The sequence below is a fragment of the Paenibacillus sp. OK060 genome (assembly GCF_900101205.1).
GTDB classification, from domain to species: Bacteria; Bacillota; Bacilli; order Paenibacillales; family Paenibacillaceae; genus Paenibacillus; species Paenibacillus marchantiae.
In genome coordinates, this window is sequence record NZ_FNFR01000002.1 from 519,043 (window position 1) to 576,713 (window position 57,671).

The 57,671-nt window shown below is 45.4% G+C and carries 54 protein-coding genes (2 of these 54 only partly in view); 19 read left to right on the top strand and 35 right to left on the bottom strand.

From position 1 onward, the window contains the following. The 6 genes from BLS14_RS08545 to BLS14_RS08570 form a co-directional block, all read right to left on the bottom strand. Positions 1 to 1,783: the 5' portion of a helix-turn-helix domain-containing protein gene (locus BLS14_RS08545; protein WP_090951075.1), read on the bottom strand. The gene continues 440 nt to the left of window position 1, outside the view; 1,783 of the gene's 2,223 nt are visible here — the first part of the coding sequence; it begins with the start codon at positions 1,781 to 1,783; the stop codon falls past the left edge of the window. A gap of 266 nt (positions 1,784 to 2,049) precedes the next feature. Continuing rightward, entirely contained in the window at positions 2,050 to 2,976 is a 927-nt protein-coding gene (locus tag BLS14_RS08550) for a CBM35 domain-containing protein (RefSeq protein WP_090951078.1), read from the bottom strand. 3 nt (positions 2,977 to 2,979) lie between these two features. Further along, complete coding sequence (locus tag BLS14_RS08555; protein ID WP_090951080.1) at positions 2,980 to 3,960, bottom strand: hypothetical protein; 981 nt, start codon at positions 3,958 to 3,960, stop codon at positions 2,980 to 2,982. 202 nt (positions 3,961 to 4,162) lie between these two features. Beyond that, positions 4,163 to 4,999, bottom strand: a complete 837-nt coding sequence (locus BLS14_RS08560) for a carbohydrate ABC transporter permease (RefSeq protein ID WP_063562739.1) — start codon at positions 4,997 to 4,999, stop codon at positions 4,163 to 4,165. Positions 5,000 to 5,011: 12 nt separating this feature from the next. Continuing rightward, positions 5,012 to 5,881, bottom strand: coding sequence for a carbohydrate ABC transporter permease (locus tag BLS14_RS08565; RefSeq protein ID WP_090806989.1), 870 nt, complete (start codon positions 5,879 to 5,881; stop codon positions 5,012 to 5,014). Positions 5,882 to 5,956: 75 nt separating this feature from the next. Beyond that, positions 5,957 to 7,246, bottom strand: a complete 1,290-nt coding sequence (locus tag BLS14_RS08570; RefSeq protein ID WP_256336295.1) for an ABC transporter substrate-binding protein — start codon at positions 7,244 to 7,246, stop codon at positions 5,957 to 5,959. Positions 7,247 to 7,558: 312 nt separating this feature from the next. Here BLS14_RS08570 and BLS14_RS08575 point away from each other — a divergent pair, with 312 nt between their 5' ends. From BLS14_RS08575 to BLS14_RS08590, 5 genes are all read left to right on the top strand, one after another. Then, positions 7,559 to 9,097, top strand: a complete 1,539-nt coding sequence (locus BLS14_RS08575; protein ID WP_090951083.1) for a glycoside hydrolase family 31 protein — start codon at positions 7,559 to 7,561, stop codon at positions 9,095 to 9,097. Further along, entirely contained in the window at positions 9,054 to 9,350 is a 297-nt protein-coding gene (locus BLS14_RS32510; protein WP_176854441.1) for a hypothetical protein, read from the top strand. Before BLS14_RS08575 ends, BLS14_RS32510 begins: the two co-directional genes overlap by 44 nt. Before the next feature lie 83 nt (positions 9,351 to 9,433). Continuing rightward, a complete protein-coding gene (locus BLS14_RS08580) occupies positions 9,434 to 11,071 on the top strand; it encodes a response regulator (RefSeq protein ID WP_072733232.1) in 1,638 nt (545 codons plus the stop codon). An 18-nt stretch (positions 11,072 to 11,089) separates the two neighbouring features. Beyond that, positions 11,090 to 12,823: a sensor histidine kinase gene (locus tag BLS14_RS08585; RefSeq protein ID WP_063562744.1), complete on the top strand. Its 1,734-nt coding sequence runs from the start codon at positions 11,090 to 11,092 to the stop codon at positions 12,821 to 12,823. After that, complete coding sequence (locus BLS14_RS08590; protein WP_090951086.1) at positions 12,817 to 14,532, top strand: extracellular solute-binding protein; 1,716 nt, start codon at positions 12,817 to 12,819, stop codon at positions 14,530 to 14,532. Before BLS14_RS08585 ends, BLS14_RS08590 begins: the two co-directional genes overlap by 7 nt. 92 nt (positions 14,533 to 14,624) lie before the next feature. On the opposite strand, the gene BLS14_RS08595 is transcribed toward BLS14_RS08590, so the two are convergent. The 9 genes from BLS14_RS08595 to BLS14_RS08635 form a co-directional block, all read right to left on the bottom strand. Then, complete coding sequence (locus tag BLS14_RS08595; protein ID WP_090951089.1) at positions 14,625 to 15,365, bottom strand: SDR family NAD(P)-dependent oxidoreductase; 741 nt, start codon at positions 15,363 to 15,365, stop codon at positions 14,625 to 14,627. 311 nt (positions 15,366 to 15,676) lie between these two features. Further along, positions 15,677 to 16,249, bottom strand: coding sequence for a TetR/AcrR family transcriptional regulator (locus tag BLS14_RS08600; RefSeq protein WP_090951091.1), 573 nt, complete (start codon positions 16,247 to 16,249; stop codon positions 15,677 to 15,679). 101 nt (positions 16,250 to 16,350) lie between these two features. Then, entirely contained in the window at positions 16,351 to 16,716 is a 366-nt protein-coding gene (locus BLS14_RS08605; protein ID WP_090806999.1) for a hypothetical protein, read from the bottom strand. Between the two features lie 186 nt (positions 16,717 to 16,902). Beyond that, on the bottom strand, positions 16,903 to 17,832 hold the full coding sequence (gene rbsB, locus BLS14_RS08610; protein WP_063562748.1) for a ribose ABC transporter substrate-binding protein RbsB: 930 nt from the start codon (positions 17,830 to 17,832) through the stop codon (positions 16,903 to 16,905). A 14-nt stretch (positions 17,833 to 17,846) separates the two neighbouring features. Further along, positions 17,847 to 18,818 carry an ABC transporter permease subunit gene (gene rbsC, locus BLS14_RS08615; protein WP_063562749.1) on the bottom strand — a complete coding sequence of 324 codons (972 nt, stop codon included), beginning with the start codon at positions 18,816 to 18,818 and terminating at the stop codon, positions 17,847 to 17,849. A 1-nt stretch (position 18,819) separates the two neighbouring features. Then, positions 18,820 to 20,301, bottom strand: coding sequence for a sugar ABC transporter ATP-binding protein (locus BLS14_RS08620; protein ID WP_090951093.1), 1,482 nt, complete (start codon positions 20,299 to 20,301; stop codon positions 18,820 to 18,822). A gap of 15 nt (positions 20,302 to 20,316) precedes the next feature. Then, positions 20,317 to 20,718: a D-ribose pyranase gene (gene rbsD, locus BLS14_RS08625; RefSeq protein WP_072733236.1), complete on the bottom strand. Its 402-nt coding sequence runs from the start codon at positions 20,716 to 20,718 to the stop codon at positions 20,317 to 20,319. After that, complete coding sequence (gene rbsK, locus BLS14_RS08630; RefSeq protein ID WP_090951095.1) at positions 20,715 to 21,596, bottom strand: ribokinase; 882 nt, start codon at positions 21,594 to 21,596, stop codon at positions 20,715 to 20,717. The genes rbsD and rbsK overlap by 4 nt, the downstream gene beginning before the upstream one ends. Next, positions 21,589 to 22,578: a LacI family DNA-binding transcriptional regulator gene (locus BLS14_RS08635; protein ID WP_063562753.1), complete on the bottom strand. Its 990-nt coding sequence runs from the start codon at positions 22,576 to 22,578 to the stop codon at positions 21,589 to 21,591. Before BLS14_RS08635 ends, rbsK begins: the two co-directional genes overlap by 8 nt. A gap of 211 nt (positions 22,579 to 22,789) precedes the next feature. On the opposite strand from BLS14_RS08635, the gene BLS14_RS08640 reads away from it, so the two are divergent. Continuing rightward, positions 22,790 to 23,215, top strand: coding sequence for a MaoC family dehydratase (locus BLS14_RS08640; RefSeq protein WP_063562754.1), 426 nt, complete (start codon positions 22,790 to 22,792; stop codon positions 23,213 to 23,215). A 101-nt stretch (positions 23,216 to 23,316) separates the two neighbouring features. On the opposite strand, the gene ppsA is transcribed toward BLS14_RS08640, so the two are convergent. The 3 genes from ppsA to BLS14_RS08655 all read right to left on the bottom strand — a co-directional run bounded on the left by ppsA (position 23,317) and on the right by BLS14_RS08655 (position 28,779). Then, a complete protein-coding gene (ppsA, locus tag BLS14_RS08645; protein ID WP_090951098.1) occupies positions 23,317 to 25,932 on the bottom strand; it encodes a phosphoenolpyruvate synthase in 2,616 nt (871 codons plus the stop codon). Between the two features lie 358 nt (positions 25,933 to 26,290). After that, complete coding sequence (locus BLS14_RS08650; protein ID WP_090951100.1) at positions 26,291 to 28,030, bottom strand: HAMP domain-containing sensor histidine kinase; 1,740 nt, start codon at positions 28,028 to 28,030, stop codon at positions 26,291 to 26,293. After that, positions 28,027 to 28,779 (bottom strand): response regulator transcription factor, encoded by a 753-nt coding sequence (locus BLS14_RS08655; RefSeq protein WP_256336300.1) that lies wholly within the window; start codon positions 28,777 to 28,779, stop codon positions 28,027 to 28,029. Before BLS14_RS08655 ends, BLS14_RS08650 begins: the two co-directional genes overlap by 4 nt. A gap of 154 nt (positions 28,780 to 28,933) precedes the next feature. Between BLS14_RS08655 and BLS14_RS08660 the strand changes: the two genes are divergently transcribed. After that, complete coding sequence (locus BLS14_RS08660; protein ID WP_090807009.1) at positions 28,934 to 29,245, top strand: YbjQ family protein; 312 nt, start codon at positions 28,934 to 28,936, stop codon at positions 29,243 to 29,245. A 391-nt stretch (positions 29,246 to 29,636) separates the two neighbouring features. Further along, positions 29,637 to 30,602 carry a DMT family transporter gene (locus BLS14_RS08665; protein WP_218133138.1) on the top strand — a complete coding sequence of 322 codons (966 nt, stop codon included), beginning with the start codon at positions 29,637 to 29,639 and terminating at the stop codon, positions 30,600 to 30,602. 131 nt (positions 30,603 to 30,733) lie between these two features. Here the strand turns inward: BLS14_RS08665 and BLS14_RS08670 are convergent, their stop codons facing one another. Next, complete coding sequence (locus BLS14_RS08670; RefSeq protein WP_090951103.1) at positions 30,734 to 31,867, bottom strand: serine hydrolase domain-containing protein; 1,134 nt, start codon at positions 31,865 to 31,867, stop codon at positions 30,734 to 30,736. 166 nt (positions 31,868 to 32,033) lie between these two features. Beyond that, positions 32,034 to 32,549, bottom strand: coding sequence for a spermidine/spermine N(1)-acetyltransferase (locus tag BLS14_RS08675; RefSeq protein WP_090951106.1), 516 nt, complete (start codon positions 32,547 to 32,549; stop codon positions 32,034 to 32,036). Positions 32,550 to 32,948: 399 nt separating this feature from the next. Between BLS14_RS08675 and BLS14_RS08680 the strand changes: the two genes are divergently transcribed. Genes BLS14_RS08680 through BLS14_RS08695 form a run of 4 tightly spaced genes read left to right on the top strand, consistent with a single transcriptional unit; the run spans position 32,949 to position 35,243 of the window. After that, the gene (locus BLS14_RS08680; RefSeq protein WP_063562760.1) at positions 32,949 to 33,680 is read left to right on the top strand and encodes a dihydrofolate reductase family protein; all 732 of its coding nucleotides are present in this window, start codon (positions 32,949 to 32,951) and stop codon (positions 33,678 to 33,680) included. A gap of 36 nt (positions 33,681 to 33,716) precedes the next feature. Then, positions 33,717 to 34,034: a carboxymuconolactone decarboxylase family protein gene (locus BLS14_RS08685; protein WP_064637276.1), complete on the top strand. Its 318-nt coding sequence runs from the start codon at positions 33,717 to 33,719 to the stop codon at positions 34,032 to 34,034. A gap of 21 nt (positions 34,035 to 34,055) precedes the next feature. After that, positions 34,056 to 34,451, top strand: coding sequence for a cupin domain-containing protein (locus BLS14_RS08690; protein ID WP_079693878.1), 396 nt, complete (start codon positions 34,056 to 34,058; stop codon positions 34,449 to 34,451). A 45-nt stretch (positions 34,452 to 34,496) separates the two neighbouring features. Next, positions 34,497 to 35,243, top strand: coding sequence for an SDR family oxidoreductase (locus BLS14_RS08695; protein ID WP_072733246.1), 747 nt, complete (start codon positions 34,497 to 34,499; stop codon positions 35,241 to 35,243). 78 nt (positions 35,244 to 35,321) lie between these two features. Here the strand turns inward: BLS14_RS08695 and BLS14_RS08700 are convergent, their stop codons facing one another. Next, positions 35,322 to 36,095, bottom strand: a complete 774-nt coding sequence (locus BLS14_RS08700; RefSeq protein ID WP_090951111.1) for a class I SAM-dependent DNA methyltransferase — start codon at positions 36,093 to 36,095, stop codon at positions 35,322 to 35,324. Positions 36,096 to 36,262: 167 nt separating this feature from the next. Here BLS14_RS08700 and BLS14_RS08705 point away from each other — a divergent pair, with 167 nt between their 5' ends. After that, positions 36,263 to 36,685 carry a hypothetical protein gene (locus BLS14_RS08705; RefSeq protein ID WP_063562764.1) on the top strand — a complete coding sequence of 141 codons (423 nt, stop codon included), beginning with the start codon at positions 36,263 to 36,265 and terminating at the stop codon, positions 36,683 to 36,685. Between the two features lie 148 nt (positions 36,686 to 36,833). Here the strand turns inward: BLS14_RS08705 and BLS14_RS08710 are convergent, their stop codons facing one another. Next, positions 36,834 to 37,874, bottom strand: coding sequence for an NAD(P)-dependent alcohol dehydrogenase (locus tag BLS14_RS08710; protein WP_063562765.1), 1,041 nt, complete (start codon positions 37,872 to 37,874; stop codon positions 36,834 to 36,836). 182 nt (positions 37,875 to 38,056) lie between these two features. Here BLS14_RS08710 and BLS14_RS08715 point away from each other — a divergent pair, with 182 nt between their 5' ends. Beyond that, positions 38,057 to 38,470: a MerR family transcriptional regulator gene (locus BLS14_RS08715; protein ID WP_063562766.1), complete on the top strand. Its 414-nt coding sequence runs from the start codon at positions 38,057 to 38,059 to the stop codon at positions 38,468 to 38,470. A gap of 94 nt (positions 38,471 to 38,564) precedes the next feature. Here BLS14_RS08715 and BLS14_RS08720 read toward each other — a convergent pair whose 3' ends face one another. The 4 genes from BLS14_RS08720 to BLS14_RS08735 all read right to left on the bottom strand — a co-directional run bounded on the left by BLS14_RS08720 (position 38,565) and on the right by BLS14_RS08735 (position 42,400). Further along, a complete protein-coding gene (locus BLS14_RS08720; RefSeq protein ID WP_063562767.1) occupies positions 38,565 to 39,044 on the bottom strand; it encodes a DUF6530 family protein in 480 nt (159 codons plus the stop codon). Positions 39,045 to 39,148: 104 nt separating this feature from the next. Then, positions 39,149 to 39,508, bottom strand: coding sequence for a GIY-YIG nuclease family protein (locus BLS14_RS08725; protein WP_064637265.1), 360 nt, complete (start codon positions 39,506 to 39,508; stop codon positions 39,149 to 39,151). Between the two features lie 35 nt (positions 39,509 to 39,543). After that, entirely contained in the window at positions 39,544 to 40,752 is a 1,209-nt protein-coding gene (locus BLS14_RS08730; protein ID WP_090951114.1) for an MFS transporter, read from the bottom strand. Between the two features lie 427 nt (positions 40,753 to 41,179). After that, complete coding sequence (locus BLS14_RS08735) at positions 41,180 to 42,400, bottom strand: MFS transporter (RefSeq protein WP_090951117.1); 1,221 nt, start codon at positions 42,398 to 42,400, stop codon at positions 41,180 to 41,182. 233 nt (positions 42,401 to 42,633) lie between these two features. On the opposite strand from BLS14_RS08735, the gene BLS14_RS08740 reads away from it, so the two are divergent. Next, positions 42,634 to 43,497 carry a helix-turn-helix domain-containing protein gene (locus BLS14_RS08740; RefSeq protein WP_063562771.1) on the top strand — a complete coding sequence of 288 codons (864 nt, stop codon included), beginning with the start codon at positions 42,634 to 42,636 and terminating at the stop codon, positions 43,495 to 43,497. A 96-nt stretch (positions 43,498 to 43,593) separates the two neighbouring features. Here BLS14_RS08740 and BLS14_RS08745 read toward each other — a convergent pair whose 3' ends face one another. Next, the gene (locus BLS14_RS08745; protein WP_064637259.1) at positions 43,594 to 44,490 is read right to left on the bottom strand and encodes a cation diffusion facilitator family transporter; all 897 of its coding nucleotides are present in this window, start codon (positions 44,488 to 44,490) and stop codon (positions 43,594 to 43,596) included. A 319-nt stretch (positions 44,491 to 44,809) separates the two neighbouring features. Between BLS14_RS08745 and BLS14_RS08750 the strand changes: the two genes are divergently transcribed. Together BLS14_RS08750 and BLS14_RS08755 are read left to right on the top strand one after the other, a co-directional pair. Next, complete coding sequence (locus BLS14_RS08750; RefSeq protein ID WP_090951123.1) at positions 44,810 to 45,346, top strand: GNAT family N-acetyltransferase; 537 nt, start codon at positions 44,810 to 44,812, stop codon at positions 45,344 to 45,346. A 22-nt stretch (positions 45,347 to 45,368) separates the two neighbouring features. After that, positions 45,369 to 46,187: a MerR family transcriptional regulator gene (locus tag BLS14_RS08755; RefSeq protein WP_090951127.1), complete on the top strand. Its 819-nt coding sequence runs from the start codon at positions 45,369 to 45,371 to the stop codon at positions 46,185 to 46,187. Positions 46,188 to 46,337: 150 nt separating this feature from the next. On the opposite strand, the gene BLS14_RS08760 is transcribed toward BLS14_RS08755, so the two are convergent. Both BLS14_RS08760 and BLS14_RS08765 read right to left on the bottom strand, forming a co-directional pair. Next, complete coding sequence (locus tag BLS14_RS08760) at positions 46,338 to 47,210, bottom strand: YitT family protein (RefSeq protein WP_090951130.1); 873 nt, start codon at positions 47,208 to 47,210, stop codon at positions 46,338 to 46,340. A 123-nt stretch (positions 47,211 to 47,333) separates the two neighbouring features. Then, complete coding sequence (locus tag BLS14_RS08765) at positions 47,334 to 47,690, bottom strand: MerR family transcriptional regulator (RefSeq protein ID WP_063562776.1); 357 nt, start codon at positions 47,688 to 47,690, stop codon at positions 47,334 to 47,336. A gap of 111 nt (positions 47,691 to 47,801) precedes the next feature. On the opposite strand from BLS14_RS08765, the gene BLS14_RS08770 reads away from it, so the two are divergent. Beyond that, positions 47,802 to 48,575: an SDR family NAD(P)-dependent oxidoreductase gene (locus tag BLS14_RS08770; RefSeq protein WP_063562777.1), complete on the top strand. Its 774-nt coding sequence runs from the start codon at positions 47,802 to 47,804 to the stop codon at positions 48,573 to 48,575. Positions 48,576 to 48,668: 93 nt separating this feature from the next. Here the strand turns inward: BLS14_RS08770 and nspC are convergent, their stop codons facing one another. Next, positions 48,669 to 49,796 carry a carboxynorspermidine decarboxylase gene (nspC, locus tag BLS14_RS08775; protein WP_090951132.1) on the bottom strand — a complete coding sequence of 376 codons (1,128 nt, stop codon included), beginning with the start codon at positions 49,794 to 49,796 and terminating at the stop codon, positions 48,669 to 48,671. Position 49,797: 1 nt separating this feature from the next. Beyond that, entirely contained in the window at positions 49,798 to 51,036 is a 1,239-nt protein-coding gene (locus BLS14_RS08780) for a saccharopine dehydrogenase family protein (protein ID WP_063562779.1), read from the bottom strand. A gap of 897 nt (positions 51,037 to 51,933) precedes the next feature. Here BLS14_RS08780 and BLS14_RS08785 point away from each other — a divergent pair. Further along, positions 51,934 to 52,413: an immunoglobulin domain-containing protein gene (locus BLS14_RS08785; protein WP_063562780.1), complete on the top strand. Its 480-nt coding sequence runs from the start codon at positions 51,934 to 51,936 to the stop codon at positions 52,411 to 52,413. 190 nt (positions 52,414 to 52,603) lie between these two features. Here the strand turns inward: BLS14_RS08785 and cydC are convergent, their stop codons facing one another. From cydC to BLS14_RS08805, 4 genes are all read right to left on the bottom strand, one after another. Further along, positions 52,604 to 54,337, bottom strand: coding sequence for a thiol reductant ABC exporter subunit CydC (gene cydC, locus BLS14_RS08790; protein ID WP_090951134.1), 1,734 nt, complete (start codon positions 54,335 to 54,337; stop codon positions 52,604 to 52,606). Continuing rightward, positions 54,334 to 56,172, bottom strand: coding sequence for a thiol reductant ABC exporter subunit CydD (gene cydD, locus BLS14_RS08795; RefSeq protein ID WP_090951136.1), 1,839 nt, complete (start codon positions 56,170 to 56,172; stop codon positions 54,334 to 54,336). Before cydD ends, cydC begins: the two co-directional genes overlap by 4 nt. Positions 56,173 to 56,236: 64 nt before the next feature. Continuing rightward, positions 56,237 to 57,250 carry a cytochrome d ubiquinol oxidase subunit II gene (locus tag BLS14_RS08800; protein ID WP_090951138.1) on the bottom strand — a complete coding sequence of 338 codons (1,014 nt, stop codon included), beginning with the start codon at positions 57,248 to 57,250 and terminating at the stop codon, positions 56,237 to 56,239. After that, positions 57,247 to 57,671 carry the 3' end of a cytochrome ubiquinol oxidase subunit I gene (locus tag BLS14_RS08805; RefSeq protein WP_063562784.1) on the bottom strand. It continues 940 nt past the right edge of the window, so the window shows 425 of its 1,365 coding nt (coding positions 941-1,365); its start codon lies off the right edge, out of view; it ends in the stop codon at positions 57,247 to 57,249. The genes BLS14_RS08800 and BLS14_RS08805 overlap by 4 nt, the downstream gene beginning before the upstream one ends.

Sequence of the window (57,671 nt, forward strand, 5' to 3'; positions counted from 1 at the left end):
TTTTACTGAGCCTCGGTAATCCATCTCCCATCCATATTTCTTGGACCTCTTTTGTCATCCCGGAGATTTCCAATCCCAAATAGTAAATTAAATAATTCATCAGGTTTGTAATTTCATCTTTCGTTAACAATCCTAGCTTCATTTCATTCATGAGCTTGTCGTACTTCGTCTTCCATTCGTCCTCAAGAAGTCTGAACGACTGGATGATGGATCGAATTACGTTTAATTGTGAGAACACCTCAACCTGACCGTGATTTGCGATGTGTTCGCTAGTAATGAGCCTGTTTTCTCCTAACACTATTTTATATTTAAGCGCCCTAAGTGCCTCTTTATAAGAATTTGCGACGCTGGAAAGCTCTGCGACCTGCTCACCAATACCTACCGTTACCGTAAACTTCAGATTTTCCTGTACCCACACACGAACGCTCTCGAAAAGTTTGAGTGTTATGGAAGTATCTGCTTCCTCCTCGCTGTCCACAAATACCATGACGCTTAGCTGAAATGCCGAAGTCCACTCGGACCAAAGTGCGAGCCCATATTTTGGAGCAAGCTCCTGAATAACACTGCGTAGCGCGAATTTAAGAAGGTTTTGGTCTCTGCGGGAGTATTGGCAGCAAAAATCGCTGTATTTATCCATTTCGATCACAAGTACGACTTGTTTATTAAACGAGTATGGAAGCTGAAGACTGTTTGTTTCTCCTATCCATTCCTCATAGGTTAAACCCATATCCCCTTCAATGAGTTGGTGGAACAAGTACCTTTTTCGCAGATGCAGATCTTCATCGTGCTTTTGCTGATACTGATTCGATTGCTCAATAATATTGGACAAGGCCGATTCGATGAAGGAAAATTCATCTCCCAACTCCTTGGACAAAGGTAGACGGTAACCGCGGATTCGCGCCACAATCTGTTCCAGCGGTCTTGAATTGCGTCTGGTAACATAGAGCAGCCATACAAAACCACCCCCGATCGTCACGATACCGATGATAAACCAGACATTATATAATGAAGAGATCACATGGAATAACTTTCCATTTATGAGTCCGCTTTGGTAGGACCATCCGGTATAGCTCGATACATAATTGGAGAAAATCTTTGATTGCTCTTTAGAATGCAAGTCACTAAACAAATCGTTTCCCGCTGCGTCCCGAATTCCGATAAAGCTTGTTTTTGAATCGTATAGGTCAGCAATACTGTTCTGCAACGAATCAGTGGCCACATTGACGACAATCATGCCTTTCTTGCCTGTAATAAATGGCGCTCCCCGTACCAAACTAACGACAGGCTTACTCCCTTTTGTAGAAAACTGCTCGAAGGTTCTTATGCCCGACCATTGCTTGGGTGCGAGCGGATCCATAGCCTTTTTAATAAATGGCTCGTCTCTGTAGTTGCTAAGTTGATCACTTGTCGCATTACTGAGCACGAAATTGTCTTCATAACGCACAAAATAGATCGAATCAATCATGGGGTAATAGGATATCATATCCTGCATTTTTTTAACTGCGCTTATGTTGATGAAAATGTTATTCTTCTCTTCATTATTGAAGAAATCAATCAACTGCTTATTATTTATGGTTTCCGACATTATCATATTGTCTATCGCCTTCAGGGAAGTATCGATCAGACGCATCGCCTGTAATGATAGCATTTTGTTGGCGTTAAGCGCCTCCTTACGGCTTTGTTCGCTTAATATCTGAAAAAAAACAAAAAATGTAAACGTGATCACGACAATAAAAATCGGCATATAAGAAAACAGCAATCGATTAAATAACGTTTTCCTCATATCCAGCCCCCAATTTTTTAAACGGAATGATATATATTTACATATTGTACACGCTTACATCTGAAGACGTCCATACAAACGGTATGTCCACCCCACAACAGTATGTAGACGAATTGCCTCTTTTTTAGCCATACAAAAATGCACCCCCTAGAATTTCATCGGCCAAACCCAGGGGTTTTTCCAATGTCTATTCTAAGGGGTGCACTTCACTCAACAGTAAGAGTCATTCTCTTAACTGTCTAACTGGAAGGGATGGCTGACCTTCTTTACCCTCCCGAACCGGTAGGGTTCACACTCACTAAGATGCGGTCGATATCTGGGGCATAACCCGTGGGCTGTGAGAACAGCAACGTATTGGACCCCGCCTGCAGATGTACTGTCGTCTCCTGTGAAGCCACTGTTGTCCAAGCGCCGGAACTTGGGAAGCTGAGCGATGTACCAGCCGCTCCATTTACACTTAATATGGCGGAGCGGCTCGCTTCACCATTCAAGTACTGGATCGTCAATTTGTAGTTGCCTGCTGACGGCACTGTTACACTATTAAACTTCAGCGTGCCGCTACCGTTGCCTAAATAACCCACCTTTGCCCCACCTGAGCAAGTCGTGCAGTTCGTAATGACCGCTGAACCTGCTAACGTGTTTCCCGCTGCCTCTGCCTCATAGGCGCTAACACCTGAATTCGGAGGTGTGACTGGCGTCACGGGCGGGTCAGCCAGTAAAGTAGAAGTCGTAGCACTCCCAGAAACGTGGAAACCGGACAGTGTTAGCCAGCCATTTAGGTTCGCGTCCTGACGCGTGTTCGCAAAACGAATGGTCTTGCCGCCGGTGAGTGGATTGACAATCCGCATGACTAACCTGTAATCCCCTGCGGGAAGGTTGTGATTCGCACTATACGAGAAGGAATAGTCCGTGTCTCCAGGCAAGATGCTTTTCAGATTCCACGATTTCGTGCCAAGCGACTTAACCCATGTATCGGAGGAATTCAGTACGCCGAACTCGACCTCCCAATTGTAGTAAAACGGAGCAACGCCCTTGTTCTGGAGTTTGACGTTGACTTGCAGTGAGGACGCCGATGAATCACTCAGCTGCACCGATGAATTGTACAGCGTATAACCAAGCATTTTATGAGCTCGCAGCGCATTAAGCTTAGCCGTCTCGTCAGGCAAAGAATTTTTGTACACACGATCGTACATTAGTCAAGAGGCGTGTGTCGTTTCGACTGAGGTCTGGAAGTCTTCACCGTTTTGGTTGGGCCAGTGCTGCCAAAAACTCGTATCCTGCTGGAGGGGTGGGTATAATTCGCCACCAATCGGATGAGTCTTCCAGATGTTCTGCAGGCCGTTCTGCGTAATCAAACTCCAGAATCCCCAGTCATTTGCGAACAACGTTTCGTACGAAAAAGAATCATCATGGTAGCCGAAAGCGTTTTTCAAATCTGCTGTACTCGCCGAATAAGGATACCTGGCCAGTACCTGGGTCTTCTGGAATGCGCTCTTGAATGCCGAAAGCAGTCCGTCACGGTTACTCTGGTTCATCTCCCAATTCGTTGGGTCTGTATTGTAGGGCCATGTATGCCACTCTCCCCAAAATCCGTATAATCCTGTTGTCAGGAAGCCAATCCGAGGATCGCCATCATAGCGGGCCCCAAGTGCGGTGACGAACTGTCGCAAAGCCTGATTCAGATTTGCGTCGTTCCAGTCGGGGGCCAGACTGTGAGTGGATGTATCATGATTGCCGTTCTGATCATAATCTCGGGTCATAAGCCCGCCATTAATTAGAAACTGCGGAATACCGCTTGTACGCCCCGGGTAGTCAACGTAGACACGAAAAGCCGCCTGGTTGCCCCGACTAGCGATATCATTTAGATAGGCATCCAGCGGTGCCCAGTTGTATGTGTTCCAATCCGTCATCAGGTCACGAAGTGAAACGTAGAACCATTCCATGCTGTGCGGAAAACTGTTGTTCGAATCAACACTTTCCGAGGGAAGCTTGGAGAAGGGTAAAAATCCCTTCAGTGGATTTAGCTCCAGCCCTGCTTTGTTCGGGTCATAGGTTTGGGCTTGCCACTCCCCTGACGCATAGGCATGGTTGGGCTTGAAGTTCATAAACATTATCGAGCCAAGTAGACAAAAGACGACCATCATCAATCCTAGCCTTGCGATTCTTGCATTCGACATTGCATCTTTCACTCCTGTTCGCATGAGATTAACTATTAAATATGGCAACGAACTTGCTCGCCAGTCTCACTCACCCCCTCTCCAGCTCGGAACTCCAAGCATGAACGAGAACACACCTCGTCTCTACTTGATGCAAAAAGCTTAGTAAACGTGGTGGTACGCTCAATCCATTTTCCAGATTACATCGGCGTAATTCAAAAAATCATCCCTTACTGGCACTGAAGGCGACACCCTCAATAAACCGCCGTTGGAAAATAAAAAACAGTATGAGCATCGGAATAACGGCCATGAACGCCCCAGCCATCAATACAGGATAATCCGTACCGAACATGGAGACAAGTGTGGCAAGGCCTGCCGACAGCGTTAATTTTTCCGGTGAGCTGTTGATGATAAGTGGCCACTGTAGTTCATTCCATGACCAGAGTAGTTGGATGATGACGACTGCAACCAGTGCTGACTTGACAAGCGGCAGCATGATGTAGCGAAAGATTTGGAACGGATTGCATCCGTCGAGCACTGCCGCCTCCTCCAATTCTTTGGAGATTCCGAGGAAAAACTGGCGCAGCAAAAAGGTAGCAAATGGGCTGACGAGCGAAGTGATCCAAAGTGCGGTCGTCGTATTCACCAATCCTAGTTTGCTCATCATCAAATATTGCGGGGTATAGAACACCGGGTTGGGAATCATCATGACCGAAATGATCAGAAAAAAACACAGACCTCTACCCGGAAAGCGAATGCGTGCAAATGCAAAGGCCGCCATCGCGCTGAAGACGACAGGGAATAATGTCTTCATGAACGCAGCCATCAGCGTATTCGCATAATAATGCAAGAAGGCCGACTGCCTAAGGGCGTCTACATAGCCTCGCAAGCTCGGCTCGGCAGGTAATATCGTAATCGGAATCTGGGTCGCCTCCGTCGTCGTCTTGAGCGACGTAAGAATCATCCAGAGAAATGGAAGCACCATGACGGCTGCGCCAGCGATCAGAACCAAATGAATAATAAGGTTGCTTCTATGCTTCGAAGAGACAACTCTGCTCACTTTTGTACCTCCTCAATCGTAAATCACCCATTTTTTTTGCAGCATGAACTGGATACCCGTCAAAACCAGGTTGATCACCAGCAAAATGTTGACAATCGCTGCTCCATAGTTCTGATCGTAATAGATAAATGAATTTTGGTAATAAGCGTATACAAGAGAACGCACGGCCGGTAGCGCAACGTTCGTTTTACCGATAATCAGATAGATACTGTCAAAAATTTGTGTGGCACCGATCACAAGCACGATCGACGTAAAAAATAGTGTTGGTGTTAATAGCGGGAGCGTAATGGAACGAAACTTGCGAAAGCCGACAGCGCCATCAATCTCAGCCGCCTCATACAGAGTACGTGGAATGCCTTGAAGCCCAGCTAGGATCAGCAACATGTTAAAGCCAATCGCTCCCCAAACACCGACCATGACAAGAGCATACATGGCGAACCGCTTGTCAGAGATCCACGCGATGTGTGTGCCGAGTACAGAGTTTAGTAGTCCGTAATCCTGAGCGAAAATAATGACCCACACCATAGCAGCCGCGGCCGCCATCGTAACCTGCGGTAGAAAATAAATGACCCGGTAGACAGCCTGGCCCTTGATCTTAGCGTTCAGCAGTACGGCGAAGAACGTCGAAAGTATAATCGTCGTAGGTACAAACAGCACAACATAAAGTATCGTATTACGTAGATTTTGCCAGAACTCTTCATCCATAAATAATCTCTCGTAGTTGGCCCAACCGACCCAGTGGTTGACAAGGCCGAAGTTTTCGGACTTCAGGAAGCTCAGATAGATGGAATAGACTGCTGGCCAGCTCCAGAAAATGAGCGTTCCGATCAATGTCGGAGCGATCATCATATAAGCCCATATATATCTGCTTTTCGAATGCATTGCCTTCACCTCATTTGTGCCATAGGTATTCCGTTAACCGGAATACCATCGACAATTTTGCCTGACGTAGGGCGCTTACTTTGCGCCCTCAATCGCCTGATTCATCATTTCCGCCACTTTCTTGGCGCCTTCTTCGATTGAAATGGCGCCGCCCCATGCCTGTGACATGATTTCTGCTTCTTTCGAGAACCAGACTGGGTACGATTTTGAACCGCTCGGGTACGGAGTCGCGTCCGCCGCCTGATCAATAAATACCTGCAGGTTCAAATCGGGATTGTTCTTCACCCATGCGTCTTGCGTGTTATTGAACGCCGGAATCGCGGCACCCATCTCTGCCGTGATCTCAGCGGCCTCCTTGGAGCCGAGGAATTTCAGGAACTGCCATGCTTCATCCTTGTGCTTACCCTTAGTGGACATGACGTTGCCGATGCCATTAATGATATTGCCACGCTTGACCTTCCCCTTCGGCAGGGGTGCCCAATCGTACTTTCCTTTGATAATTTCACTACTCGCCAGATTGCCGTTGTCCCAGGACCCGTCGAAAATCATCGCGAGCTTGCCGGACTTGAACATTTCGACCGAATCCGTGTCGGTCATCTGCTGGTGCGTCGGCGAAGCCTTGTCAAGAATCATCTGGTAACGGGCCTTTAGTGCCTCAATCGAAGCCAATTCGTCGTAGCCGGATTTGGTCATGTCGTCATTTAAAATAAAACCACCGTTCGCTAACATGTCGTTCCAATAGCCCGCTTGGGTGTCCAGCTTTGCGCCAAAACCGTAAATGCCCTTGTCTGGCTGACTTAGCTGTTTGGCGACTTCAGCAAGCTTGGCATAATCCCATGTATCGTCTGGATAAGGAATGTTCGCCTGATCGAACAGCTCCTTGTTGTAGGCCAGACCAATGGTATCGAAGTCCTTTGGAATACCGTAGTTTTGACCGTCCATCGTATAGATGGAGACGAGGTTGGACGCGTAGTTGTTCAGATCGATTTCATTGGCCTGCACTTTGTCCGTGATCGGCTCGAGGAACTGGCCTTCTGCGTACTTCATAAACTGACCGCCATGCATCCAGAATACATCAGGCAGCATTCCCGCTGGCGCTGCGGCGGACATCTTCGTCCAATATTCGCCCCAAGGAATAGCATCAACTTTCACCTTGATATTCGGGTGCTGCTCAGTGAACGCATCGGCGATCGCCTCCATTGCCGGCTGCTGGTTTTTGTCCCAGATCGTATAAGAGATCGTAACGTTCTTCTGGGCACCACCGTCGGTAGCTCCGCCCCCGTCGTTAGAACTATTACAGCCCGCCATCAACGAGACAAGAAGTAAGCTGGCGATCCCTGCTGCCATTTTTTTTCTTATATTCATCATCAAACTCCCCTCGACTTTTCTTAAAAATGAAGTTGTACTCTTATGTCCAGCAATCATGCTCCAAAAGCTGGAGGACGGAAAAAATGCGCGTTTTTTCCGTCAGTCGATCGTCGTGAGCTCTTGACGTTCTCATCATAAATCAGGAAAAATCCGGTTTAAATGCCCAGATTTTAAGATTCAAACCACATTTTTAAGATCCCCTTCCCAACTGCGGATGATCTCTGCATAATAAAACGCGTACCTAAATTCAAACGATTGGGGCAAATCATCCACAAGATTTTGTCCGCAATTCCAAAGGAGAATTCTCCCATGAATAATATCTCAATCACCCGGTTGCCCGGTGAGTACTGGTGGGGCGGTGTGATCAACGATGGCAGCTCCATGCCGTTTGGCCAGACAACATATACGAGGGATTTGCGTGTGACGGATGACAATCAGGCCTCGCCTTTGCTGCTCTCCAATAAAGGCAGATATATTTGGAGCGAGGAACCGTTTGCTTTCCATGTGGACGGGAATGGACTCTCGGTCTTTGATAACGCAGGTGAAGTCGTCGTGGAAGAGGAACATAGCTCCCTGCAGGGAGCATACCGTCATGCTGCTGGCACACACTTCCCTCCTTCCAAGCAAATGCCCGACGCTCTCGTCTTCACAGCCCCGCAGTACTGTACCTGGGTCGAGATGTTCTATAACCCCACGCAGGACAGAATTATCCGTTATGCAGAATCAATTCTAGCGAACGGGCTACCGCCCGGCGTCCTCATTATCGACGACAATTGGATGATGGATTATGGCATGTGGGACTTTGACAAGCACAGGTTCCCGAATCCCCGGGAGATGATCGATACGCTTCATGGCATGGGTTTCAAGGTGATGCTCTGGATGTGCCCATACGTAAGTGCGGACTGCACCATGTTTAAGGAATTGCGGGCGGGTGATCTGCTTCTAATAGGCGTGGACAACGCGCCAATCATCCGACATTGGTGGAATGGGTACAGCGCAGTTGTGGATTATACGAAGGAGGAAGGTGCAGCCTGGTTCAAGCGGCAGATGGATCGTCTGATCACTGATTACGGTGTTGATGGTTTTAAGCTTGACGCCGGCGAGCCGTTCTTGCCGGGCGGAGCGGACACGACCCAGCCCGTTGCATGGACTCGTCCCCTGCGTCAGCTTGAAGACTGCGAAGCATATGCTAATCTCGGAGTTGGCTACTCGCTGGTTGAGTTGCGGATGTGTTGGAAACTCGGTGGCCAGGGACTCATCCAGCGCCAGCGGGACAAGACACATACGTGGGACGCCACTGGGCTCAGCGGACTCATACCCAACGCGATTGCTCAGGGACTGCTTGGTTACGCATTTAACTGCCCCGATATGATCGGCGGCGGTATGGACGGCGATATCAACTCTCCGGAATTTCACTTTGACAGCGAATTGTTCATACGGTATACCCAGTGTGCCGCACTGTTCCCTGTGATGCAGTTTTCCATGGCACCCTGGCGCGTGCTGAAAGGTGAGGAGCTAACCTGGTGCCTTGACGCTGTACGGCTAAGATCCGAGCTTGGTCCCGAAATTCTGGCGCTCGCTCGCCAAGCGGCTGCAGACGGTTTACCGATACTGCGCAGCTTGGAGTTCGAATATCCCGGCTGCGGCTACGAGCTCGTAAATGACCAGTTTCTCCTCGGACAGAATCTGCTCGTTGCGCCAGTCGTCGTCAAGGGACTGACATCCAGAAACGTGATTTTTCCTGAGGGTCAATGGCAGGACGAGGATGGAAATATCATCAACGGGCCTATCGAACTTCAAGTTGATGCGCCCCTCTCACGTTTGCCTTGGTATCGCAAAATCCAATAGGAGGTATGTATATCTCCATGAAAAAATAAAGCTGGCTCTGATTGGCGCAAACGCCCGAGGGCTGCCTAGCTATGCTCCCTATGTACTCGCCCATTCGGACGAGGCCGAATTCGTAGCAGTCGCCTCCGCTCAGGCCTCGTTTGACAGCCATCTGATGGCATTCGCTGCCGAGGCGTCAAGGCTGAGGCAGGGATTAGTCGTCGAGATGAGCGAATTCAAGGCAACGATTCTGGCGTCTTGGGCCTGCAATTGACAAAGGAACAGTTCTGCTCAGATAATAAAAAGGTTGAAGATACGTCAACCGTAACAAGCGAAAACTGACTGGGGGATTTAAGCATGTATGAGCTACTAATTGTTGATGATCATGCTCATCTCGTGGACAGTCTCGAACGCACCATGCCGTGGGAAGCGCTCGGCATTGGCAAGGTTCACAAGGCTTTCTCTGGCGAAGAGGCACTCGAACATTGCAAGAGCTATCCCGTCGATATTATCATCACCGATATTCGAATGCCCGGGATCTCCGGCCTGGAGCTGATCGAGCATATAAAAAAATATGACAAACACTTCAAAAGCATCCTGCTATCCGGCTACGGCGAATGGGACTACGCACAGGAGGCGATCAGACAACAGGTGGATGGTTATCTGCTCAAGCCAGTCGACCAAAGAGAGCTGGCCGACATGCTGCGCCAACTTACGGAAGCGCTTCATCTGGAATGGGACGAACGGGGAAAACAGGTGAAGGCAATGAGCATGCTCAGCGAACATATGCCATTGTTTCGAGAAAAGCTGCTTATGGATCTGCTTCAAGGTAGGAAGCTTGCTCCCAAGCTTCTCGAAGAAAAAATGGCTTATTATCGGCTGCCGTTCTGTCCGAGCGACGAAACTGCAATATGCCTCCTACGCATTGAATCGTCTGCTGAGGAGTTGAACTGGAAGGATCAGTCCCTGCTCTCCTCGGCCGTCGCAAATATCGCTGAGGAAACCTTCTCGGAATTGTTTCATGTCTGGCACGGGCGTGATGCGTACGAGCATGAAGTCTTCGTTCTCAAGGTACGGGAAGAGTCATGGCTAGCGCGGGAGAAGGAGCCGGAGCTTAATCGGCAGCGATCCCTCGAACATTTGGCGGCCAGGCTGCAGCAGCACGTCAGACACTTTCTCAAAAGCAGCATTTCAATCGTCGTGAGCCACTGGCAGGTCATGGCTCACGGCCTGCGTGAAACTTACCAGGACGCACTGGCTATACTCACCCGCCATCTTGGCGGTGAGACGGGCCTCTTAATCCGCCTGCAGGACGCCTTAGTGCCGGAAAAGCCCTACCGAGTCCATAGTCTTTACGAGTCACCCACGATGATCCAGTTGTTCGAAATTTACCAGTGGGAGGCGATCTCTGCCAAGTGGGACGCCATTTTCCTTGAGGTGACAAACAAACGAATGGATTCACGGGAAACGCTACTTGAGCTCTATTATCACGCGATGGGCGCCTTCAGCTTTTTTGCCCACAAAAACGGACTCAGCCTGCTTGAGATCATCCCTCCAGAGCTGGAAAAGGCCACTGAAACCAACCGTTTCCGCCATATGTACCAGCTTCAGGATTGGATAGTACTCACGCTCGAGCGATTGCGGGAGATGACCAAAAGCGAATGGAACAATGAGCAAGTAGCGCTCATCCGTAAGGTCCAACAGTTCATCACAGCGCATCTCGCGGACGCCACGCTGCAGACGGCAGCGGATCACGTCGGCCTGCATCCCGCGTATCTGTCCGCTCTGTTCAAAAGCAAGGCAAGCGAAAATATTAGCGAATATTTGTACAAAGTGCGCATGCAGCGCGCGCGGGAAATCCTTATCGAGCAACCAGAACTCAAGGTTAGCGACGTTGCGACGGCAATCGGCTACCATAAGCCGCAGTACTTCATCAAGTTGTTCAAAGAGCATTGTGGACTGACACCGCAAGACTTCCGTCATCAATCCTCCTGACCGAACGGGGACATTATAATGAAACTAACCATTTTCACAAAAATTGTACTTGTCATCTTTCTACTGCTCGTCTCTACCCTGCTTCTGTACTATCTGACCAATCGCTCCAGCGTGCGGCTCATCAAGCAGGAAATTCAAAGAGTGAAATTGAATGAGCTTACTTTCCTGGCCGGAGACATCGACAACAATCTGTCCAAAGTTTCGTCCTTTAGCGATTTTCTCGTACTCGACAAAGATGTGCGACTGCTTGCGACTCCTTCCTTTCTGGAAGGAGATTTTGAGCTGAACAAGTTGAAACTGCGGGTATCGGACAAGTTGAACCTGTTGCATGCCCTGAACAACTGGAACGCCGAATTTATGGTGATTTACGATGAGGATAGTTCATCTTTCTCCTCCACGTCCTCTTCGTCAAAGTTAAGCGAACTGTACCTGGAGACGCACTTCCGTCCGTTCTGGCAGTATGAGCAGACGGGCGATGGCACGTATTTGACGTATTATTTGGCGCATCCGTACACCTTCCGCTTTGATCCGGAGGAAGTGTCTTATGTCGTCAGGGCCAAGATCGACACCAAAAATGTACTCGCCTACTTGGACCGCGCCAAGGGAACGAACGACAACAGCACGATCTTGTTGTCTACGGCCGGGGATGTGCTTGCAAGCGACACAGGGAAGCTTCCTTTCATCCGTGAATTGACAAGCCGACTTGAAGTTGGTAAAGAACTGAGTGGTAACCGACTTATTAAACTGAACGGTGAGCAATACCTCGTTAATTTCACTGCTCTGAGTAACTTTAAAGATTGGTACATCGCCGACTATACCCCGATCAGTGAGGTGCTCAATCCGATCTATGCCAACCAGCGTCTCTACTACTTCTCTAGCGTTTTCCTACTTCTGTTCAGTATCCTGCTCGCCCTGCTGTTATACCGGGACGTGCAGATTCCGATACGTAAACTGCTCTGGGGCGTGAGGAAAATCACATCCGGTCAATATTCCATCAAGCTCCACCAAGAGAGCAATGACGAATTCATGTATTTGTTTGAGCGCTTCAACGAAATGTCCAAAGAGATCAAAGAATTGATTGAAAGGGTTTACATGGAACAGATACGCTCCAAAGAAGCAAAGCTTCGGCAGCTCCAATCCCAGATCCAGCCGCATTTCCTGTACAACTCGCTTGCATTTATCAAGAGTATGACCGAGCTTGATGAGAAGCAGGCCGTCATTGACATGTCTATAAGCTTAAGCCGTTATTTCCGGCAAACGATCAAGTTCGAGAACACGTATACAACGGTGCGGGATGAGCTTGAGCTCGTCCGGTTATACCTGACGATCCAGAGCCTTCAGATGGACCGCTTCGTTTTCACCATTGATGTCGAAGAGCAGCTCCTCGATATACAGGTGCCGCGACTGCTTCTACAACCGCTCGCGGAAAATGCCATTCTGCACGGCATTGAGGCGCTGCGCATGGTTGGTGACATCCGAATTCGTGGCTATTCCAACGGTGAATATTGTGAGCTGATTGTGGCGGATAACGGCTGTGGTGTCGAGCCCGGTCGACTCGACACGCTTCGTAATGCAATCTACTACGGCGCGGACGCCAATACTGCGTGGGCGCTTCACAATGTATATGAGCGGATGAGAGCGATGCTCGGCTCAGAGGCCGATATGGAGCTGGCTAATGGAGAACTGGGTGGACTTCAGGTGACGTTGCGCTGGAAAGTGGTCCGTGAACAGGAGGTAACAGAGATATGTTAATCTGGAAATGGTTGAGGCAGACAGGTCTGTTTGGCCTCGCGATCATCTTGTTTCTAGTCGTTATGATTTTCTCGTTTATCTTTTGGGAAGATCCAACGGCACCCTCCCAACTACTGAAGAAAGAAAACACTTCTGTCAGGCCTGCCCCTTCGTTCATCGGTGGAAAATATGAGTCTCCCGTCGTCTTGACGACCGTTGGGCATCTGTACCCGGACATCGAGTTCAAAAACGGTGAGGATCTGCAAAACAACGTACTGAGCCGACTGTTTGAGGACAAGCTTGGCATCAAGGTCAATTACCTCTGGACGACGACTGGTGATGAGGATGTCTACATCAATAAACTGAACACCTTGATCGCGACCGGTCAGTCCCTTCCCGACATCGTCACATTCAAGGGTGGACAAAATATGTATCCGCTGCTGCGCTCCGGTGCCTTCAGGGACGTAGGAGAGTTGTTCGAGCAGTATGCCTCACCCACGTGGAAGGCAGCCATGGCGCAGGCACCCGAGTCGTGGGAGCGGTACATGATCAACGGCAAAAAAATGGCGATACCAATCCTCGACGGCAAGATGAATTCGAACGAGGTATTGTACATTCGTCAGGATTGGCTTGATAAGCTTGGTCTGAAGGCGCCCACCACCATCGAAGAGATGGAGTCCGTCATGGATGCGTTCGTTCATCTAGACCCGGACGGCAATGGTAAAGACGACACCTATGGACTTAGCATCAGCTTGAAAAATTCGTTTTTCACCTGGATGTCGGATGCGGGATTTGTATTTGGGGCTTATGGGGAGATGCCGGATATCTGGAGCACAGACCCGGACGGGATGCTGTCTTACGGTACGGTCCAACCAAGTGTTCGGCAAGGTCTAACGACGTTAAAACGCTGGATGGAGCGAGGCTACATACCAAAGGATGCTGAGATTCTCGATGAGGTCCAAGCGACGGAGTCATGGAAGCTTGGCAAGACAGGCATGATTGTGGCGCCGCTGTGGGCGGCCGGATGGCCGCTAGGGAACGTAACTACGAAAGTACCGGACGCCCGGTTCGAGGCATACCCGATCCCCGTCGGGCCGAGCGGCTTATCTGGTACGCGTGGCACACCACCAGAGTATGGCGCAATTGCTATCAATGCAGATATGGCGAATCCTGAGATTTTTTTCAACTATATGAACTTTGTTTATGACAACTTCATTGATCCTCCTGCTGGCTCACCGTATCGCTGGGGTATCGCTGAAGGCTACGACTACGGCTATGAGGATGGCAAGGTGACATTTCTGGAAAGCCAGGTTCCGGGCGGTTTTGCAGACCCCCAGAAGTATCTCTTAAGCCTGTCTCTCCCCTCTGTCCCTAACCTGCTCAGTGAATCGATTGCTCGCATCAACAGCGGTGTATCCGATCAGACCTCATATGACATCAAAAACAAGCTGCTCCGTACACCTCAAGAGCTGAAGGGCTGGCAAATCGTTGAAAGCAATCCCTCCGTCTACAAGACAGATGCCTTCACAGGTGCACCTACGCCTACGATGGAAAAGATCGGTGACGCCCTTGACGAGTTACTGCATGACGCGATGCTCAAAATCGTATACGGGCAGGAGCCGTTGTCAAGCTTCGATCTCGTCGTCGCTAGATGGCACAAGCTAGGTGGCGATAAGATCACTGAAGAGGTGAACAACTGGTACACATCGCTGGAAAAAATCAATCAATAATCGTTGTTTTCTGTGGGTTATGTAAAAATTGAAAGGATCAGATTAAAAACATGGCGCACAATGTTTAGTTGTACGCCATGTTTAATGAAATATTAATGCAATGCTCCTAGGCTTCTCAGATTGAAATTGTAGTTCAGGTTTACAATCCCTACGACTTCGTTACTATCATATAGATCTAACATAAAGCCTGCCATTTCTTTGGCGGTGTGGTATTTAGACATGTTTGCTTTGTAATCAAAATCTTCTGTATCTAATGATTTATTCACGAATTCCGTTTCCGTTATAGCTGGAGCTAGCACTTTTGCTTTTAGTTTTGCATCTTTTATTTCAAGTTCTTTGGCAAGCCCTTCTGTGAAGGCACTAACGTAGAATTTCGTTGCCGAATACGCAACACTTCCAACAGCAATGGCATATCCAAGTGCGGATGCAACGTTAATTAACTGAGTTCCCTCTATGTCTGCATAATCTCGCACATACAGTGTGGAAAGGATCGTCAGGGACTCAATGTTCACACGCAGCATGGTTTCAACTTTCTCCAGATTCTGTTCTGCTACAAAAGAACCTTCACCAAGCCCCGCATTGTTAATCCAAGTCTCGATTTGGTATTCCTTCAGCGTGTTATAAAGTGTATATGCCTGAGCAGTATCCGATAGATCACTAGTTTGAACAATAACATGTACTGTAGCGTCAATATTCTGAATTGCTAATTTGAGTTCTTGTAATTTGTCCAATCTTCTTGCGACCAAAATTAAGTTTTTGCCTCGTGCAGCAAACGCCAATGCTGTCTCATATCCAATCCCTGAACTTGCACCTGTAATAACTGTATATTTCATCCTATTCTCTCCTTATCAACATGTATTTTAGTATAAGTAAGCTATTAAAATAATTTTAGAACGATCGTTCTTGATATTGCAAAAAAAACAGTTAGATCCAACTTGCTATTTAGAATAGCATTTCTAGAACGAACAGTAAAGAATTATTTTCTGACTGCTATATAATGATGTTGGGACAGGGAACTATGAGTTATGCCAGACATGCGATACAAGTTCTTATAACGTTAACAGGACAAGAACCTGTATCACTAAAACAAATCAGCCTTCATGGACACAACTCCCACTTTGCCATCCAACCTGTAACTCCACTTTTAATCTAAAACGGATAATGTCATATCCATAATATTTGTTAATTTTTGCTGATCCGTAGTGGTCTTAACCAACGTACGTATCCCCACCCATGCATTCATCAAATAATGTGAAATAACTTCAGGGTCAACGTCAGCCTTGATTTCACCCTTTTGCTGGCCTTCCAGAACAAGGTTTCTCAAGAATTCCTCTGTTCGCAAGTAACTCTCATTAACCAAGGATGCAACTTCAGGATCCAATACGCCCAGTTCCACGCCTGAGTTTACAAGAAAACAGCCTATAGGTTGTCCTTCATTTCTTATAGTTGACTCAAACAATACCCTAATAATCTCTTTGATTGGTTTTTGGGTATCAATTAGAAAACTCATTTTGTTGGTCTGCTTCGATTCATATCGTTGAAGAGCTTTCATAAACAGAGCATGCTTATCCCCAAAGGTATCATAGATACTTCTTCGATGAATGCCCATATATTCAACCAAATCCTGCATCGAAGTTTTCTCATATCCTTGGGCCCAGAACAATTGTATGGCTTTATCTAATACTTCATTAACTTCAAATTCTTTGGATCTTGCCATCCTCATCACCTCGAATAATCATTATACATTGAAGTGAACCATCGGCAAACTGAAAATGAACAAGTGCATAGATTACAGGGATGACATGCGCAAAAGAAGATTTATTTTTTCACAACGTCATCCATGGCTTGAACAGCTAATTCGAATGCCTTGATTCTTCTTCTTAAAAGCGTCTTTTGAGGGCTGCCCGCTTTGGACTTATTATAACTGTTCTCAAGTGATGGGAATAATCCAATCAGAACATTTCGAGCTCCTGCTAACTCTTCGTTGGTGAACTGATGAGCTTTTTGATTCCAGGCCATTTCCAGCATAGCCAAACCGACGTATAAGGCGTTAAGTCGTTTCTTTAATAAAGTAGTGTTATTCCCTTTCTGAGTCAAATTAGTCAAGGCGTTTTCGGATTTGCGTATGGTCGATTGGAAAGCTTGGATGGATTGCACTTGTTCTTCCTCTGATACATTTTCCATGTAGTGCTAACCTCTCCTTTTCTCATGCATACAACTAATTTACATTCCTGACGAGATGTAATCAATATTATACTGGGCAAAAACTACCGCAGGTTTCAATGTTAACTGTCTTTTTCACCGTAGCAGATGGATAAATTAAAAATCCCGCCCTAGACATTTTGTCCAGAACGGGACGTACTTGTTGAATTAATCGTTTGCGTTTTCCTTGGTCAACAGCTTCAATTCAGCAGGAATTGATTTTTCTACCTGCTTGCCGCCCAGTACATCCAGAGCAGCTTGCACCGCCAGCTGGCCAATCAGTACTGGCTGCTGAGCGACTGTTGCTGTCAACTTTCCGTCCTTAATGGATTTGATCGCATCATCATTGCCGTCAAATCCAATCACGGGAATGTCTTTACCAGAACTTTGGATCGCTTCGATCGCCCCCAATGCCATCTCGTCGTTATGGGCAAATACAGCCTGCACGTCAGGATTACCCTGCAGCAGATTCTCCATTACATTCAAACCTTTGGAGCGATCAAAATCGGCAGACTGCTTCGCAACCACATTAAGTTTTTGGTCAGCAATCTCGTGGAAACCTTTCCCCCGCTCTCTTGTTGCTGAAGCTCCGGGTACACCCTCAAGTTCAATCACTTTTGCTCCCTCGCCAAGCTGTTTTACGAAATATTCCGCCGCCATTTGTCCACCTTTGACGTTATCGGATGCGACCAATGCTGCCACGTCGCCTTTGTCTGCGGAACGGTCCAATGTAATTACTGGAATACCCACGCTATTGGCCGATTGAACAGCCGTTGAGATTGCCGCGGAATCCGCAGGGTTAATCAGCAGAGCATCCACGCCCTGTTGAATCAGGTCGTCCACATCATTGGTTTGTTTGGCTGAATCATTTTGAGCATCAACCACGATGACCTGAATTCCTTGTTTTTTGGCTTCCGCAACGACTCCGTCCTTGAGGGAAACAAAGAAGGGATTATTCAACGTGGAAACTGACAGGCCGATTTTTTTCTGTCCATTGCTTCCGGCAGAGTCGGGCTTAGCCCAACCCGGAGGCTCCAGAGAGCATCCTGCCAGAACGATCATCATTACGCTTACAAGCAATATGGTTAGTTTTTTCATGTTCGCTTCTCTCCTTAAGCCGTTTTCTTGCGGTCCAGCAGGACAGCGATGGCAATAACGACACCTTTTACAACCATTTGATAAAACGAGTTCACTCCGAGCAGGTTCAAACCATTGTTCAACACGCCGATAATCAGGACCCCAATCAATGTACCGACGATCCGTCCTCTACCACCTGATAGGCTTGTTCCACCCAGAACAACAGCTGCAATGGCGTCCAATTCATATGAAGTTCCTGCCGTTGGCTGCGCAGAATTCAGACGAGAAGTCAGGATCGCGCCTGCCAGCGCTGACAGCATACCTACCAGGGAGTAAATCATGATTTTCACACGATGCACTTTAATACCTGAGATAATAGACGCTTTCTCATTGCCACCAAGCGCGTACGTTTTACGGCCAAAAGAAGTTTTGTGCAAAATCGTCCACAGAATTACGAAAGTAATGAGCATTGTGATTGCTGGAACCGGTATGCCTAGCATATAACCACGACCGAACAGTTGGAACAGCAGGCTATCGCCCAATCCGGTAATCGGATTACCGTTCGTATATACCAGCGTCAATCCACGGAACACCGTCATCGTCGCCAATGTAGCAATAAATGGAGCCATCTTGCCTTTTGTTATCATGAGTCCGTTCACCATACCCATGACACCGCCGAGCGCAACCCCGATAATGATCGACAGAATCGGATCCAGGCCGGACAGCATCATATTGGCTACAAAGGCGCTAGATAACGCCAGAATGGAGCCAACCGACAAGTCGATGCCGCCAGTTAGAATGACAAATGTCATGCCAAAAGCAATCAACGCGTTAATCGAAACCTGACGCAATAGATTCAAGATGTTAAGCGGTTCCAAAAAGCTTGGATTCAATACCGATACGATGATAATCAAAATGATCAGTCCGAGCAGCGGACCTAATTTCTGTGTCAGATTCGTTAGACGGAAGCCGCTTTTGGCGGGTTGGTTTTCCTGCAAAGTTGTCATATCATTGTCCCCCTGTAGCCAATGTCATAATGTTTTCCTGTGTTGCCTCTTCTTTTGCCAGTTCACCGCTAATGCGTCCCTCATGCACTACCGCGATTCGATCGCTCATGCCAAGCACTTCAGGCAGTTCGGAAGATACCATAATGATGGCAACTCCGCGGTCAGTCAGCTCGTTCATCAACTGGTAAATTTCTCGTTTGGCTCCAACGTCCACGCCTCTTGTTGGCTCATCCAGGATAAGTACACTTGGGCCAATGCCGACCCATTTGGCGATAACCACCTTCTGTTGGTTGCCCCCTGACAGGTTCCGTGCTGCCGTCTCAGAGGATTGTGTCTTGATTTGCAAACGTTTGATGAGCGTATCGACGAATTCCTGTTCTTTCTGAGTCGAGATGAAGCCCTTACTTGAGAAGCTGAACAGATTGGGTAAGGCCATATTCTCACGAATGGAGAAATCAAGCACCAAGCCTTCATCCTTGCGATCTTCCGTAATAAATCCGATTCCATGTTTAACCGCATCCGCTGGCTTCCGAATATGAGCCTTTTTGCCTCGAATCATGATCTCGCCACCGTCCAGAGGTTCCAAACCGAAGATCGCTCGCATGATCTCTGTCCGTCCCGAACCCATCAATCCGGAGAATCCGAGGATCTCGCCTGTTCTCACCGTAAAGCTGATATTCTGGAATAATCCTTTGCTGCTTGCGTCCCGTACTTCAAGGACCACCTCACCATACGACGGATTTCGTGCCGGATATCGTTCCGTGAGTTCACGTCCAACCATCTTCCGCACCACTTCATCAAAACTGGTCTCCGGAATCGTCTTGGTGTCTACCGTTTTGCCGTCACGCATAATTGTAATCCGGTCGCAAATGGTGAAAATCTCCTCCATCCGGTGCGAGATATATACGATGGAAACACCATTTTCCTTAAGCGAAGTGATCACGCCGAACAACTTCTGAATCTCACGCTCCGTAAGCGCCGCTGTTGGCTCATCCATAATGATGACTTTAGCGTCGGTCATCAGTGCCTTGGCAATTTCAATCATTTGCTGCTGTCCGACAGAACATTCCCCGGCAGGACGATCCAGCGGGATCTGCACGGAAAGCTTGGCAAACTGCTCAGTAGCAAGCGCTTTCATTTGTCTTGAATTCAGCAATCCAAAAGACGAAGTTATTTCCTTACCTATGAAGAGATTATCAAGCACCGTCATTTCCGGCCAAACGTTTAACTCTTGGTGGATAAAAGCAAGCCCCATCTTCTCAGCTTCCTTCGGATTGGCAAAATAGGTTTCTTTGCCGTCAATGGAGATGGTTCCCTGATCCCGCCCATGAAGACCGATCAAAATGTTCATTAGCGTGGATTTTCCAGCCCCGTTCTCTCCCATCAGGGCATGAACCTCGCCTTCCTTTAGTTCGAAATCCACCCCGCTTAGCACTTGGTTGGTGCCAAAAGCTTTATATATGTCTTGCATCTGAATATGCATGATACCGTCCCCCTTTTAACCGAAAATGACGCCCGATTGTAAAATGCAATTGGCATACGGCGTAGCTTCGCCCGTACGAATGACCACTTTGGCATTCCGGGTCAACGCCTTGAATTGTTCATGATTAATGGAAACGTCAATGGCTTCATCGCCAAATTTCTCGGTAATAAACTGCATAGCTTCTGGATTCCCTGCCTTGATCTCTGTTGCCAAAATTACTTTCTCAACGACCATATCGTCCGCAATAAGCTCCACGATCTCTTGAAAACTCGGTGTTCCCAGTTTCAAGGACAAATCGATTTTGGGGACCCCTTCTGGAACCGGAAGGCCAGCATCCGCGATGACAATCATGTCCGTGTGACCCAAATCAGACAACACCTTCGAAATGTGACTGTTCAATATTCCCAGCTTCTTCATTTCAGGCTTTCCTCCACTTCACCCCGTGTCGGCATGCCTCCTTGTGCCCCAAACTTGGTCACGGATAGCGATGCAGCCCGGTTGGCGAATCTAATGCTGTCTTGTAGCGGTTTGCCTTCAGCCAAAGCCACCGCAAATGCGGCGTTAAACGTATCACCCGCTCCGGTTGTATCCACTGGTTCCACCTTATAAGTAGGTACAACGATTTCCTGTTCGCCGTCAAAATATCGAACTCCGTTGCTGCCCTCCGTAATAAACAACTTGTTTGGATATTTGCGCAGCGCTTCTGCCGGAGTCATGCCCTGAAACAATATCTCGGCCTCATGCTCGTTCGGCGTGATATAAGCAGCTTTGTCGATGACCTCATCCGGTACTTTTCTCGCTGGAGCTGGATTCAATAACAGCGGAGTTCCGCTTTGGGCGCAAATCTCGCTGACACGAACAACGGTTTCCTCCGGGATTTCCTGCTGAATCAATACAATATCGGCGCGGTGGATCACTTCTGCCGCTTCATCGACATAGGCTGGTGTAACTTCACGATTTGCCGCTTCAACCACCACGATACTATTATCACCTTCAGCCAGCACGATATGAGCCGTACCACTCTCCATATGTGTAACCGGTTTCACATTCTGCGTATTTACACCATTTGCTTTGAAATTATTTAAAATGGATGTACCAAAAGTGTCATCACCCACCCGGCCGATCATGGAAACGTCGGCCCCCAGCCTTGCGGCAGCAACTGCCTGATTTGCTCCTTTGCCGCCAGGAACTGTTTTGAAGCTGTCGCCAAGGACGGTTTCACCCGCCCCCGGCCGCCTTGCAGAAGTAACAACCAAATCCATGGAGCTGCTGCCAATTACGCATATTTTAGCCATCTGAATTCACCTTTCTTGTTGTGCCCCGTTCAATGAAACTGACCGGAAGCTGTATGTGTTTGTTTTCGATTGGAGCTTGTTCCACCAGTTTGATAAGCAAACCGGCAGCTTCCCTTCCCATCTCATATGCCGGTTGGCGAATGGTCGACAATGCTGGTGATAGCAGGCTGCTCATCGGGATATCGTCGAAGCCGATAATTTGCATATCCTCCGGAACTTTTTTACCGATTCGCAATGCCTCGTGCAGTACCGCCATAGCTGCGATGTCATTACTTGCAATGACTCCGTCTGTATCGCCGTACTTGCTAAAAAGCTCATCCGCCCATAACCCAACATCGTTAAAGGAAAAGGATGTCGTTTGGATTACGCGGTAATCCAGACCAGCTTGACGTATGCTCTCGATTGCGCCTTCAAAACGATCCTGTGCAGGTTTGATATGTGCCGGTCCCTGCATAACCGTAATTCGGCGACTTCCACGCTTGATGATCTCCCGTGCAGCCAGACGTCCACCCTCTCTGCCATCCGCAAATACGGAGGGACTGTCCAGAGGTGTTCTGTCAAGAAACACCACGGGAATTTTCAAGTTCTCATATATTGAAGAATGAGGGTAATTCGTTGAAGAGATTACGCCGACTACATTATTCTGGATAAAAGTCTGGATGTAATCCTTTTCCTTCTGTTCATCCTCATCACTATTTCCGAAAATCAATCTGAAATCCTGCTCCTGCATCCGGTCCTCTACGCCGCGTGCAAGCTGCGGAAAGTAAGGGTTTGCAATATCGGGTAACAGCAGGCCAATCAATTTGGACTTACGCTTGTATAAAGAGCGGGCCACCTCATTGGGAGAGAAGTTAAGCTGCTTGACCGCCTCCTCCACTTTCTTACGAGTGTCCGCATGAACATAACCTCTTTCATTAATGACCCTTGATACAGTGGCAACTGAAACGCCAGCCAATTTAGCTACATCTTTTATTGTTGTCATGAACGTTCACTCCTATGTGTGTAACCGGTTACAGATATGAAAATATCATATTTTATTAAGTTTGACAATCCTTTTGTTACTGGAAATTTATCCAAGTCACCAGAAAGAGACCTGATTACACTTGCTTTATTATGCCCTAGCATCTTCATAAAATGACTACTTGCCTTGAATTCAACTTATCCATTAGAGTAGATATTGGAGGTGTACATCATTGAAATTTAACGAGTATGTTATAGGCGAGACCTATAGAACAGAGTCTATTCAATTGTCAAAGAAAGATATTATTGATTTTGCAAAAATATATGACCCTCAATATATGCATATAGATGAGGCAAAAGCCAAAGAAGGACGCTTCGGCAGCCTCATTGCTTCGGGTATGCAGACGATGAGCACGTCCTTCAAACTTTGGGTGGAACTCGGGATATATGGAGAAGATGTTATCGCAGGAACCGGCATGAATAACATAAAGTTTATCAAACCTGTGTTTCCAGATGATGAAATCAATGTTCTATCCGAAGTGATTGAATTGGCTCCAAGAAGAAGCAGGGGTGGAATTGTTACCGTGCTGCTCACTACTTTTAATCAAAATAATGAGAAGGTTTTTCAGGCAGAATTAAGTGCTCTGATTAGCAACTGAATTTGTACAATTCGTTTCCGTTGTTGACTTTGAAAACAAAAACGATCGCACATCAGGTCTGATGCGCGATCACTGCTGTACAATCTCAATTCGTGTATCATTTACAATATTTCGATATATCCTTCTGTTCCATGTACCCGAATTCGCTGCCCATCTTTTATTCGATGAGTTGCCTTCTCCACTCCGACAATGGCTGGCAAGCCATATTCACGCGCAATCACAGCTCCATGGGTCATCAGTCCACCCACTTCGGTAACTAGGCCTTTTATAGAAACAAATAATGGTGTCCAGCTCGGATCAGTATAGGGAGTCACTAGTATATCTCCATCTTCCAGATCCGCATCTTCAATATTGAAGATGACACGTGCACGGCCCTCTATCACTCCGGAAGAAACAGGCAGGCCGACAATGGCTTCGGCTGGCATATTTTCACGTTTATACTGACCTGTAATGATTTCACCATCAGACGTGAGCACGCGAGGTGGAGTTAGCTTTTCATAGATTTTATAATCGTCTTTCCGTTGGGTAATGATCTTCTCATCCAGTTTATTGGTGCGTACAACTTCACGAAGTTCTTCAAAAGTGAGAAGGTATATATCCTCTTTTTCGGCAATAACACCGGCTTGTGCAAGTCGTTCGGCTTCTTTCAATAAAGCCTGTTTATATACGAAGTAACGATTGATCATGCCGTATTTGGGATATTCCCGATAACCGATGAAGTTGCGGACTAGGTCAATCATTCGTTTCGTTTCCTTGGCTTTTTGTTCACCATCAGGCAATAGCTTCAATCGATCCAATATTTCCTGTTCTTTCTTCAATGCTTCCTGTCGTCCCTGCTCAAATTTTCGTTTGCTTGCATTAGGCTTAAAGTTTCTGATGTTACCCAGAATCAACGGTACAAGTGTAATGGGTTTTTCAATCCAACGGGTTCTGGTCAGATCGATTTCTCCGGCACATCGCACTCCGTATTTGTCCAGATAATCCTGGATCGCTTCCCTTGTTTCCTGTCCACCCTCAACCTTAACCAATTCATCCATAAAGTCATCCTCTTTCACTTGCTGTAAATAAGCAATGACTTCAGGATACGGACGAATCACATCTGCAACATCCAGTAATGCCAGACCCATTTCCGAAGTGATATTGTTAGGTACAGATTGAGACAGCGTATCTGCTGCATTTTTCTCACCCAACCACTCTTTCATGTTTTCATTGATCCATGCTGAAGCATTCATGGCAGTCATAAATACATTTGAACTTCGTGGGTCAGATAGAAATCTCTTCAATTCTTGCAGATCTTCAAGGATAAAATCAAACAAATCCAATCCAGACTTATTTTGGATGTTACGTTTTAGCTCTTCTACTGAGGCTTGATTGCTTGTAATCAATTCAAAGACGATAGTCGATTCATTTTCAATATGTGCTTGAAAACCCTCAGACGCGCTCGGTTTATGGTGATTACGCGGAGTTGGTGCTGGATGATCAACAGGTAACGATTTTATGAAATTCCCGCGCTCTATTACAGTTGTAAGTGCGTCCTTAAGGAGCGGATCGGATTGTCCCATGGTATTTATGAAGTTTTCTCTCATGACAGGCGAAGCTAGCCTAGGCGTAATATCAACAAACAATCTTCCACCAGCTATACGCATGGGTGCTGGCGTCGTTAATAAAAAGAAAGATAAGCCCAACGGTTTCATGGGATCAGTCATCATTTGTTGATGACCCACAGATAGGTACACATGATTTTCTTGGTCACTCGCTTCAGGGATCGGGTATAACGTTGTGATTGGCCGACTTTGGACAATATAAAACATATCATCCGCCAAACACCATTCAATATCTTGCGGGAAGCCAAAATGAGCTTCGATCTGTCTTCCTATGCGAGCCAGTTCTAAAATTTGTTGATCGGTAAGTGTTTGCGTCTTTTGCAGCACGGGATCGATCTGATGTGTATACGTTCCACCATCTTTCCTTTCATACATAGCCAACGTTTTGACGGCTATCCTCTTATCGACAATTTCACCTTCCCGTACTTTATAACAATCAGCAGATACCAAGCCAGACACCAGCGCCTCACCAAGTCCAAAACTGGCGTCGATAGAAAGCAGTTTCCGGTTGGATGTGATCGGATCAGCCGTAAATAAAATCCCTGAAGCCGATGGGAAGATCATCTTTTGAATGATAACGGACAAATAAACCTGACCATGGTCAAATCCATTTTGCATACGGTAAATTACCGCGCGATCGGTAAACAGGGAAGCCCAACATTTGCTGATATGATGCATAATTGATTCTTTCCCAATGATATTTAAGTAGGTGTCTTGTTGACCCGCAAAAGAGGCATGTGGTAAATCTTCAGCGGTCGCACTGGAACGCACTGCATACGCATGGCCCTCTCCAAATGTGGAGAGATAATGAGCAACTTCTTTTTCAACATCTACTGGAATGTCTACGCCCAGAATAAGTTCCCTGATCTTCCTGCTGATTTCACCAATTTGCTCTCGTTCTTCTACTTTCAACAAGGTTAATTGATCCAGTAAAGCATGATACATTTCATTTTGTTCAATGGCTTTCTGATATCCAACGGTTGTAACACAAAATCCTTCAGGGACGTAAATTCCTTCAATCTTTGATAACTTCGCTAGATTTAATCCTTTTCCACCAACGAGTGCAAGCTGCAATTTTTCCATTTCCTGAAACCCGACAACCAAAGAACTCATTCCGAATCTCCCCTAACTAATAAATTGAGAAAAAAACATTTGACAAAGAGTTTACCGCCATGATAAGATTTAAATATAAGATAAGATATTTGTGTCTGCGATGTTAAAAGAAATGTAATCTGATTATATCATTGTGTCTGTTTATATACAATATCGAAGAACCTGGGATGATTGCCCAGGTTCTTTTTTCATTTCAAATACTATTAATCCTATAGAAGCATGGCTCTCCTCAACCAGATTTCTGTCGTGCAGCATGTTATGTACCACAGATGTTGAAGCCAACAGAAAAAGCAACCTGCCCTCAAATGAGGTTGGGCTGCTTTTTTTCAGTAATCGCCTTTTTAAGACAGTAAACATTTCAACAGGGTAACAAGATCTCAATTTTCGTACCTTGCCGCACTTTGGATTGTACATGAATTTCTCCGCCGTGTGCTTCCACGATCGTTTTGGCGATACTCATCCCTAGTCCAGAACCTGCCGTCGATTCCTCTGTATTTGTTCCCCGATAATAACGATTGAACAAATGCTGCAGCGTTTCCTCATCCATCCCTTTCCCATTATCAAATACGCGTATACATGCCTTATTGTTCATTCTGCCGATGGAGACGGTGACGTTAACGCCTGGCGGGTTATGCTTCACGGCGTTGGACAGCAAGTTATCCATTAACCGCAGCAGCCAGGTTTCATCAGCCTGTACCCACAAGGGACGCTCCTCCCCAACATAGTGAAACTGGTATTCAGACAGCGTAGCGTCATTGACATACTTCAGCACGGAGCAGCGCACCAGTTCAACCAAATCGATTTTCCGAATCTCCATAATCGAATCGCCCTGCTTAAGCTGATGAATCATGGAAAAGTCAGAGATCAGCTCAAGCATATAATCCCCTTTTTCCCGGATCGTCGCCCCCATGGTACGCATCTCTTCTCGGCTCCATTGTTCCGGTAAACTCTCCAGCATATATCCATACCCTTGAATGGTGGACAGAGGTGTGCGCAGATCATGTGAAATTCCTGACATCCATTCTCTTTGATCTTTCTCCAGCCGCTCGCGCTCCTTCTCGGTTTGGGCCAATTGATCAGCCATTTGGTAGAAGGATTCAATGAATTCCTTATAGAGCCTGTATCGGTTTCGCATCGTGCCATTGGAGCGGAATATCTTGCGTTTGTCCTTGGCGGTAAGTACCTGATCGTACTGCCCCCGCCCCATACGTTCGAACCAGCCTGCGAACAAAATCAGCGGCTGACCGTAACGGTAGCCATGCCAAATCGATAAGGGTACTGCCAAGAGAAGAGCTAGACCTGCAAACCACATAAGTCTGCGCGTTGCCGTATCCATCGCTGGATGTTTCAAAGGGCCACCCGCTGGATTGGGCGTATAAAGAATCCAGGTCATTCCACTACGCTGGTCCCGATGGGCGACTATATTGGTATCATAGTTGCTGGGCGATTGCTGGATTGCCAGAATGTCCAGTGGACGGTACCCCTTCTGCAAATACGTTCCATCACCGATGGCTTGTTCGGTATGACCCGTGGAATTAATTACCTGTAGATAACTGCCGGTTTCACGCAGTCGCTGATCCAGAAAGGAAAGCTTTTCGCTAGATACCATGCCTTGCTGCCCGTATTCGTCGAACCAGGCCTTGAGCTGATTAAGGTCAGAACTTTGGTAGCCAAGGATATACAGAACCGGCACATTAAAGGCAAAGTTCAGATGAGTTTGAACAGCATACGTCCCAAGTGTCCGTGTCTCCTGAATATCGAGCAGTTGGGCGATAGAGTATGATGGCGACAGCCCATCATGCGTATCTGTATTTACTTCGTAAATGACCCCTCCTTCGGCATTTACAACCTGCATCCACATTCCTTTTTCCTCAATGAGCTTATCCCACTTGGGGGAGATTTGAATGGTCCCGTCTTTTGAAGAAGCTTCTTGAGCAATCAGTTGTAAGGCACCCACCGGAAAGTTCCGGCGCAACTCACTATTGGTCGTGTTTTGAAAGAATATAATGCAAGCAATGAGAGTAATCGCCAGAATGATCAGGGCATAAAAGATCAATTGATACGTGAAGTGAAATGTCATGCGCTGTTGTATCTTCATTGCTCCTGAAACTCCTTTGACAGCTTGTAGCCGAGCCCGCGTACGGTCAGCAGCAGCTTTGGATTTCCTGGATCGATCTCGATCTTCTCTCGTATGCGCCGAATATGTACCATTACAGTCGAGTCATCTCCCTGTCCGTTGATCCCCCACACCTGATCGTAGAGCTGTGTTTTGGAAAATACGACCCCTGGAAACTTGCAGAAATGCAGCAGCAGATGGAAAACCTGTGCAGGACAAGGGACAGGTTTTCCATCCACGATTAACTCGCCCTCCGCCTCATTCACGGTGAAGCGTCCGAATCGGTAAACCCCTGGTTCAGGGCGTTTCACCTGACTCACAGTTGGAGCTTCAGGCTCTAAACGGCGTATGCGCGCCTGAATTCTTGCAGCTACCTCCAAAGGATTGAAGGGCTTGGTAATATAATCGTCCCCGCCCATGGCGAATCCTCTCAGCACATCGAGATCGGATGCCTTAGCCGTTAGAAACAAAATATGCGGATTTCCGTATTCACGGAGCTTGGAACAAAGCTCCAGACCACTCCCGTCCGGGAGCGTGATGTCGAGCAGGACAATATCCGGGGCAACGCGCTGTACCAGATCGAGAGCTTCCGCACAGGTGGAAGCATCGTACAGCTGATGAAACCCTGCCCTGCGAAGCACCATTTGCAGCATGGTGACAATCGAGGGTTCGTCGTCGACAATTGCAATTTTAATATCCGTTTGATTGGTCATCGTTTTCACCCATTTCATAGTAGCATACTCACATTAACAGAACCTAAACGACTTGGGCAAACTTAAACGATTGTTCAGCAACTCGTTTAGGCTCTGTTTCAGTAACGCTGTTAGCATAGGAAATGAGAAATCTGATTCGCGACAAATCTATTTTATTTTAGGAGGAAAACATTTGATTATTACAACAACAGCAGTAATTGAAGGTTCCCCGGTTAGACAGTATATCGGCGTTGCAACCGGTGAAGTCATCATCGCAGCTAATGTCGGGAGAGACTTTCTCGCTTCATTTAGAGATCTTGTAGGCGGCCGTTCTCGTACCTATGAGAACAAGCTAAGAGAAGCAAGAGACGCTGCCTTTGAAGAAATGACCGAGCAAGCCGCACAGATGGGAGCCAATGCCGTAATCGGTGTGGATCTGAACTACGAAGTTGTTCGTCAAGGTATGCTCATGGTCGCAGTCAGCGGAACGGCAGTTATTATCTAAACTTCAACGGCATTATCGCGCTGTCCTAAAATAATCCTCACGCTTTATCAATTCACAATAAGGAGCTTACATACAAATGAAAAAAATTACGGCTTCAATTCTGTCCTTATGTTTACTTACCTCAGGGCTTTCCTCCGTTCATGCAGAAGAGAAAGTGATATCCTTATCATTAAATGGCGAGTCAATCCAGTTCAGTCAATCCTCAGCGATCGTAGACAAAGGGGTAACTCTCGTCCCCTCAATCATTTTTCACAACGTTAATTATATCTCTTAGTCTTGTTATGAAACGGGATTTCATTTTTTTGTTACAGCTACTCGCAGTTTGTGATATGGTCAGTGAGGTGCGATCAGCCCGTACACATTTACATATCATGCGAGGAGAAGATTGAAAGTGAATGAAATAAAAGCATTGGAGAACCCGAGCAAGTTTAGTGATCCTTTATTTGTAACCTTAGTTGCAAGTTTATGTTGCTTGTTATGGGGGAGTGCCTACCCGTTTATTAAGCTTGGATATAGTGCTTTTGACATCCTGGCAGAAGATATTCCATCCAAATTTGTATTTGCAGGTTATCGATTTATTTTAGCAGGATTACTGCTTCTATTCCTGTTTCGTGTCATTAGTAAACGGAAATTTGAACTGTCTGGACGACAATTTTCAAGCTTAATATTGCTTGGCATGTTCCAAACGGGTCTGCAGTATATGTTTTTTTATGTGGGTGTAGCCAATACGACAGGTGTCAAAGGTTCGATTATGAATGCGACAACGACCTTTTTCAGTGTTGTTCTAGCTCATTTTTTATATAAAAATGATAAACTGAGCAAAAATAAAATAGTCGGCTGTTTGCTAGGATTTATTGGCGTAATTATTGTGAATTTCCACTCCAATCTGCTGGAATTCTCCTTCTCTCTCACAGGTGAAGGTTTCGTTATTATGGCGGCTCTTATTTTTTCCATTACGGCCATCTACGCAAAGCACTTGACAGGCTCCATCGATGTCCTCGTTATTACTGGAGTTAGCTTGTTTGTCGGCGGACTGGCACTCACCATACTGGGACTCCTGCTTGGCGGCCGGGTTACACATTTTACACTCGAATCAACGGGTATCTTGATTTATTTAGTTTTACTTTCATCAGCTGCATTCTGCTTATGGAATCTTCTTCTGAAATACAACAAAGTGGGGAAAGTATCTGTGTATAACTTCCTTATCCCTGTCTTTGGTGCATTGCTATCGGCGTTGTTTTTGGGAGAAACGATTTTGGAATTCAAAAACCTAATTGCATTGCTCTTTGTATCCATCGGTATTTATATGGTTAATCGCGTAACCTCTCGAAAGTTCTCAAATACCCTGGAACCTTAGTTCAAAAAGAAAAGGAAAAAATAATAACAGGGGCGCGACATTGCTCGCGTCCCTGTTTGTTTCCAATTGTACGAATACTCAACATCAAGTCGTTGAATTAAGCAAATGCCTCGTCAGATTCCACTCCCGCATTACAAACAGGAGTAAACGACATTACGCAAGCGGCGATGAACATAAGGCTCCTGATTGTTCAGCAGATGCTGCGCATACATGACCGTGAGTTCAGAATCTGGATCAATGATGGCCATGCAGCCGGCAGCACCACTCCATCCAAATTCACCAAGTGGGCTTAACGAACCGCTGCCCGCTTTGGAGATATGCGTGCGCACACCCAGTCCATAACTATACCCTCCCATATGATCCCAGGAGTAATCATCACGGGTCAGATCGTTCAGATGGTCTGTGCGCATCAGCTCAATTGATGCCTGTGACAGAATGCGCACGCCTTGCGGACTGGTCCCGCGTCCAGTCAGAGCGTTCAGGAACAGTGCATAATCGCTAACGGTGGACAACAACCCGGCACCGCCGCTCTCCAAATCCGTTCCTACCCGGAATCCGTTTCCGTCCATTCGTACGGCTTTTTCAAGCTCATCATTGTAAGCATACTGCGGAATCAGGCGGGTCTGCTGTTCCTCGTTCAGGTCGAATGCCGTATCGTTCATACCTAGCGGTCCGATAATTTCTTCTTGCAGATATTTACCAAAACGTCTACCACTCACAACCTCCACCAAAGCTCCGAGCACATCGTGACACATGCTATAGTTCCAATGCGTACCTGGCTCAAACAGAAGTGGTTCCTTGGCGAGCGCTTTCGCAAATTCTCTTGTCGGTAATGTTCCGTTGGTGCTCTTCACAGCTTCCTGAATGCTTGGCGAGCCAACATCATAGGAGAATCCGGCAGTCATCGTAAACAAGTCACGTACTGTAATCGCCATTGTCGCTTTTTCCAATCTGACCTCGCCGCTCGATAATGTTTTCTTCACCGCCATCTCGGCATATTCCGGCAGATAGTCAGATAACGGATCGCTCAGCAGCATTTGCCCTCTCTCTACAAGTTGAAGCGCTGCCACACAGGTCATAATTTTCGTCATGGAGTAGAGATTGAAGATCGCCCCATCGCCGATGGGCGTTTGCTCCTCCAGATTGGCGTAACCATTCCGGTAACGGAAAACGGTATCATTTTGATGCATCACAAGGACCTCTGCCCACGGAATTCTCCATGATGTGATGCGATCAATAAATGAAGCAAGCGGTTTAAAGTCCATATTTCCCCGTCCTTCTATGTAGAATCGTTATCAATACACATAGTGGATCTGTGTTCATGCACATGGCCCACATAGTATTAATATACGACCATTCACATGCATTGACCATATCTAATAGTAAGCAACGTTTAAACAATCTGTACATTTTTTAGGATCGGTACGATTACTAGAGTGTCTTGACCATGATAAAATCGATTTGTTCCTCGTCCCCCATGTAAAAAGAGTGAGAGCCAGTCTGAACAAACCCCATCTTCTTGTAAAAAGCAATGGCATTGTCATTCTTTTCCCATACGCCAAGCCAGACTTCCTTCTTTTGGTGCTCCAATGCGGTCTCCATCGCTTTATTTAGCAGATATTTACCCAGTCCATGCATTTGGAATTTTTTCCTGATATAAATTCTCTCAATTTCTAGTGAAGCATCACTCATTTGTTCGGATTGGGCGCCCTCTCTGTTCACCTTTAGATATCCGGCAAGTTCCTTATTGTAGTAGACGAAAAAGATGTCTGAACAGCTATTGGACAGTTCATCTTCCAACTGTTTAGCGTTAAATGCTCTTTCCAGATAGGCTCTCATATTGTCAGGGGAATTCTGATCTTTGAATGTATCGTGGAATGTTTCTATACTTATTTCTTGTAGTTTTTGTAAATCCTCGCGACTGCATGCTCTTATTTCCACGGTCATTGTGATGTATCTCTCCTTATATGAATCAGTTACTTATTTGAAAACACTTCAGTTTTTTTGTTGCAAATACAACATTTATTATGTTCTTAATCTACTCTAATTTTGTAGAGTTTGCAACATAAATCAAGTGAGACGAAACAGGTTGAAATACAAGGCAACTCAAAAACGTTTTGTACATACTATCTTGACGTTTATTTACAATCCACACCTCTATGTTTATTAATGAACAAATTTAATGAATCTAACAATTGATTCTACGATTCTCTCTTATATAATAATAGATAGATGTTCATTATTGTATTAATGTAAATTTGAATTACACATCAAAGTAATACTACAGTAATGAATAATATTCACTTTTCCCCCTGCAATCCATTCATGTCGAAAGGAGATGCTACGATGGACAGACCCTATACGATTTGTCATATGCTTAGTTCAATAGATGGCAAAATTATCGGCGATTTTCTGGAAGATGATCGGTCAACCTACTTCATTAAAGAGTATGAACGTATCCATGACCGCTACGAGTGTAATGCTTGGATGTGCGGACGAGTCACGATGCAAGAACATTTTGCACATGAATATATTCCTCCACCCAATCAAGAGAAGCAGTCCCCGATTCCTCGAACGGATTATGTTGCGCAGCAAGACATTGGAACTTATGCCATCGCCGTAGATCCACACGGCAAATTGGCTTGGACCCATAACTATATATCCGAAGAGAATGGCAACAGAACAAAGGATCACATTATTGAGGTGCTGACTGAACAAGTGCCCGATGCTTATCTCGCATATCTACAGGAATTGGGCATCTCTTATATCTTTGGTGGAACGAAAGAGCTTAATGTTGTGACGGTTGTAAAAAAACTGAAAGCATTGTTCTCCATCGATCGATTATTGCTTGAAGGCGGCGGTGTCTTAAATGGTTCTTTCCTGAATGAAGGTTTGATCGATGAGTTAAGTCTCGTATTCGTTCCTTTTGCAGAGGCAAGCTCTCCGGCTTTGACCATCTTTGAGAAGGGTTCAAGTTCCAAAGAAACCTTCCCCGTTCATTTTGAATTGATAAGAGTCGAACAAATGGAACATAACGGATTGTGGATGACTTATCGAGTAGAAGGAAATTCTAAATAACTCTCAACCGAATTACGAATGGAGGATCACATAGCTATGGAAAAAAAACAAACTGCTGGAAGAGATATATTAGGTGAGTTTGCCCCGAAATTTGCAGAGTTGAATGATGATATTCTGTTTGGCGAGGTATGGTCAAGAGTAGAAGAATTATCTAGTCGTGATCGCAGTATGATTACCGTCTCTGCACTTATTGCCGGTGGAAATTTCGAACAATTAACCCCACACCTTCACAAAGCAAAGGAAAATGGAGTAACTCGTAATGAAGTGTCTGAAATGATTACTCATCTTTCCTTCTATGTGGGCTGGCCGAAGGCATGGTCTGCGTTCAATATTGCAAAAGATATTTATAAATAAAAAAGAAAGTAGGGAACCATTATGACAAACGAACATTTGAGTAACAGCACCATCTTCCCACTCGGAAAGAAAGTAGAAGCCAATTTTATTGGAGATGCGTATCTGGAGATGGTCTTTACAGATGAAACTCCACTTAACACTAGCATTGGAAATGTCACTTTCGCGCCAGGAGCACGCAATAATTGGCATTCGCATGCTGTAGGTCAAGTGTTACTTGTTACAGGTGGTGAAGGCTGGTACCAGGAAGAAGGTAAACCCGCACGATTGCTTAAAACCGGAGATGTTGTAAATATTCCTCCTAACGTGAAGCACTGGCATGGGGCAACAGCCGATAGTTGGTTTGTGCATTTGGCTATGACACCTGGACAAACCGAATGGTTAGAACCTGTGAATGATGAGTGGTACAACGCGCTCTAAGGAAAGAATCTGATCCAAATGAAAGGAATGAACTGAATATGTCTAATGTCTAATATTGAGGGTAAAGTTATAATTCTTACGGGAGCATCCAGTGGAATTGGAGAAGCTACCGCGAAAGTTCTTGCTTCAAAAGGGGCCAAACTGGTATTAGCAGCTCGTCGGGAAGAGCGTTTAGTACAATTACAAAAAGAAATTCAGAACAATGGCGGTCACGCTATTATCAAACCAACAGATGTGACTTCGCAAACTCAAATGGAAGACTTGGCTAAGTATGCACTAAGCGAATTTGGTAAAATCGATGTTCTAATCAACAATGCAGGAATCATGCCTCAAGCCTTTCTTTTCAAGAAAAAAATTGATGAATGGGACAACATGATCGATGTAAACATTAAAGGTGTCCTCTATGCTATTGCAGCGGTTCTTCCGTCCATGAGAGAACAGAAATCAGGTCATATTTTGAACCTTTCCTCTGTTGCTGGACATAACATATATCCGGGTGGAACTGTATACTGTGGAACAAAGCATGCCGTTACAGCAATCTCCGAAGGCTTGCGTCAGGAAGAAGCCATGAGCGGCACCAATATCAGAGTCACCAATATTTCTCCAGGCGCTGTCACAAGCGAGTTACTGGAAACGACAAGTGATCCTGAGTCCAAAGCAGGTTTAGATGAGTTCTACAAATCTGCTATTGATGCAGATAACATCGCACGTGCAATCGCATTTGCAATTGAGCAACCATCGGATGTAGCAATTAACGAAATGATCATTCGCCCAACGGTTCAAGTCGGTTAATGGTATTGATTTACTCAAAAAAGGAACGAATGCAAGCTTCTTATCGAGGCTGCTTCGTTCCTTTTTTATAGTATACACTTACAATTTTCGAGCTGTCACCATAGGCTGGTAATAACCTGTGTCCGCAGGGAAATGCCACTCTACATCCATAAAACCAGTCGCCCTTAATACGTTGTTCATCTCTTCTCGCAACAATGCTCTGTACGGTGTGCTATTATGTTTTGTTTTCCATTCACCATTCATTTCTTGCACAATAAATTGGTTTGTCGTATACGTTTTCCCATCTTCGGCCCAGTCCCATACCTGAAAAACGATCCTCTTCCCCTCATCTAGAATACGCGGCTGCGTGGTTGATGGTCTCTCTTTTACCAATGCATCATAGTCTCTTATGGTAGCAATGAACAAGCCATTCCGATTAAGCTTTGTATATATATTTTGAAAGGCCTTATGTAAATCTCCGTCTGTAAGTAGATGTGGAATAGCATTGTCTGCGGATAGAACGATATCAAAAGCTCCCGTTAGATCTGTATCCAACGAGCGAAAGTCGGCTACCCCAAAGTTTATGTTAACTCCGCGAGATGCGGCTTCTTTCTCAGCTCTTTTTACGGAATCAGGACTTACGTCAGTCGCACTTACGTTATACCCGTATTTCGCCAGTCCGATTGCTTGTGTACCTATACCACATGAACAATCCAAAAGTGAAAGGGTCTGGGTAGTAGAATGAGTCAACTTGGATTGGATGACTTGATCGAGAATCTGCGCTTGCTGTAAAATGGATTGATTCCAATCAGCAAAAATAAGATGATAGTCCTCTGCAATCTCGTCATAGAACTTTAGAACGGAATCTTTCATTTTCAATCCCCCTCAAATGGTCATATTTCATGCTCATTACATTACCATACTTGGAACGATTCTGCCCGTTAGTTAAGATGCCTTTTTTTTGATTATATTCAGAAGTCCAAGCATACTAGTAACCTTTGAATATATTATCCTATCCCACTCATTAGGAGGTAGATTCAATGACAACTTTTCTTGATGCAAGAACATCGCAAAACGCAAGTTTGGCTAACTCGATTGCTATTCCGATTCTGGTAATCAACGCGCCGCAATTGTTTGGACAAATTGGTCTTCAAACAGCAGGTGCAGGTACTAACCCTAGAGTTCAATTTAAAGGAACGGTTTCTGTACAATTACCATTAGCTCTTGTCGGAATAACGATCACCATTGTAAGAGGTACCTTGTCGACTGACCCTGTAATTTACTCAGCAACTTCAACATTTGATTTGAGTCTTTTGGCTCCTCAAATCATTACGTTCTCTGCGGATGATTTCAATCCGCCAATTACCCCTCAATTGACATACACTGCATTCGTAAGCTCCAACTTGCTGGGTACGATCCGTGTAGGTCCTGAGAACTTTGATGGATTCGTCGTTTCAGACTAATACGACAGCTCCTCTTTCTAATCCTTTCACTCAGTCTCCTTCATCATAAAAGAAGAAAATCCAATCGCAATGTTATGAGCGATTGGATTTTCTAATTTCTAGGTATAGATCAAATGGTAAATGTCTTTACCGACAACTTTAAAACAATTTAAATTGTGCTAGTGTCAATTACGAATCTGTACTTCACATCAGAAGCTAATACACGTTTGTATGCTTCGTCAATTTGGTCAGCTGAAATGACTTCGATCATAGGAACAATACTATGTTCTGCACAGAAATCAAGCATTTCCTGAGTCTCACGGATGCCACCGATCATTGAACCAGCAAATGAACGACGGTGACCGATGAGGGACATCACATTTACTGCCAACGGCTCCCCAGGAGCACCCACATTAACCAACGTGCCATCCAGAGTGAGCAGTGAGAAGTATGCATTGATGTCGATATTTGCACTTACCGTGTTAATAATCAGATCAAAAGACCCGGCGAGTTTTTTGAATGTATCTGGTTCACTTGTGGCATAGTAATGATCTGCCCCGAATTGCAAACCATCCTCTTTTTTCTTCAATGATTGTGACAGAACAGTTACTTCTGCCCCCATCGCATGTGCAATTTTGACAGCCATATGACCCAGACCGCCCAGACCTACAACCGCTACTTTTTTACCTGGTCCCGCTCCCCAATGATTCAACGGCGAGTATGTTGTAATACCTGCACATAGAAGAGGTGCAGCGACATCCAGCTCGATGTTATCCGGAATACGAACGATGAACTCCTCAGTTACAACGATGTGAGTGGAGTATCCACCTTGTGTAGGTTCGCCGTACTTATCAACACCCGCGTAGGTGGGAACATTTCCTTTGAGACAATACTGCTCTTCGCCTTGGCGGCAGTTCTCACATTCGCCACAGGAGTCCACCATGCATCCAACTCCTACTCGGTCACCAACTTTGTACTTTGAAACTTCGGCTCCCACATCTGTAACAATTCCTGCGATCTCATGTCCAGGTACGAGCGGATAGTTAACGGGGCCCCATTCGCCGTGAGCAGTATGGATGTCAGAATGGCAAATGCCGGCATATTTAATCTCGATCAGGACATCGTGCAAATCCAAATCGCGTCGTTTAATCTCAGCCGCCCGGAATGATTGGTGCGGACCGTCAACAGCTCGTGCTTTAGCAGTTATCATCATAAAACCTCCTAAGATTGTCATTCTTCCTTTTCTCTTGCAAAACTATCTTAATCCCTCTAGTTAACTCTAGGTCAAATGTCTTTTGAAATTTTGACATTCTGCAGCCTGCATGGTAGAATCCCAAAAGATAATCCTAGAGTTAGCTCGAAGTCTATATTAGTACGAAAAGGGGAAAATAAATGACGTATTCAATTAGCGAGGTTGCTAAAGAATTGAATCTAACCGTATATACATTGCGCTACTATGACAAGGAAGGACTCATGCCCTTTGTAGAGCGTACCCCTGGCGGAGCACGAAACTTCAAAGAATCAGACATCGATTTTTTAAAAATCATTCAATGTCTAAAAGCTACCGGGATGCCGATCAAGGATATCAAAGATTTTATTGCATGGTGTTCCGAGGGGGACTCCACCTTGCAGGAGCGATATGACATGTTCACCGAACGCAAGGCCAGTGTAGAAGCACAAATGGAAGAACTTAGAAAGACCATGGAAGTTATTGAACATAAACGTGCATATTACAGGACTGCTCTCGATGCTGGAACGGAAGAGATTCATCAAAGCAAGAGAATGGGAAATTTCATTGCTAACTAATTACGTTATATTTAACTCACAAAAAAAGAGCCTAAACGTCTATAGACGTTTAGGCTCTTTTTGCTCAATCCACTTCAGCAATGACGTTTTCCTGTTAATAACCCATATCCTTTAATATTTTGGATAATGTGCGCAAACGCTCGCCAATCATTTCATCGTCATCACTCAGAGCTTGGCTGAAAAGCTTAATATCTTCATTTATTCTCTCATTGTCCGTACAGATCTCCACGGACATTGCATCCCCTTGCAGGCCAACACGATCGATGACAGGCTGCTCTGGGTCATATAAATTCTCATATCTATAGGCCTCGCGAAAATGTTCCAAAGACCGACAGATCAGAATGGACAAATCCAGCACGCGATGGAGAGGCAGTTCCTCAGATTGTCTGGACCACTTTTCTCCAGTGTATCTCCATACTTTCGCTGAAATATCAACCTTTCCTCTATCGTTCCACTGGGCCAATCCCAGGGAAAGACCTTTTGCGTCCGTGTTTCCGGCCATTCGGCCATCAACCTTTTCATAATTATCCGAGACGATAACAGGTTTATGTTTTAACGTTGTAGGTATTTTCAATTACATTCCCTCATTCCGTTTACCTTTTTACTAATTTACTAAACGACGGTTTCATCTTATCTTGATTTTCACTGTTAGTCAAATTCGTTTCCTGTTACATTATTTTAATTCTGCGGAGGTCTATTATAGCCCTTGTCTCCGTAAGGTTGTAACTTCTGAAGCCACGGCTTCAGGATTTGTTTTTGTTCCCAACGTATATCCGTCACCTTATCGATGTCCTTCTGTTCCAGTACCTCATAAGTGAATGCGTCTTCTCCGAATTCTCTCCACTCTTTTTGTAACTCGGCATTTGCAAATCTTCCTTGATCCAGTTGCATCTGCAGCGTAAACCATTTGTTTTTCAAGTTGGGATAGCTGTCGATATAGATTTTACCGTTTACTTTGTTTTTAATTTGGGCTACACCCATATACGTCTTAATCTGCTTATATTCCTCCAGCAGCTCCCTGCGCTTGTTCATATCCATGTGTCTCTCTCCTTATCGTTTCGATTCCCTTTCCGTCATGATGATGGAGTTTCCTCGGCTTTACTTCTCCTTTCAATGACTATAGGGAGCAATAATAACGCACCGATTATCACAAAAACACCACTTGCTATAAATACACTAAACAGGGAAAACGTATCTTTGAGATATCCGGAGGTAAGCATACCAATCACCATCATTCCCATAAAAATCGGCATGATCGCTCCAGATACCCGGCCAATAAATGCCCCTTCCGTATTCCGCACAAGAAGCGTCTGAATTCCCCCCTGAATACACGGGAAGAACAAACCGCTGATGACGAGCAGAATAATGGTTAACCAAATTTGTGTTGATGCGCCCATTCCAACCGTACAGATCGCACTGACAAGTAAGCCGACTAAAAGCAATAGCTGTGGCTTTACTTTTTTAGCGATCGCCATGATCACAGCACCTCCGACCAACATGGCCGCCCCATTCGCCATCACCAGCCATTGTAAGAACTCTTTGTCCTGACCCAAATTTTCAATGACAAGAAAGAGCTGAAGCGGTTGAGTTAGTCCTGATGCCAAACCAACTGCCGAGAAGGTTAATCCAAGTGTTCTTAAGGATTTATTCGCCCCGATATAACGCAGGCCATCCGTGAGCTCTTTAAGGAAGCCGCCACTATTCCCTGATTTCTCCTCCTCTACATCTCGGGGAAGCGATAATAATACGAGCGAAGAGCCCAGAAACATAACTGCTGTCAGGATGAGGGATACGCTAATGCCAAACTTAATAAAAATAAACGTGCCGATGACCGGCCCCAAAACCATAAAAACAGCAACAAGCGTTTGGGACATGGCCATGACACCCTGCAATTGTTCGGCTGGTACATGCCGTTTGTACAGTTTCATCGCCGAAGGCTGAGAAAACTGTGACAAGCTGGCAGAAACGAATGATCCAATCAGAAGTGCAATCCAGCCACCATTCATGACCGCAAGCAATACAACACCAACGGACAAACCTGAGAATAAATCGCTCCATACCATTGTTTTTTTCGGCCGCCATCGATCGGCAAAGGTACCGCCAATCAGACCAAATATAAAGATCGGTGAAAATTCCGCTACCGAAATCAATGAAATATCAACCGGATTATTATGCGTCAATTCGGAAACATAAAGAAGAACGGCATAATTCCGGATCCAGATTCCGAGCTGCAATAGAACTCGGGAAAGGATAATTGTTCGAACATATGGATTGGCAAACATTTTAATACCCCATATCCTTTAAGATTTTTGCTAACGTTCGCAGCCGTTCCCTATTCATTCCATCATAAAGCAACGGCTTCTTTCATTTTCCCCCTCCTCTCCATCAACTTTTTATTTAGTAATTTACTAAATTACTAATTTACTAAATCACGGCTTCATTCTATACAGGATATCTCCCTTCGTCAACCGTTTTTTGAATACTTTCTTTTCCCTTCTGTTTTTGAACGATAAAATGATGGATGGGAAAAAGGTGCTGTTCATCTCATTTCTACTGTAATTTTTGGGCAAGAAATGTATCCAAAAAAACACAAAAAAGCCGCTAAAATTAGCGGCTTTCCGTGCTCGAACATATATGATTATGTCGTTTCATTTGGTTACTCAATGAAAAGTCACGCTTCTGGAGCAAATAAGCAGACTTCAGGGTCTACTAATTGGTACTTGGAATCGAGTAGTCTACTTTATGAGCGGTGGCTGCTTCCGGTTTCAATTGAATGGATCGCTGGCAGATCGCTGTGATCCCAAAAGCCATCAGAGCTAGGATCACAGCTACTGGTGGTACCCACTTCACACCACCTAAACTGACAGCAAGTCCGCCAACTCCGGAACCGATGGCTATCCCCACATTTGCCGCCACGGGCAGCAGCGTGGACGCGAACGGTCTGGAATTCGGCGCGATCGCTCCGGAGACGTCGAACAGATAGAGCTGGGACGCTGCGCTCATGGATGATGACAGGCATCCGATCAGGAACAGGAACGCCAAGCCCAGCCACAGATGAGACACAGTGAAGCTGAGTCCCAAAAAGATTGCAGCTTGAATGACGAAAAGCCACTTGAGCTTGGGCAAGAAATCTCCTTTGGCTATTTTGGCACCAATCCAATTGCTTAGTATGCTGCAGGCACCGTATATGAGGAGTACAGCGCTAATCCAACGTGTAGGTATACCCATGGACTGTCCCAGTAACGGAGTGATATACGTAAAGATCACAAAAATACAACTGTTTCCAAGAACCGGAATCAAGCAGGCCAGCAATATACGCGGCTTCATAAATAGCGCCATCTGATCACTGAATGAACCGGCAATGGTCGTAGTTTGTCGCGGAAGAATCCGGAACATGAATATGAATGGCACGACCCCGATGCATGCTGTAACAACAAACGTCATGGACCAGTTCAGATGCTGTCCAATGAAGGTTCCGAGCGGGACGCCAAGCACATTGGCGATGGAAAAGCCGCCCAGTATCCAGGCGATCGCTTCCCCTCTTCGTTCCCGGTTAACTGCGTCGCTTGCAATCGAGATCGAAAGCGATATCGTAAGTCCGCATGCAACAGCTGAAACGATCCGAATAACCATCAAGGAATAGAACGTCGTTGAGAACATGGTAAGTACGTTTAAGGCAAGCACGACTGCAAACCCAATTAAAATGGAGTTTCTTCGAGGAATTTTGGCCAAGAAAGCAACAGCAAACGGTGTTCCGATCGCATAGGCAATGGCAAAGCCCGATACGAGCGCACCTGCGGCAGCCAGCGATACTTTCAGATAGGTTTCGATTTCCTTCAATACGCCTACAATCACGTATTCGGTTGTTCCCAATACAAAGCTAACTAAGGTAAGTGTTAAAATAAGTAAATTTTCTCTTTTTCTAGTCAAAAATAAGCCCTCACAATTCTCTCTAATGTTGCAAGCGTTTCATTTTCTTAAATAGATTCCATTCTTAACAAATTTTTCTTTCACATCCCTTCAATTCGATATATAGTACATATTATTGAATAGTGAAATTGTACTGTTAGACATGCTAGGCGACAATCAAGGTTGTTGTGATCTTCATCCTAAACATTATGTATGTTGTCATTTCACCACAGAATCTTGAAGGGAAGACATTAATGAATACACGCCATGAGCCCCACCGACTACATGAAGATCAAGATTGCATTATTATTTATGTAGGGAAGTTGGCAGACAATCCGCATTGGAGTTTTCCGACCCACAAACATGACGATTTGCATGAGATTATTTACGTTAATGAGGGTCAGGGTTCGTTCACGATTGATGGGACAAAGCACTCAGCCCGAAAGGGAGATCTTCTTGTATATAACAAAGGAACACTTCACGAGGAAAAATCCGACCCGGAATTCCCTTTATCCACCTTTTATTGCGGCTTTCGTTTCAAAGAGGGTACCCGTGCCAACAACGATTGGATTATTCCTCCCGGTAGCGAGCCAGTTGTTCGTGCCAATCGTTATTCGGAAGAGATCCGTTCGTTAATGCAGACCATGTTCAATGAATTTTCAATCCGGGAAGAAGGATATGACTCTATTTCCCATCATCTGCTGAATGCCGTTCTGCTCATTATCGATCGCATGTCTCACCATCAGCGCACAGCAAGTGAGATCGTTCGGAATAATACCCTCGCTGAAAGCATCAAAGACTATTTGGATACGAACTATCGTCAAAATATTAAGCTGAAGGACTTGGCGGACCAATTCCATATCGACTTCTACTACTTGATCCATATGTATAAAAATTGCTACGGTACCTCCCCCTATCATTACCTCATTCAGCGAAGAATGGGAGAAGCGACCCGATTGTTGGTTTCGACCAAGAAAAAAGTATGGGAAATCTCCAAGTTGGTCGGGTACGAGAACCCAAACTACTTTACAATTTTATTTACCAAAACGGTAGGTGAATCTCCGAGAAGTTTCCGCAAAAGATATCAAAAGGACATGTTTGGGGACCCTTCCAACTAAAAAAACAGGTAGCCCGAGGGCTACCTGTCCTGTCATACGTCAAGAAGAGACTATGTCCATGTTTACCGGCAAGTTCTTTTATATGCCGCTTATGTTTTATACTTGACCCACTTCGCTAGGGGCTTCGTCTGGTTCAACGTGAACATGAACAGTGTACACATCATGTTCTCTTAACAATTCGTCTTCTACATTTGTTGAAATATCATGAGCTTTCTGAAGATCCAAATCCGATCGTACAAGAATTACCACATCGACAACGGCATTATTACCGTAATTCCGGGCTCTTAAGTCTTTAACCGCCTCAACGCCATCTACATTGGCAATTGTACTCCTGTATTCCTTGATGAGCTCTTCATCAAATCCATCTGTAAGATGGTGTGTTGCTTCACGAAAAATGTCCCAAGCGGTTTTACATATTAGAAAGCCCACTGCTACAGCTGTTAATGGGTCGAGCCATGGCAGGCCGAATTGGGAACCAATAATCCCTATAACTGTCCCTATACTAACCCAGGCATCCGAGATATTGTCTTTTGCAGCTGCCATAACCGCCTGGCTCTTGATCTTCAAAGCAAGTCTTTTGTTATATCTGTAAACCAGATACATCACAGCGGCACAGAAAATGCCTGTCCATGCTGCGATGATGTCTGGAGATTCGCTTTTCCCCTGGAATACGGATGTAATAGCTTCGTATAACACTTGAAGCCCTACTGCCATCATTATAAAAGAAGCAACCAGTGAGGCAACGGTCTCTGCTTTCCAGTGTCCGTATGTATGATCTTTATCAGCTGGACGCTGAGCAAGTCTCAGACCGATAAGAACCGCGATCGAAGCTATAATATCGGTAGCATTGTTTAACCCATCGGCTTTCAAAGCCTCAGAATTAGACATATAACCGATCATCATTTTAATTGCAGTCAAACAAATATAAGCAATAATACTGATGATTGCTCCCTTTTCACCCAATTTTAAGTTGTCGTACTTTATTTGCTCCACGAAAAGTAATCCCCCTGATTCCAACTGTTTTCTAGCACTTTACGATGGTATCATCACGGTGTTGTGTGGGTCTAGAGAAACGTTTTGAACCAAGTAAAACAATGTCTGTACAACGAAAGAGTTTGACCTCGGCCAAAAAAAGTTGCGATAAGTAAACTTTTAGATATTGTGAATCGCCCCCCTTATCCACTCACAATGCTCCTCTTCACTTCGGTCTGCCCTACCTTTTCCGCCATATTGCTTGACTCTGGTATCGTACCAGGGTTTATCGTTGGTTTATAACAAATATGGCTTTACAAATCAGGAGTGGATTAAGTTGATGTTACAAAAACGGCTTGACCAAGTGTTTGAAATTATGAAGCAGTCGTTTCCCGAAGCTGAATATCGGGAATATTCAGAACAGAAGAAGTTACTTTCCAATTCGAGCTATCGCCTTCTCACAGAGAAGAATGAACAGAATGAAGTGATTGGCTTTCTCGCAGGCTGGGAGTTTGAGTCGTTCAGATATATAGAGCATTTGGCTGTTTCCCCGAACATTCGTGGAGGCGGCATAGGCAAGCGGTTAATGGAACGTTACATGAAGCAGACCGCCAAGCCGGTTATATTGGAAGTTGAATTGCCAGAAGATGAGATGAAGCGGAGAAGGATCGGATTTTACGAGCGTCTGGGATTCTGCTTGGGAGATCATTCTTATGTTCAGCCGCCTCTTCGTGCTGTCGGGCAGGAAACCCTCTCATTACAGATCATGAGTTATCCAGCAAAGTTGAACCCAACACAATTTGAAATGGTGAAAAAAATGCTGTATAAGGAAGTGTATGGCGCGACTTCAGCATACGCGCACGCATCTAATAATTAAGTGTAAACGAGGAAGAAAACCGATGAAAAACGATTATAAAATCAATGAAATTTCGAAGCTTTACGGAATAGGTGTTGACGCGCTGCGTTATTACGAAAAATTAGGGTTGCTAGTGCCTCGGCGAGACGGAAACGGGTATCGTCTGTATAGCCTTCAAGATATGTATAAACTGAATATCATCCGGGACCTGCGCCAGTTGGATTTTACCATGCAACAGATCAAAGCGTATTTGGATCAGCAAAGTGTCGAAAATACGCTTGAATTGTTATTGACTGAACAGGAACTGATTAAGGAACAAATTGCAAAGCTTATAACTACGCAGCGTATTATTCAGGGCAGAATCAAGGTATTGACTGACGCAAGCAAAATTCAGACAGGAGTTTTCTCCATCAAAACGTATCCCGACCGGCCGTGTCTGCAACTCAATACACGCATAACTAGGGATGAGGAGATGGATTATGCCATTAAGAAGCTGCATCAAAAACATAAAAGTCACATTCCGGACTTTGGAAACCAATTATATGGTGCATCCGTGTCCCTTGAGGAACTAAAGCATGGTGTGAGGGATGTTTTTAACTCCGTCTTCTTTATCTTTAATCCTGACGAAGCCGGAAAGATCGATTACGATTACAACCTGCCAGCTGGTGAGTATCTATCCCTTTTTTATCGGGGCAACTACCGTCAAAGTTATGAAAAAATGCTTGAGGTCGTTGCACATGCCAACGAAAAAGGGCTCTGTGTAATGGGTGATCCTTTTGAGATTTATGAAATTGATAATCGTGATACGATCATTACCGAGCAATTTCTGACTGAAATACAGTTGAGGATTTGCAAAGAATGATAAATTTCAAAGGGTAGAAATTATTGAAGTTATTGGATCGGAATTGACACAATAACTTCTACTTTAAAACAAAAAAAAGCCGCTATATTAGCGACTTTTTGTATGTTATATGCTTTTCTATGCGACAGTAACTCATACTCATTTTAGTGATTAGTGAATATCTTTCTTTTTGAAATTTCCGCCCTTCACTTCGGCTACATCGTAAACTACAATAAAAGCATTGGGATCAATTTCGTGAATGATATCCTTGATTTTGCTTTCCTCCATACGGTTGATTACACAGGTAATTTCTTTAAATTGTTCATTGGTATACCCGCCGTAAGCATCGGTATAAGTTGCTCCACGACCTAACCGGTCACGAATGGTTTCGACCATGATCTCCGGTTGATTGGTGATAATTTTAAAGGTTTTGGAGCCGCTCAAACCTTCTTCAACAATATGTATCACTTTGGAAGCGATGTAATAAGCAAGTGCGGACAGGATCGCCCCTTGAAGACCAAATACAGTTGACACGACAATAAAGACAAACATGTTCAAGAATAAGATTAGATCACTGGTTCCAAAAGGTAATTTTCGTGAAAGCAGGACAGCCAACATATCGATTCCATCCAATGCCCCACCATTACGCAACGCCAAACCCATACCAAAACCGATGATAATCCCGCCCACAACGGTAATTAACAGTGTATCCCCTTGAATAATCGTTGGTACATGGTGCATAAGGCTTGTACCGATAGCTAACGAGGCAATACCGATAATGGAGTAAATAGCAAAGCTCTTACCTATTTGTTTGTAGCCTAACCATACAAATGGAATGTTGATGATACCAATCAGCATCCCTAACGGTAAACCAAACAGTTGTGAGCCAACGATACTAAGACCTGTCACACCACCGTCTGATACATTATTTGGAATTAACACAGCTTCCAGGCCATATGAGGTGATAAAAGCCCCAATCATAATCAATAAAACTTTGGAGATGATTTTCAGTTTGTTCGATTTTTGCACGTTCCTTTGATTCATTCCTTTTCCCCCTTGATGAACAACCATAAAAAATAGTCTATAACAAAATTCACTATTTTGGCAATAGATCGTCATATATGTAACCACTGAATTCGCTCTGCTCGTTTCTTCGATCAGATTACATTATTTCCCGATTAATGCTCGATATGCCGTAATTTTATTCTCCAGCATCTGATCTGCTGAGTGAAGTGTGTGCATCTGCTGTTGAATCGCCTCTTTGTGCTCTTCCAGCAATTTCAAACGCTCTGCAGCCGTATGCTCACCTTCCTGAAATAACGATGCGTACTTTTTGATGATAGCGATCGGCATTTGAGTCTCTTTTAGTTTGATTACAAATTGCAGCCATTTCAGGTGCGATTCGTTGTAGCGTCTGTCTCCACTAGCATCACGGAGCGGTACGATAATCTGCTCCTTCTCATAATAACGCAATGTGTGGGTACTGATACCGAGTAGTTCAGCCACTTCACCGATCGTGTGCATGGTGATCCTCCCTTCTATATTCCGCTTGACTTAGAGTAAGCTCTAATCAGTATAATCAACTCGTACTCATATCACAAAAAATAATGAACCGAAAATCCAGGAGGAATATCCATGAAGTATACAGTGATTACCGGTGCCAGTTCGGGCATTGGCTATGAAGCAGCTTTGGCTTTTGCGGCTCGCGGCAAACATTTGATCCTGGCTGCACGCAGAACCGACGAATTGGAGAAGTTAAAATCAAAAGTAAGTGAAATTGATCCTGATCTGGACATTGTCATTCGCACGGTGGATCTGTCCATCGCTGCCAATGTCCATGCATTCTATGAAAGTCTCCATCATTACTCTATCGAGACATGGATTAACAACGCAGGGTTCGGAAATTTTGCTTCGGTTGGTGAACAACATCTACCTAAAATCGAACAAATGCTTCATCTGAATATAGAAGCATTAACCATTCTTTCTTCCCTGTATGTGCGTGATTATGCAGAGGTTGAGGGCACTCAGATCATTAACATCTCCTCTGGAGGTGGATATACGATCGTGCCGGATGCAGTAACCTACTGTGCAACAAAGTTCTATGTAAGTGCCTTTACGGAAGGGCTCGCACATGAATTAAAAGGCAAGCATGCTGCAATGCAAGCGAAAGTGCTCGCGCCCGCTGCAACGGAAACGGAATTTGCGGAACGTGCTTTTGATCTGGACCAGTTCAAATATGAGGGCCGTGTTCCCCAATTTCATACAGCAGAACAAATGGCTGGATTCTTGCTTGAATTATATGACAGCGAAAGCGTCGTCGGTATTGTAAATGGATTAACCTATGAGTTTGAATTGAAAGAACCGATCTTTCCGTATGCCGCCAGAGCAGCCTCGAAACCCAACGATTAATCATAAAAACAGCCGTTAACCCATCCTATGTGAAACGTCAAAAGGGAACCTGTGATCAGGTTCCCTTTTGCTCTTGCTATATCTATAAAAGTATTAAGCCAATCTCATTTTGAAGTCCTGATAGCCGAACTCGCGAACCACTTCGCAATCGCCATCTTTTCTTTTCACTGCGATGGCTGGCAGCGGCATGCCGTTAAATGTATTGGTTTTGACCATGGAGTAGATCGCCATGTCCTCAAATACCAATCTGTCACCCGTTTTGAGCGGTTGATCAAATGAATAATCTCCGATCACATCACCTGACAGGCAAGTTTGTCCCCCCAGACGATACAGATGGGCTTTCTCCCCTGCTTCTCCCGAACCGATAAGCGGCGGGCGATACGGCATTTCCAGCACGTCTGGCATGTGGCATGTGGCCGAGGTATCCAGAATGGCAATGTCCATACCGTTCTTGTGGAAATCGAGCACAGACGTCACCAGGAAGCCCGCGTTCAGCGCAACCGCTTCGCCCGGCTCCAGATATACCTCCAGGCCATATTTTTCCTGCATGCGTTTGATGCAAGCTTCCAGTCTTGGAATGTCATAATCCTCGCGTGTGATGTGGTGTCCACCGCCGAAGTTGATCCATTCCATTTGTGGCAGCCATTGTCCAAACTTCTCTTCTACCGCATTCAGCGTCGTTTCCAGATCATCTGAATTTTGCTGGCACAAGGTATGGAAATGCAGTCCGGAGACTCCTACCAACAGCTCTGCACGGAAATCCTCTTGTTTGGCACCAAAACGGGAACCAGGAGCACATGGATCGTAAATCTCATGCCCCTCCTGAGTCGAGCATTCAGGGTTAATACGCAGGCCTACTTTTCGACCAGCCTGAAGCGCTTTGCCCTTAAATTTCTCCAGTTGGGAGAAAGAATTGAAGATAATATGATCTGAAATCGAAAGGATTTCATCGATCTCATCTTCGCGATAGGCCGGGGCAAAGACATGGTTCTCTTTGCCCATCTCCTCATGACCCAGGCGGGCTTCATACAGCCCGCTTGCCGTTGCACCGCTCAAATATTCTCCAATGAGCGGATACATCGTGGTCATGGAAAATGCTTTCTGAGCCAGCACGATTTTGGCTCCTGTACGTTGCATGACACCGTTCAGGATTTTGAGATTTCTTTCGATAAGTCCTTCGTCAACAACAAAACATGGTGTCGGTAATTGCTCAAACCGCATCTTAACGAACAAGCTCCGATTCTTTGGCTTCTTCTGGCAGTTCGTCAACGAGTACTGGGTTGAAGTCTTCAACCCATGGGAGACCCCATTTGTTCAACTCTTCCATGAATGGATCTGGGTTGAACTCTTCAACGTTGTATACGCCTGGTTTGTTCCATTTACCAGTCATCACCATTGCTGCACCAATCATGGCTGGAACACCTGTTGTGTAAGAGATGGCTTGGGAACCCACTTCTTTGTAGCATTCTTGGTGATCACAAATGTTGTAAACGTAGTACGTTTTATCTTTGCCGTCTTTTTTACCTTTGAAAATGCAGCCGATGTTCGTTTTGCCCACAGTACGTGGTCCAAGGGACGCCGGATCTGGCAGTACCGCCTTCAGGAATTGCAGCGGAATGATTTGTTTGCCTTCGTATTCGATAGGTTCGATCGAAGTCATGCCCACATTTTCAAGTGCTTTCAAGTGCGTAAGGTAGCTTTGACCAAATGTCATGAAGAAACGGATGCGTTTCAGACCAGGCATGTTTTTAGCCAGGGACTCCAGCTCTTCATGATAAAGCAGGTACATGTCTTTCTCGCCAACTTCTTTGAAGTCATAGACACGTTTAATTTCCATTGGTTTCGTTTCGATCCATTCACCTTTTTCCCAGTATCTTCCGTTAGCCGAAACTTCGCGGATGTTGATTTCAGGGTTGAAGTTGGTTGCGAACGGATAGCCGTGATCTCCACCATTGCAGTCGAGAATGTCAATATATTCAATCTCGTCAAAGTAATGTTTCAGAGCATAAGCAGAGAATACACCAGTAACACCTGGGTCAAATCCACTGCCAAGCAGAGCTGTAATTCCCGCTTTTTCAAAGCGCTCTTTGTAATCCCATTGCCATTTGTATTCGAATTTTGCCGTATCTTCCGGCTCATAGTTCGCTGTATCCATGTAGTTCGTTTTCGTTGCAAGGCAAGCATCCATGATTGTCAGGTCTTGGTAAGGCAATGCCAGGTTCATGACGAGATCCGGTTTAACTTCGTTGATGAGGGCGATCAGTTCGTCAACGTTGTCGGCATCCACTTGAGCTGTCGTAATTTTTGTTTTGCCGCCGTCCAGCTTGGCTTTAAGATCGTCACATTTGGATTTCGTACGACTTGCGATGCAGATTTCCTCGAATACTTCGCTGTTTTGAACGCATTTATGAACTGCTACTGAAGCTACGCCGCCGGCGCCGATGATTAGTGCTTTTCCCATTTTCCATTCTCCTAACCCAATATGAATTTTTTTAAAATTAACTTCATTATTTTTCTCATTTTTCAACTTTTCGCCCGTTCTGAACCAACAAAAAAAGCAAGGTGAAAAATGCCCCAAACGCGCATCATCACACTTGCTTGTCGATATACATCATTAAAAAGACGCAAAGTTCCCATAACTAAAAAAGTTCAAAAGAACTCCTCTAGCGGAAAGCTTCTTCATGTATATCAATATCAGATCAGAGTCTATATAGCAAATAATTCGCCTTTACCACTCTTATTGACCGTTTCACAAGTTGATGTGCAGATGCACTGGTTGTAAAGTAACCAACTTATAAAATTTGAGCTTTTAACTCAATCAATAAGGCAACATAAGTTGCCAATCGGCGTTTGACCCGGCTGTCCGTATGGCCTTAACTTCCTTAAGAGAAGTGGTCAAAAATTATCTGCTGGAAAGACCTGATTTATGTTGATATATCTGCTTTCCAAAATCACAGGTCTTACAATATCAGATACATTGAAAAAAATCAAGCAATCACCAAAAATTATTTTATTCATCATTTTGGAACACACACTTCGCCCTTAGGCATATCTGATTATAATGGCAAATCTTTAAATAGTTACTGCCTAATGTATCCAGCTCTTTCTCAATTTTCAAACTGACATGTCAGCGATAACGATGTGTAACATGGAAGTTGGATTATCCTAATATAGATTGATTTAGGTAGAATAATCCTTTAGTTTTGTATGTCGAATATAAGTTATTACGCGAAGTTTAGAAAGAAATATAAAGCTCCCAAAAATATTTTCTTTCTACTTGAAATTTTATACATTTTTGATAGATAGATATGATATATTTGGTATGTAATTTAAAATATATCCCAGAAAAGAGGATCTTATGAAAAAAGCTGTTTTGCTGTTTGCTGCAATTTTCATGTTTTTGCTTTCCAGCGCTCCATCAGCATCTGCAGCTGGAGACCGCCTCATTTATGACATCATGTATAACAATTCGATTCCACTCGTATCCAACAACGTCAGGTTTTCACTGCAATACAGCGTCTACGGCGACCTACAGCTCTGGGATAACCGCACACACACGATGTTATGGAACACCAAGACCAATGACACGAGAATAAATCATTTCAAGATTGATTATTGGAGTGGAAAACTAGTGCTCCAGGATCCCCAAAACACACCTTACTGGACGTCAGACAACAAGGCATGGTCTACATCGTACTATGGAGCGGACAATCTGCCACCCAACCTCAGGGGTAACGTGCTCATCGTTCAAAACGACGGCAATTTGGTTCTGTACAATACAGAAACACCGAGTGCAGGCTGGTATCCTGTCTGGGCTTCCAATACAGGAGGCCATTAAGGTCTATTGTACTGGAGTACAAGCTGTTTATCGAAGCTTCAATTGACTGATGCTTACCCTCATTTCTTTACGGTAATATAAATACACTCCACACAGTATAAACGTGTGCGAGTGTATTTTTTTGTAATGTGAATGTTTAAACTGCAATGACGCATACTCTTTCATTCGTATCTGTGTGTATCTTACTCTCTTACACTCCAACTTCTCCGATCATTTGCCGCTCAATCTTCTTCATCTCATAAAAATAACCTTCTTGCTCCATTAACTCCGTATAGGAGCCCGCTTCCACTACCCTTCCCTGTTCCATCACCACAATCCGATCCATCTCTTCAAGGCCAGTAAGCCGATGACAGATCAGTAGAAGCGTATCCTCGGCTGCTTGTGCATAGAGATGTTTCATCACACGTTCTTCTGTAACGTAATCCATTGAGGAAGTAGGTTCATCGAGAAGCCATAACCGTCCCTTGCGAAGCATGGCCCGTGCCAGAGCCAGCCTCTGCTTCTCACCGTCTGACAGGTTTTCCCCTTTTTCATAGACTACATCAGTCAATGATGTATTGGGCAGTTGCACTTTTGCTAGCACATCCAATAGTTGCTCGTCCGAATGTTCATCATCATTCAACAGCAGGTTATCCCGGATCGTTCCCCGGAAGAAATGACTTTGCTGCAAGACAACATTGGCCGTTTGCCAAATGCTCGCCTCATCCAGTTCCTTCACCGAAATGTCATTTAAACGGATCTCCCCTGTTGTAGGCGTTCGCAGTTTAAGCAGTAGTTCAATAATCGTTGATTTGCCTGATCCGCTCGGTCCGACAATCGCCGTTTTGGAGCCGGGTAAAATATGCAGCGAAATGTCCTTTAACGCCGGTCTCCACTCCCCTTCATATTGAAACGTAACATTGGAGAGATCAAGCGAAACAGCCTGATTGCCAGATAACGCGCCTTTTGGCTGCGTAGACACAGACTGCCTATCAGAGGTCTGTATGGTTTCCGTCAGTCGCTTGGCTGCGTGTTCGCTATCCTGCTTATACAAAGGTAATGTCGCCATTGCCGCAGCCTCTTCGAAAACGGTTAGTGAGGCCATAACCAGCATTGCAAGAAACACGCCAGCAAGCGCTCCATCCATAATCAGATAAGCACCAAGTGTCAGCACGCCCCAGGAAATAAGGAACGTAACCAAAGCATGCATGGATTGCCCACGCAGTAGGTGTCCGGCAGCCCGTTGCTGCTGGACCGTCAACGCAGCAGAAGCCTGCTGCAGCTGCTGCTCCCGTTGAGCCAGTTGTCCGTACACTTTCAAATCCCGGAACCCATACAATACTTCGGTGACTTCTGTGGAAAGCAGCGCCCGCTGCTCGCGAACGTGTCCATGTATTTTCCGCTGCCCAAGCAAAATCAGTCCTGGTACAACCAACGCCGTTATGAGCATACCTAATACAAACAGCCCCGCAATCCAGAATGAAAAAGCAGAAGTAAACAACACTGTCGCCAAAAAGACCATGACAACAATGATCGGTGGGTAAGCGACGCGCAAAAAATAATGTTGCAGGCTCTCCACATCCCCAACAATGCGGGCTAGCAGGTCTCCACTTCGCTTTTTGTTCAATATACCCGGCGTCAAAGGAATGAGTCGGGCAAAAAAGGATGTACGTAAACGGCTAAGCATGGAGAACGTCGCCCTGTGGGAATACAAGCGCTCTCCGTATCGGCTCGCCGCCCGAAGCAGTCCAAGCAGCTTGACCAGCGAGGTGAGTACAATTAAGGTGTACAGCGGTGGCGCAAAGACCGTTTGCGAAATCAGATATCCGCTCGCCGAGAAGAGGGCCACTCCTGCTATCCCGGCAATAAACCCACCTAGAATGGAAAGGATGATATCCTTGCGCTCCTGAATCATGGCTTTGGACAAAATCGCTAGCTCATTCATGCCAAGCCCCCCTTTCGTTGAACATCAATCATCTCGGCATACTGGGGTAGACGCGCCATAAGCTCTTCATGGCGTCCCGTATCCACTAACACACCATCGTCCATAAACAATATGTGATCGGCATGTTGAATCGTATATAATCGGTGAGCCACTGTAATCATCGTCGCGGTATCTGCCAATGTGGCAATGGAACGTTGCAGTATCTGCTCCGTGCGCAAATCCAGTCCCACCGTAGGCTCATCAAACAATATGATGGAAGGCCGCTTCAAAAAAGCTCTTGCCAAAGCAAGTCGTTGCTTTTCCCCACCAGACAGTCCTCGACCTCCTTCACCAACCAAGGTATCGAAGCCATGCTCCAATTGGGCAGCAACTTCAGCAAGCCCGGCATCCTCTGCCGCCTGCTCAATTTCAGTCCTGGACACGTTCCGGCCCGCACCAATCGCAATGTTCTCAGCAAATGTACCTGCAAAAATATACGGATGCTGTGTAATGTAGCTCACATGTTCGAACCATCCAGCCTCATCATATTCGGATAGGGGTTGTCCATTTACCAGTACCTCTCCTGATTCTGGCTTCAGCAAACCCGCAATGAGATGGAGTAACGTCGTTTTCCCTGAGCCGCTTTTGCCGACAATGGCAATGTGTTCTCCCGGATCAAGCTGTGCTCGACCAGTCTTAAGCTCGAATAATTCGGGAGCATACCGAAATCGGAGATGGTTTAATATTATGGACGGCGGCATGAAACGGTCATTGGAAAGGTCCATTTGAAAAGTCCCTATCCTGTTCTCCCTTTCAATCCGCTCCATGTTAACGACCTCGTCAATTCCATCGGATGTACCTAATCCTTCTTTGCTATCTGCCGATTTGTTCTCCCCAGCTGTTTCCTCAAGCATCTGCTCTACCTTACGAACCGCTCCCATACTTGTTCGCCCGCTGTGAAAAGCTGTTCCCGTATTTTTCAACAGACTGTAGAACTCGGGAACGAGCAGCAGCACGAGAAACGCAGTGTGGAACGACATCGATTTGAATACAAGCAGCTGGATTGCTAGTTCAAGAGCGACGATACCGATGCTTAGCATTACAATCGATTCCAGCATGAACGTATTGGTAAACGCAATCCGCAAAATGCCCATCGTGGCATCGCGGTACCCCAGGCTGGTGCGTTCAATCTCCTGCTGCTGACGGTGAGCCCGTCCAAATATTTTCAACGAAACCAGCCCTTGAAGAGAGTCCAGGAACGTACCGGAAAACTCGGCCAGCTGCGCATATTTCTCCTCTGATTTGTTCTTCGTCTTCAGTCCCACCAAAATCATGAACAAGGGGATAAACGGGGCCGTAAACAGCATAATGAAGCCTGAATTGGCATGCTGCATAAACGTTACCACCAAAATCAGAATCGGAATGATGGCAGCCTCCATCATACGCGGCATATACAGACTGAAATAACTGTCAGCCTCATCCACAGCATCCAGAGCAACACTGACCTTACCGCCTGTTTGTCCACGAAGGGTTGATGGCATCGACGCATGGGTCAAATTTTTCAGCACGGCTGCCCGCATATTCGTCTTGGCACTGGAAGCCATATGCAAACCAACTTTTCCGTTCCCATAAGACAGCCCTGTACGTACGACCATGACAGCCAAGAGTAACCCGAGCAGCATGACGACCGACGAAAGGGAAGCCTTCTCTACGAAAATCCGTTGTACTGCTTCAGCAAGCAGCGCAGCCTGACTTACAATCGCTGCACCCAGCGCAAGTGAAATCACTGCAAGGAGCACGAGTCGTTTTCGTTGCCCAGACATTTGTTGAGAGATCAGGCTTGTTTTCCTCTTCATGTAAGCTCTCCTCCTTTCTATGAACCTGTGAGATTACTCCCTTACATCGCATAATGAATTCAATTTATTTTTTTCCCTTTACATAATCCGCATCAAACAGAAACAGTTTGAAAACCAGAATCAAGGAAGGAATCAACATACACATGCCACCGATAAACACAACCACCAGTGCGAAGCCCATCGCTGGTGAGGTTACACTGTTTTGAATTGTAATGAACGGATCAAGGATATAAGGATATTGACCAATTCCGTAAGCGAAAAAGGCACAGAAAAATTGCAGCATGATACATATAAACGCTAATCCGTAGCGGCGTCCGTTATAGATCAGCCACATCGCAATCATGAAGAATGCAACGGAAAGTGCAAGCAACCACCATAAATCCATCATATTTTGAAAATGTCGCTCATTGTGCTGTCCCAAATAAATAAATGCAGTCAGTGCGATGATAATCGTCGGTGTGCTCCAGAACAGGGCATAGGTCCGTACCAGCTTCAATGCAGAGTGATCCTCTGCCCGCGATGCATAAAAGGCTAGAAATGAGCTGCTAATGAACAATACGGACACAATCGCCAGTCCAACAATGCTCCATGATAACGGATTGGTAAACAGCGTCCAGTAATCCAGAGAAACCGTCGAACCTTGCTTCACGATAAAACCACCTTCAGTCAGCGTTAGCGCCACTGATAGCGAAGCTGGAATCAGCAATCCCGAAGCTCCATATAGAAACAGATACACGATGTTATTTTTGGAACCATAGTTCTCAAAGGCATAAAACGACCCACGAATGGCGAGCAAAATGACCGCAATGCTTCCCGGTACGAGCAGCGCTGATCCGTAATAATAAGCCGTGTCGGGAAAGAATCCAACAATGCCAATGTAGAAAAAGACAAAAAATACATTCGTAATCTCCCATACCGGTGATAAATAACGGGAGATCAGACGATTAATCAGGTGATCCTGTTTCGTCAAGCGTGCATAAAAGGCAAAGAAACCCGCCCCGAAATCAATGGAGGCAACAATTAAATAGCCATACAAGAACAGCCAGAGTACCGAAATGCCAATCAGTTCGTAACTCATGTACGCTCACCCTTTTCTGTAGACGGATTGCGCTTCTCCTTCATCCATTTCTCCATCTCGACTTCTGCCGGATTATTGTTGAACAAACGTCTTAGTACGAGAACACACATGACTCCCAGAACGATGTAGAGAAGCAGGAAGAAGAAAAAGATCATTCTGATGCTGGGTGATGAAGTGGCTGCTTCCTCCACACGCATATATCCTCGGATAATCCACGGCTGTCGTCCCAGTTCAGCATAGAACCAGCCCAGCTCAACTCCGAGAAAAGCCATCGGTGCGCCTAGCGCTATGATCCCAAGCAGCCACTTATTCAGCTCATTGCGCTTTTTCCAGAATACAAACAGGAAATACAGAACTGAAATAGCCAGCAGCGTAAATCCGATCCCGGCCATTAAATCAAACAGGTAGTGAACGAGCAGCG

What these genes read in the sequence shown, in the direction of transcription:
- BLS14_RS08550 (WP_090951078.1), bottom strand. Translation starts at nt 2,976, where the DNA reads ATGTACGATCGTGTGTACAAAAATTCTTTGCCTGACGAGACGGCTAAG.
- BLS14_RS08555 (WP_090951080.1), bottom strand. Translation starts at nt 3,960, where the DNA reads ATGTCGAATGCAAGAATCGCAAGGCTAGGATTGATGATGGTCGTCTTT.
- BLS14_RS08565 (WP_090806989.1), bottom strand. Translation starts at nt 5,881, where the DNA reads ATGCATTCGAAAAGCAGATATATATGGGCTTATATGATGATCGCTCCG.
- BLS14_RS08570 (WP_256336295.1), bottom strand. Translation starts at nt 7,246, where the DNA reads ATGAATATAAGAAAAAAAATGGCAGCAGGGATCGCCAGCTTACTTCTT.
- BLS14_RS08575 (WP_090951083.1), top strand. Translation starts at nt 7,559, where the DNA reads ATGAATAATATCTCAATCACCCGGTTGCCCGGTGAGTACTGGTGGGGC.
- BLS14_RS32510 (WP_176854441.1), top strand. Translation starts at nt 9,054, where the DNA reads ATGCGCCCCTCTCACGTTTGCCTTGGTATCGCAAAATCCAATAGGAGG.
- BLS14_RS08580 (WP_072733232.1), top strand. Translation starts at nt 9,434, where the DNA reads ATGTATGAGCTACTAATTGTTGATGATCATGCTCATCTCGTGGACAGT.
- BLS14_RS08585 (WP_063562744.1), top strand. Translation starts at nt 11,090, where the DNA reads ATGAAACTAACCATTTTCACAAAAATTGTACTTGTCATCTTTCTACTG.
- BLS14_RS08590 (WP_090951086.1), top strand. Translation starts at nt 12,817, where the DNA reads ATGTTAATCTGGAAATGGTTGAGGCAGACAGGTCTGTTTGGCCTCGCG.
- BLS14_RS08595 (WP_090951089.1), bottom strand. Translation starts at nt 15,365, where the DNA reads ATGAAATATACAGTTATTACAGGTGCAAGTTCAGGGATTGGATATGAG.
- BLS14_RS08600 (WP_090951091.1), bottom strand. Translation starts at nt 16,249, where the DNA reads ATGGCAAGATCCAAAGAATTTGAAGTTAATGAAGTATTAGATAAAGCC.
- BLS14_RS08605 (WP_090806999.1), bottom strand. Translation starts at nt 16,716, where the DNA reads ATGGAAAATGTATCAGAGGAAGAACAAGTGCAATCCATCCAAGCTTTC.
- rbsB (WP_063562748.1), bottom strand. Translation starts at nt 17,832, where the DNA reads ATGAAAAAACTAACCATATTGCTTGTAAGCGTAATGATGATCGTTCTG.
- rbsC (WP_063562749.1), bottom strand. Translation starts at nt 18,818, where the DNA reads ATGACAACTTTGCAGGAAAACCAACCCGCCAAAAGCGGCTTCCGTCTA.
- BLS14_RS08620 (WP_090951093.1), bottom strand. Translation starts at nt 20,301, where the DNA reads ATGCATATTCAGATGCAAGACATATATAAAGCTTTTGGCACCAACCAA.
- rbsD (WP_072733236.1), bottom strand. Translation starts at nt 20,718, where the DNA reads ATGAAGAAGCTGGGAATATTGAACAGTCACATTTCGAAGGTGTTGTCT.
- rbsK (WP_090951095.1), bottom strand. Translation starts at nt 21,596, where the DNA reads ATGGCTAAAATATGCGTAATTGGCAGCAGCTCCATGGATTTGGTTGTT.
- BLS14_RS08635 (WP_063562753.1), bottom strand. Translation starts at nt 22,578, where the DNA reads ATGACAACAATAAAAGATGTAGCTAAATTGGCTGGCGTTTCAGTTGCC.
- ppsA (WP_090951098.1), bottom strand. Translation starts at nt 25,932, where the DNA reads ATGAGTTCTTTGGTTGTCGGGTTTCAGGAAATGGAAAAATTGCAGCTT.
- BLS14_RS08650 (WP_090951100.1), bottom strand. Translation starts at nt 28,030, where the DNA reads ATGAAGATACAACAGCGCATGACATTTCACTTCACGTATCAATTGATC.
- BLS14_RS08655 (WP_256336300.1), bottom strand. Translation starts at nt 28,779, where the DNA reads ATGAAATGGGTGAAAACGATGACCAATCAAACGGATATTAAAATTGCA.
- BLS14_RS08670 (WP_090951103.1), bottom strand. Translation starts at nt 31,867, where the DNA reads ATGGACTTTAAACCGCTTGCTTCATTTATTGATCGCATCACATCATGG.
- BLS14_RS08675 (WP_090951106.1), bottom strand. Translation starts at nt 32,549, where the DNA reads ATGACCGTGGAAATAAGAGCATGCAGTCGCGAGGATTTACAAAAACTA.
- BLS14_RS08680 (WP_063562760.1), top strand. Translation starts at nt 32,949, where the DNA reads ATGGACAGACCCTATACGATTTGTCATATGCTTAGTTCAATAGATGGC.
- BLS14_RS08685 (WP_064637276.1), top strand. Translation starts at nt 33,717, where the DNA reads ATGGAAAAAAAACAAACTGCTGGAAGAGATATATTAGGTGAGTTTGCC.
- BLS14_RS08690 (WP_079693878.1), top strand. Translation starts at nt 34,056, where the DNA reads ATGACAAACGAACATTTGAGTAACAGCACCATCTTCCCACTCGGAAAG.
- BLS14_RS08695 (WP_072733246.1), top strand. Translation starts at nt 34,497, where the DNA reads ATGTCTAATATTGAGGGTAAAGTTATAATTCTTACGGGAGCATCCAGT.
- BLS14_RS08700 (WP_090951111.1), bottom strand. Translation starts at nt 36,095, where the DNA reads ATGAAAGATTCCGTTCTAAAGTTCTATGACGAGATTGCAGAGGACTAT.
- BLS14_RS08705 (WP_063562764.1), top strand. Translation starts at nt 36,263, where the DNA reads ATGACAACTTTTCTTGATGCAAGAACATCGCAAAACGCAAGTTTGGCT.
- BLS14_RS08710 (WP_063562765.1), bottom strand. Translation starts at nt 37,874, where the DNA reads ATGATAACTGCTAAAGCACGAGCTGTTGACGGTCCGCACCAATCATTC.
- BLS14_RS08715 (WP_063562766.1), top strand. Translation starts at nt 38,057, where the DNA reads ATGACGTATTCAATTAGCGAGGTTGCTAAAGAATTGAATCTAACCGTA.
- BLS14_RS08725 (WP_064637265.1), bottom strand. Translation starts at nt 39,508, where the DNA reads ATGGATATGAACAAGCGCAGGGAGCTGCTGGAGGAATATAAGCAGATT.
- BLS14_RS08730 (WP_090951114.1), bottom strand. Translation starts at nt 40,752, where the DNA reads ATGTTTGCCAATCCATATGTTCGAACAATTATCCTTTCCCGAGTTCTA.
- BLS14_RS08740 (WP_063562771.1), top strand. Translation starts at nt 42,634, where the DNA reads ATGAATACACGCCATGAGCCCCACCGACTACATGAAGATCAAGATTGC.
- BLS14_RS08750 (WP_090951123.1), top strand. Translation starts at nt 44,810, where the DNA reads ATGTTACAAAAACGGCTTGACCAAGTGTTTGAAATTATGAAGCAGTCG.
- BLS14_RS08755 (WP_090951127.1), top strand. Translation starts at nt 45,369, where the DNA reads ATGAAAAACGATTATAAAATCAATGAAATTTCGAAGCTTTACGGAATA.
- BLS14_RS08760 (WP_090951130.1), bottom strand. Translation starts at nt 47,210, where the DNA reads ATGAATCAAAGGAACGTGCAAAAATCGAACAAACTGAAAATCATCTCC.
- BLS14_RS08765 (WP_063562776.1), bottom strand. Translation starts at nt 47,690, where the DNA reads ATGCACACGATCGGTGAAGTGGCTGAACTACTCGGTATCAGTACCCAC.
- BLS14_RS08770 (WP_063562777.1), top strand. Translation starts at nt 47,802, where the DNA reads ATGAAGTATACAGTGATTACCGGTGCCAGTTCGGGCATTGGCTATGAA.
- nspC (WP_090951132.1), bottom strand. Translation starts at nt 49,796, where the DNA reads ATGCGGTTTGAGCAATTACCGACACCATGTTTTGTTGTTGACGAAGGA.
- BLS14_RS08780 (WP_063562779.1), bottom strand. Translation starts at nt 51,036, where the DNA reads ATGGGAAAAGCACTAATCATCGGCGCCGGCGGCGTAGCTTCAGTAGCA.
- BLS14_RS08785 (WP_063562780.1), top strand. Translation starts at nt 51,934, where the DNA reads ATGAAAAAAGCTGTTTTGCTGTTTGCTGCAATTTTCATGTTTTTGCTT.
- cydC (WP_090951134.1), bottom strand. Translation starts at nt 54,337, where the DNA reads ATGAATGAGCTAGCGATTTTGTCCAAAGCCATGATTCAGGAGCGCAAG.
- cydD (WP_090951136.1), bottom strand. Translation starts at nt 56,172, where the DNA reads ATGAAGAGGAAAACAAGCCTGATCTCTCAACAAATGTCTGGGCAACGA.
- BLS14_RS08800 (WP_090951138.1), bottom strand. Translation starts at nt 57,250, where the DNA reads ATGAGTTACGAACTGATTGGCATTTCGGTACTCTGGCTGTTCTTGTAT.